Origin of the sequence: Bacillus sp. V33-4, from assembly GCF_002860225.1 — a bacterium.
In the GTDB taxonomy this organism is placed as follows: Bacteria; Bacillota; Bacilli; order Bacillales; family Cytobacillaceae; genus Bacillus_BJ; species Bacillus_BJ canaveralius.
In genome coordinates this window covers 1-45,850 of record NZ_PGVC01000028.1, presented here as the reverse complement: position 1 = coordinate 45,850, position 45,850 = coordinate 1, and the positions used below count along the sequence as shown (strand labels likewise).

Here is a 45,850-nt window from a genome sequence, read left to right as displayed (position 1 = left end):
CGAACCAGACCCGCTTTCTGACTGGATTTCGCTTTTTTGGCCTTGCCCTGTCCGAACCAGACCCGCTTTCTGACTGGATTTCGCTTTTTTGGCCTTGCCCTGTCCGAACCAGACCCGCTTTCTGACTGGATTTCGCTTTTTTGGCCCTGCGCTGTCCGAACCAGACCCGCTTTCTGACTGGATTTCGCTTTTTTGGCCTTGCGCTGTCCGAACCAGACCCGCTTTGTGACTAGATCGAGCTTTTTTGGCCCTGCGCTGTCCGAACCAGACCCGCTTTCTGACTGGATTTCACTTTTTTGGCCTTGCCCTGTCCGAACCAGACCCGCTTTGTGACTAGATCGAGCTTTTTTGGCCTTGCCCTGTCCGAACCAGACCCGCTTTGTGACTGGATTTCGCTTTTTTGGCCTTGCCCTGTCCGAACCAGACTCGCTTTGTGACTAGATCGAGCTTTTTTGGCCTTGCCCTGTCCGAACCAGACCCGCTGTCAGACTGGTTTAGCTTTTTTGCCCTTGGCCTGTTTCAATCTCCAGTTCCACTCTGTAAAGCTTATCATCATTCTCGGCCGGATTGCCCCGTCCATCGGTGTTATTGCTGACGAAGTATAATGTATTTCCTTCAATCAATACATCGCGAATGCGCCCGAGCCCTGAAATGAATTCACTCGTCGTTTTTTGTTCAAGGTCAAATTGGCGGACTGCATTGCCGCGCAATGTCGCGACATACAGTTTGCCGTTGTGAAAAGCGATTCCCGAAGGAGCCCATGTATCGTTTCCGGACTGGAATAGTGGTGTTTCCATTTCAGGCCCTGTTTCATCCCCGACAATTTCGGGCCAGCCATAATTTAATCCTGCTTCAATCCTATTAATTTCATCATGTGCCGATGGCCCGTGTTCGCTTGCATATAGTGTACCTGTTTCATTCCATGCCAACCCCTGCGGATTGCGGTGTCCATAGCTGTACACATATGATCCGGAAAATGGATTGTCACTCGGAACCGACCCGTCAAGATTGAGGCGCAAAATTTTTCCGCCCAGAGATTCGGGATCCTGGGCAATTTCCGGTTCTGTTGCCGCATCGCCCGCAGTCGCGTATAATTTGCCGTCCGGGCCGATTTTCAAGCGCCCGCCATGATGATATTGGCCACTCGGTATTTGGTCGAGCAGGACTTTCTGTTCCGACCATTGATCATCTGTGAGCACGAGCTCGATAATCCTGTTAAACTGCCCACTTTCATCCTCATACGTATAGTAAGCAAACGCCCGGCCGGTTTCCTCAAAATCAGGAGCAAGCACAAAACCAAGCAATCCAGCTTCAGATGCCGTTGCCAATGGTTTGGCGAGCTGCACCGGCTGCACTGTTTTTTCTCCATTTTTGATTTGGACAATACTGCCTGTCCGTTCACTTATATAAAACGTATCCTGGCTTTTCGTGATCGACCACGGTATGTCGAGCTGATCTGCTATGATTTGCGGTTCCGTTACTTTTCCGGCTGTCTCTGCTTCTTGTGGATCGGCTGGCTTTTCTGTTCCGTCCTCAGTATTTAAACACCCAAAAAGCATAAAAACGAACAACAATAAAAGAAACAGGCTTTTTTTCATCGGCATCCTTCCTTCGCATACTAACAAAATTCGCAAAAATCAATAACGTGCTTCGGCTGTATTCAATGCTTCCAAAATGGCTTTTCCAACACCGCTTTCTTCATTTGTTAATGTAACAAAATCACACTGTGCCTTAATAATGTCATCAGCATTTCCCATTGCCACTGAACGGCCCACCCTTTTAAACATGGAAAGGTCATTGTAATTGTCGCCAATCGCCATCGTCTCTGTTAATGAGATTCCTTTACTGCTGGCAAACGCCTCGAGCGCAATGCCTTTTTGGGCTTTTTCATTGGTGATTTCAAGGTTTTCATGCCCTGATGAACTGACTGCGAGTTCCTCCACATGTTCCAGTGAAGCCTTCGCCGCAGCGAGATGGTCAATATGATGAGAAAAAGCGAGCAGCTTATAAATGTGATACTGATCATCGTTAAAAAGTGTGTCATAATGATCGATTATGTTGACAAACCCCTTCGTTAAACGCTCCCGGGCTACCTTGATCACTTCTTCCACGTCCGCTTCCGGATTTGCACTCATAAAAATATCGACCAACACAGAGACGCCCTTTTCGCCGTCACTCGTGTATGTACCTTTGTTTGTATATACCTCAAAATACACATTGTTTTCCAGTAATCTTACTGCCGCCTCTTTCGCCTTTTCTTTCGCAAGCGGGCTCGCGGCAACAACAACTCCTTCTGCTGAACGCACTTCCGCCCCATTGACGCCAATGACCGGACACTCAATCTGATTGACATCTAAAACATACCTTGCTTCCTGATAGGACCTGCCGGTTGCAATGACTACTTCCACACCCATTTGCTGCGCTTTTTTAATGGCTTGTTCATTTTCTTTTGTAATTTGGTGGGAGCTTGTTAGTAATGTTCCATCCATATCGATCGCAATGCATTTAATCATCTTTACACCTTCTCTTATTTTTTCAACCTGTTTTTTATTTTATCACGGTTCGATTCGTTGATGCTTAACTCAAGTATTTACTTCCTTCACGAACACTTAAAGGAGCTAATGGCTGGTTGTCAATAAATTGTTGAACAGAGTCAGGATTTGTTTTCGAGTATTCCCTTAGTGCCCAGCCAATTGCTTTTTGGATAAAGAACTCTTTGCTTTCAGCGTTGAGAGAAATATACCTGTATAATAATTGAGCATTTGTTTTGTTTTTATATTTTAACTGAAAGAGAAGCGCGGACCTTCTCAACCAGAGATTTTCACCATTTGCCCAGCCTTCCAGATACTCCTCAATCATCCCTGGATGTTCGGCAGCAATCTTCCCAACCGGTTTCGGGGCAAGCATATCAACGGTATCCCACCATGATTTTGTTGTGATCAGCTGTTCGAAAAAGGGCATCTGTTCTTTACCAAGCTTTTTTAACGACTTTCCTATGTAGTCAAGTGCAATATATTGATATTCCCGCTCAGGTTCGATCCATAATTTTAAAACAAACTCTTCGTTAAAAGGTTCCTTCAATAGATTTGTTTTATGGAAAAACTCTTTTGCCAGCTGATTTCTTTCCGGTGTTTTAATGCCGAGAAACGGAAATTGGTTCCTCATGTACTTTTCCATTGGTTCCGCATTTTCTTCGTTCCTGTGGAAAGTCAGCATCTCTTTTATCAATCCAATGTTTTTTTCCATCATTTCCTCCCGAGAAAATCGCAATCTGAAGTGGGAACGGGCACTCTCCTGTTTCCATTCTATAGTGTCTTAATCGATATTTCCAATGCGAGCGGATTCTTTATCATTCATGTTTTTAATAGGCCAAGGGATTTTAATCAGAAAATTAATGATAACTTTCTGCTTGCATCTCGCCGAGCAGCAGCTCCGCGATGAATGGTAATATTCTCAAATAAAAAGAGGCAGAGTTGGTTTCTGCCTCTTTTTATTTGGAAAAATCGCTTAAACACGCAGGACCTGACGACTAATATCCTCCTGCAGCGCAGCCTGGCTCAGAAAATCGGCCTGGATCTTTTCTGCAAAATCATCGACAATCGAAAAATCGACCGCTTTTATATAGATCGTCTCCAGTTCATCGTGGAATTGTTTTGCCCTTGCCAAATGGGAGGAGGCCGTTAACATCCTCTCTTTATAGCGTTTGGCCACCCGTTCAATCTCATCCGCAAAAATTTCATCGGTTCCTGGTGCAACGACCGCTTTATACATATCAATTATTTCATCACCGTCACGGCTCGGAAAATATTCGTGTGGAGCGGTACTATCAAAGATACTAATCCCAATTTCCCTGATGATTACCATGTCCAGGCTTTCCGGATCAAACCCGCAATGATACACCTCAACATCGAAGCCTCTTTCCTCCGCCTGTGCTGCGAGCTTCTTTAACATCGTCGATTTTCCGGAACCCGGGCGTCCTTTAATAAAATACCTTTTTGGGATGTCCTCTGTTAAGTTTTGAATATAATCAACCGGGCCTTTCGGAGTCGCCGCCCCTAAAAAACGATGCTTTACCGCAGACTGCTTATTTAAACTGATCGTTCCGAAAAACATGTCAATCAGCCTGTTAGTCAGGCTGTTCGCCTTTTCAAAATCGATATTGTCAATATAGATCTTTTCCAAGTCGTCATGGATCCTTAATGCTTCAGCATAAGTTGAGTAAGCTTGCGTAAAAGCTTGTGAAATTTCTTTAGAAAGCTTTACAATCTCCTGTTTGCTTTCAAGGAGCAGTCGAGAATCCCACGCTTCACCTAAATTAACATATTCTTCAACGGCACCTGGTGTTTTCGGTTCAATAACGTGGGGTGCTGTTCCGTCAACGATGCCTGCTTTTATAGCTGGGATCATCACACCGTCAATCGATTCATTGTCAGAGGAGCAATGGAGATACTCGACATTGTATCCTTTTTCTAGCCATTGTCTCCCTATTTTTTTCATAAGCGTTGACTTCCCTGTCCCGGGGCCGCCTTTTAATATAAACAAACGCGATAAATCTTTTAAGTTAGAATCATATAAACTATAAAAACCTCGGGCTGTATTTCCGCCGGCAAAATAATGAAGGATCTTTCCAGCCATTTCAAACACTCCCTTTAATGAAATCCTGCACCTGCTCTCTCTCATCAAGATATGCAGATAAGGGCTATTGGGTGAATGCCTATAAAAAAATGCCGGAACATCATCATTAGCCTGTCTGCTTGATCAAATCTGTTAGCGCGGCGTCTGTTGCCTCGACCAGGTTTTTTTCATTCGTTTTTCGGTTTAGCTTATTACATTGTGAAATTTACTCGAGTAAAAAACCAACCACTTCTGAAGCTGATGTGCTGTTTCGGATGAATAACTTTTCAATCTGTGGGTAATAGATTGAAAAGAAAAGCTAGCCATTTTAGACTATAAGGAGGTTAAGTTCATGACAGACCATGGCGATTCACCGGGAAGGATGCCGCAATTCCCCGAGCCTTATTGGAGGGATTCTACGGAGCTTCCTTCATTTGAAAGATTAACAGAAGATATTGAGACAGATACCGTTATCATTGGAGGCGGAATTGCTGGAATAACAGCTGCTTATTTGCTTGCGAAAGAAGGCACTAAGGTCGTTTTATTGGATGCAAGTAATATTTTAAACGGAACTACTGGTCATACAACGGCTAAAATTACCGCCCAGCATGGCCTTATCTATGAAGAACTGATCAGCCATTTTGGCGAAGATACGGCCAGGCTCTATTATGAGGCAAACAATGAAGCTGTTCAGTTTTTGAAAAATACAGTAAACAAGCACAAAATTAACTGTGATTTTAGTGAAGAGGATGCTTACGTCTATACCAATTCCAGCGAATATATTCAAAAACTGATTAACGAATATAAAGCGTATGAAAAGCTTGGTATTAGCAGTGAATATTTAGCCGAAATCCCGATCCCGGTGGAAATGAAGGCCGCGATTGTCATGAAAAGTCAGGCTCAATTCCATCCTTTAAAATATTTAACGAGTCTTATCGATGAGATCGTTCAAGACGGCGGCAAGATATATGATAATACAACCGCGGAGAACATTGAGAAAGGAAAAAAGCCTGTCGTTGTCACCCGCGATGGCAATCGCCTTACTTGCAGCAATGTCATCATAAGCTCACACTTCCCTTTTTATGACAAAACCGGGGGCTATTTTGCAAGAATGCATGCTGAACGTTCATATGTGCTTGCCGTTAAGCCTGAAAAGCAGTATCCGGGTGGAATGTATATCAATGCCGAGCAGCCAACCCGTTCGCTGCGCTCAGCTTCAATCGATGGCGAACAACTGATTCTCGTAGGTGGGGAAGGCCATGTCACTGGCCATGGCATAAACACGTCTGAGCATTACGCGGCGCTTGAGGATTTTGCCGAAAAAACATTTGGCATAAAAGAGATCCCATATCGATGGTCTGCCCAGGACTTAATCACTCTCGACAAACTTCCTTATATCGGCAATATTACGGATAACAATCCGAATATTCTTGTGGCAACCGGTTTCCGTAAATGGGGTATGACAAACGGAACGGTTGCGGCACTGCTGCTGTGCGACATCATTGCTGGCAGAAAAAATAAATACGAAGAGCTCTTCACCCCATCGAGATTTAACACGGACCCGAGTTTAAAAAGACTCTTTTCACAAAATGCCGAGGTTGCAAAATCATTTATCGGGGGCAAGCTTGACCATCCGGACAGAAAGCCTGAAGAGCTCAACCAGGATGAAGGTGCTGTTGTGATGATCAACGGGAAAAGGACAGGAGCCTATAAGGATAAAAACGGCGAAGTGCACCTTGTCGATAGGACCTGCACCCACATGGGCTGTGAACTGGAGTGGAACAACGGGGAACGGACATGGGACTGTCCTTGCCATGGATCGAGATTCAGCTACAAAGGTGATGTTGTTGAGGGCCCTGCGGTATCACCGTTGAAAAGAATAAACATATCTTAGACTTTGGACAACCTCTCCGCGATGGGGAGGTTTTTTTATAGCAAAAAAATTTGATGATTTCTGTTTAAAAAGAAGTGAAACGTAGTAATCATTAACCGTTAACCGTTTTAATTTTATGATGATCATAAATGACGAAAAAGGCTTTAGCCTGGAGACACCAACAAGCGAACCCATTCCGGAAAACTTTAAAAATAACCAGCTTGGAGGTGTTGAAGGCACAGGAACAAGCCTGATATAAAACTTGTTCCCCAGGCAGTTTACATCAAGCTTTTGTGAATCCAAATGGCGGACTGGGAGCCGTCCCCCATAGCAATGGTGACTTGTTCTGAGTGGGCAGCAACGTCTCCTGCTGCCCAAACGTTTTGAACATTGGTCATTTTCGTTCTCGGATCAATCGGAATATGGCGGTTTTCCAATGTTTGAACCCCAAGCTGCTGCGCCAGACCGGATTTGACTTCATTACCGCCAAAAGCGATAAAACCGCGACTGCCAGGGAGTTTTTCTCCATTCTTTAAAATGGCCCCTTTAAAGTTCTCACCATCCACAACAATATTTTGAATCGGTTCGTCAATATATCGAATCGAATGGTCCTTTAATTTTTGCTGAAGTTTGTCATCTACCGGCTTTTGTTCATGGTTAATAAAGGTGAGCTTGTTTGTCCAATACAGGAGAGTCAAGGCCATATTCGCGCCGGGATTTCCCGATCCTAACACAATTGTTTCTTGATCCTTGACCTCATAACCATCACAATCGGGACAAACATACACAGTCATTCCCAGACATGGATAGATCTCGGGGAAGTTTGGAATACGGTCCATTACCCCTGTAGCAAGCAGCAGCCTTTTTCCGGTAAAGCTTTCCCCTGTGTCGGTCATAATATTAAATTCGCCTTCATTTATTGCTTTAGCCTGGTCCGCTTTACCAGCAAAAAACTCAACGCCATATTGTTCGGCTTGTTTTCGGCCAATTTTTCTGAGTTCTTCCCCGCTTATACCATCAGGGTAGCCAAGAACATTATGATAGCCTTTGCAAATAGATGACCTGCCATCGTTTGCATCGATGACGAGAACTTTGTGTTTGTATCTGCCTAACTGGATCGCCGCTTGAAGGCCCGCTATTCCGCCGCCAATAATCATACAGTCATACATGAATTTGAGCATCCCCTTCCGATCTAAAATTCAAGCTCCCGGCTGCGGGAACAAACACGTGTCATCAAATTTTTTATCTAATATTCTCTCTATTTCATACTTCCCTAAAAACTGCTGGTTAACCTTTAAATCACACAGAGAAATAATCGGTAGATGCTTCTTCATAATCAAAAAGTGCGCTGTGATCTATGGTGAATCGAAATAAAAAGATCGAAGGGATCCCCCTCGATCTTTGCAGGTAATGTTAATTTGATAGATCCTGGCTTCCCTTTGATATCCCCAAATCGGGTCCGCGCTGAATAAATTTCTGGTACATAAATATGCCAACCATTAAAACAGCTCCTACGATTGAGGAGATAAGCTCTGGAACAACCAATAAAATCCCGGCTATGATCAAAACTCCTCTTAACAATATAGGTATTGGCTTCACCCAATAACCGATCATCCCGGCCCCGACTCCGATCATTCCTATGGTTGAGCTGATCATAATAAGCGTAGCCCCAACCCAATCCGTATCGATCAGCAGCATTTGCGGCGAGAAAACAAAAATATAAGGAATGATAAAGGCCGCAATTGCCAAGCGTGTTGATTCCACACCCGTTTTCAAGGGGTCACTCTGGCCGATTCCTGAAGCAGCAAAGGCAGCCAATGCAACCGGTGGAGTGATATCCGCCACAATACCAAAATAAAACACAAACATATGCGCCGCCAAGAGCGGAAAGCCGAGCTCAACTAAAACCGGTGCTGCAATTGTTGAGGTTATAACATAATTTGCTGTCGTAGGAACGCCCATACCGAGAATTAAACTGGCAACCATCGTCATAATCAGGGTAATAAATACCTGCCCACCGGCAAGATCAATGAGCCCGTTGGCAAATTTCAGGCCTATTCCTGTAAGAACGATAACCCCGACGATCATGCCGGCCGCCGCACAAGCCACAGCTACGCCCAGGGCAGCCCTTGCCCCAGTTTCAAGCGCTTCTATAAGCCCTTTAATGGTCAAGCGTTTTTCACCCGGTTGGATAAACCCTGTCACTATCGCGACAAACAACCCGTACAGCGCCGCTCGCATCGGGCTCATTCCAGTGCTTAGCAGGTAGATGATTGAAACAATCGGAACCAGTAAATAAAGCTTTTTTAATACGTATTTAACAGACGGCAGTTCTTCTTTCGTTAAACCGCGCAGTCCCAATCTTTTCGCTTCATAATGAGTCATGATCCAAATGCCAACAAAATACAGAACTGCTGGTATTGCAGCCGCTTTAACGATTTCCCAATAAGGAATACCCGTAAATTCAGCCATCAAAAACGCGGCAGCTCCCATTACCGGAGGCATGATCTGCCCTCCGGTTGAGGATGAAGCTTCTACAGCACCAGCAAATTCCTTTCGGTAACCAAGTTTTTTCATGAGCGGAATCGTAAACGCACCTGATGTGACTACATTGGCCACTGAGCTGCCGCTTATTGTTCCCTGTAAGGCACTTGAAAAAATTGTCACTTTCGCTGGTCCGCCGCTGGCACGTCCTGCAATGACAAGAGCCAGGTCGTTAAAATAATCTCCTACCCCCGTTTTATCGAGAATGGCCCCGAAGAGAACGAATAAGAAAATAAAGGTAGCGGAAACGGCAAGCGGGGTTCCCAGGATCCCTTCCGTTGTAAAATACATATGCGAAAATAAGCGCTCAAAGCTTATGCCGCCATGTCTTAAAAAGGAGGGGAAATATTGGCCAAATAATGCATACAAGAGAAATACGGAAACGATGAGTGTTATCGGTATGCCGACAACGCGCCTTGATCCTTCAAGAACGAGCAAGATAGCAAGCGCCCCGACAATTAAATCAAGTGTAGTTGGCATTCCGATCCGGCTCACCAGGTCATCAAAAAATAACAGCCAGTATAATCCAACAAAGATGCCGACAAAAGCAAGTATCACATCGATAATCGGAATCTTTGTTTCGCCTATTTTCTTTTTTGAAAATGGAAAAAGCAGAAAGATTAAGCCAAGGACAAACGCTAAATGAATCGAGCGCTGAAGCTGTGAGCTTAACCCGCCAATCAAGGCGGTGTATATATGAAATAATGAAAATGAGACAGCAAAAGCCGTAATGAGTTTATTTACAATGCCGCTTAATCTTCTTGTACCGGCTTCCGGATCATATTCAGCAAGGAGATCCTGGAGATCCTTTTGTGAAAGAGTATTTTGTTCCTGTAACCCTTTATTCAAATTGAAACAACCTCCTTAAAAATGATTGTATTGGACTCTCTTGTGTAACGGAGAATCGCAGAGAGGTGCCTGGTTCACTTAAGTCTTTCAGAGGTATCGTTTCTCCCTTAAATAACAATGCATGGTTGGCAATAACCTGTCCGATAAAAAGATCAATAAACGGAACTTTCCGATTAATATTTTCAATGATAATCTTTCCGTTTTCAGTTCTCATTTTTTGTCCTTTTTCAATATCAAAAGGCAGCCCTGCCCCGAAGGATTCATAAATGGTAGAATCAATAACTAACTCATCGCTTCCGACCCGAATCACTTCATCCACTTCTGTTTTTTCAACAGAATGGGTAAACCGGATCGTGAATATATCATCCTTTGCAACGGGCTTGCTCCATAGTACTTTATTCGTTTCATTTGATGTGATGGTCAGCATTGGGGATTGTTTTATATTTACTAACCAAAAAAGGAGCAGTAAAAATATGGGGAGCAAAAGATATTTCCTCATAAGATGTGTACAAGGGAGCTTGCGAGCTCCCCTGCATTTTCCTCCTTACTTGCTAATACCCTTCTCTTTAAAGTACTTTTCTGCTCCCGGATGAACAGGAATCGTTAATCCTTCAAGAGCTGTATCCAGTGTAATTTCTTTCCCTTTATCATGCTTGGAACCCAGACTGTCAAGGTTCTCATAGATTGCTTTTGTCAACTTATAAACAAAGTCTTCACTTAAATCGCTGTTAACCGTTAATGCTGCTAAAACCGCAACTGTTGTTGCATCCTCTTCCTGGCCATCATACGATCCCTTTGGAACGACTTCATCGATAAAGAACGGATACTCCTCTTTAAGCTTCGAAATCACATCATCACCCAAGCTGATAACCCGGACTCCTTTTGTTACCGCAATGTCGGATACAGAAGCGTTAGGGACTCCTGAAGTAACAAACATCGCATCAATTAGTCCATCTTTAAAGCTGTCAGCTGAATCTGCATATGATTTTAAGTCTTCTTCGATATCGTCATATGATAGGCCCGCTGCTTTTAAAATTTGTTTACTATTCGCTTCGTTTCCGCTTCCTGGAGCTCCGACCGAAACTTTCTTTCCTTTTAAGTCTTCTATTGAATTAATATCGCTATCGGCTGCGACAACGAGCTGAATAATTTCAGGATATAATGTTGAAATGGCACTAATCCCATCAAGCTTTTCCTTAAAGACTTCTGTGCCATTAACAGCATAATCGGCAATATCATTTTGTGTAAATGAAACCTGAACATCACCTTTGGAGAGCAGCTGCATGTTCTCAACGGAAGCTCCGGTTACCTGGGCAGTCGCGGTAATATCAAGCTCACTCTCTAAAATCTCTGCCATTCCCCCACCTAATGGGTAATACACTCCACCCGTTCCCCCAGTCGCAATTGTGACCGCTGTTGGATCTGCTTCACCTTCTGAAGATGAAGACGTTGAAGGTGAAGATGAACAACCCGCAATAACAAGTACAAATAAAGCGAGTAACGAAAACAACCCTCGTTTTATCATTCTTGATTTCCCCCTTTTGATGACAATTCTAAATTTTCCATCTATTATAGTTAATCATGGAAAAGGTTTAGATGTCAATTTTGAGCACGAGAAAAAGGTACTTAGCAGGATTTCTTAATTTGTTAATATATTGGAGAATTTTCATGTACTGATTAACAAGAAACGTCGATATATACCCTCCTTTTACTTTTTTTAAACTTCTGAAATCTCTCAATGTAATAAGCTACCGAAAAATGAATGACTTTGTCTAAATAAACAGGAGTGTGCCGTGGAAACCGTTTTTCAGTTAAAGAGCTTTATGAACTTTATTTTCTGTAAAAAAAAAATCGAAGGAGCTACCTTCGATTTTTTACAATACCTTGCTTAGAAATGCTTTTGTTCGTTCATGCTGTGGATTACCGAACAATTCATTCGGTTTGTTTTCTTCGACAATATAACCGCCATCCATGAAGAGGACCCGGTCTCCGACTTCACGCGCGAATCCCATCTCGTGGGTGACGACAACCATGGTCATCCCTTCTTTAGCCAACTGCTTCATGACTTCCAGGACATCGCCGACCATTTCCGGATCAAGCGCTGATGTAGGCTCGTCAAAAAGCATAATTTTTGGATCCATCGCAAGTGCACGGGCAATCGCAACACGCTGTTTTTGCCCTCCTGATAATTCTCCCGGATAGCTTTCCGCCTTCTCACGCAAGCCGACTTTATCGAGCAGCTCAAGTGCCCTCTTATTAGCCGCTTCTTTATCGATAGAGCGTACTTTTGTTGGGGCGAGTGTGATATTTTCCAATACAGTTTTATGCGGGAAGAGGTTGAATTGTTGAAAAACCATTCCTACTTCTTGTCTCACCTTATTAATGTCCAGCTTTGGGTCGGTAATATCCTTGCCATCCACAATGACATGGCCATCGGTTATGTCCTCAAGACGGTTCAGACAGCGCAGGAATGTACTTTTCCCGGAACCAGAAGGTCCGATGACACAGACGACTTCTTTCTCCTTGACTTCCGCATTGATATCTTTTAACACTTCTAATGTGCCAAACGATTTTCGTAAATTTTTCACTTGGATGATGCTCATCGCAGCTCAAATCTCCTTTCAAGGAAATTGGCCAGTAATGTTAGTAAATAAATGATCACAAAATACATAACACCAACTGTAAGCCAAATATTAAATGCTTCGAACGTAGCTGAGGCTTGAATTTCCCCTTTTTGGGTTAGGTCAGCAATTCCGATAATGGAAAGAAGGGAGGTATCTTTTAAGCTGATAATTGATTGGTTCGTTATGGTAGGAAGCATTCTTCGAAACGCCTGGGGAAGAACAATATAGCGCATATTCTGAACACTTGTTAAGCCAAGCGATCTTGCTGCTTCAGATTGTCCTTTATCAATTGATTGAATACCGGCTCTGATAATTTCTGCAAAGTAAGCTCCTGCATTAATCGCCACCGTAATAATCCCTGCCGTTGTGTTATCCAGCTGAATGAATTCAAATGAATTTAAGCCGAAGTAGATAAAAAACAATTGGACAATAAATGGCGTCCCGCGAATTGCATCAACAAATACGATTGCAATCCAGTTCAAAGGTTTTAAAGGAGCCAATCGGAATAACGCGATAACGAGACCGATAACAAAACCTAAAATAATTGCGATTGCAAATATATAAAGAGTGACCTGAAGGCCTTCTACTAAATATGGAAAAACAGCGATAATCGTGTCCATCCATTCATCTCCTTTCAAAAACAAGGCGCGCACGAGTGCGCGCCATCTTGTGTTCAAATATTAACTATTCAGCAAGGTATTTGTTTATAATCTCATCATACTTGCCGTTTTCTTTAAGCTCTGCAAGACCCTTATTGATTTTTTCCAAAAGATCTTGATTTTCGCCTTTTAACACAGCAATGCCATATTTATCCCCATTTAAGCGGTCACCAACGATTTCCAATCCAAGATCGTCTTTGGCAATCGCATAAGCGATAACCGGATAATCTTCGATAAGCACGTCAGCATTGCCGTTTGCGACCTCTTGGAACATCGCTGGGCTGTCATTGAATTGAACGACTTCAAAGCCTTTATCTGCAGCATTATCTGTGGCAAATTTTGCACCAGTCGTTCCTTTTTTAACGGCTACTTTTTTGCCTTTCAGATCATCAACTGAACTTATATCTTTGCTGCCTTGCTTCACAACCAGTGTGAGCCCGGCGTCAAAATATGGCTCGGAGAAATCGACTACCTTTTTTCTTTCATCCGTGATGCTCATACCGGCAATTGCAACATCCAATTGATTTGCTTGCATTGCAGGAATGATTCCGCCAAAGTCCATAGGCTTTAATTCAATTTTAAAATCCTGGCTTTCAGCAATCGCATTGATCAGGTCAATATCGATTCCTGTGTATTCTCCGCCTTCTTCAAACTCGAATGGAGGGTAGGTTGTATCGATTCCAACTTTATAAACCTTGTCTTCCCCACTGCCTGATTCACCGCCTGATGCCTTATCTTCTGACGAACCACAAGCTGCCAACAAAAGAGTAAGTACTAAAAATACACTAAACAGTTTGAATTTTTTCATTTTAATCCCCCTCTAAAATGTTTTTCTCTATAAAATTTAAGGATAGCTAGTTATAAATATACCATTTCTATTATAATTTATAAACTTTAAAACATTTTATATATTTACCTCCACTCCAAGTTTTTGGCTATTACTTTACTATCCAAATGAAATCATTTCCAAAAATATGTGATACCGTTGATTACATTTCCACATTTGCCCTGTGTATCTAACTATTCCAATAAAAACATTTGGACATACCTTATTAAGGAGTTGGAAATTCATCCTTATTGGGAGGTGCAGATAATGTCTATATCACGTTATTACAATATGTGTAACCGGGGAATTGGAAGAGCTGTGCAAATTAGAACGCGTGACGGCCGTATTCATGGAGGAATTATTGAGCGAGTCACTCCATCCAGAGTATTTCTTCGGCCGTTTGGAAGGGGCCGGAGCTATGGAGGATATGGTTATGGCGGTTGGGGCTGGGGATTTGCCGCGGGGATTGCTCTGGGAGCGATAGCCGCATTAATTTTTATTCCGCTTTTCTTGTGGTAAGCAAAGCCCAAATCTCGATAAGAAGGGCGAAGAAACTTTGTTGAGTTTCTTCGCCTCTTTTCATTTTATGCAGAAACAAGAAAACGGTATTATCTAATATTTTAATAGATTCTATCTCAAATTCTCGCCTCCAATGTCGTAAATAAGCACTATATACCAGTCTCTTATTGACATTTTTCAACATAATCATACAATAGAATCAGGATTATAATAGGTTTTTTGTCGTATTCTGGTATATAAAAGGAAATAGATTCTTTAGCAGGGGTTATTTTTACCCTTTTTCACCACTTTTAATAGATAGAAATTCGTTAAGTTAATTAGGAGGAGTTGAAGTTATGAGCAAGGATACAAAAAATAAATCAATGGGTTGGTTTAAAGGAGTCCTTTCCAATCAAAACCAAATGGAACCAGGCAACGAAGATGTGGTATCACCAATCGAGACAGTGGAGATGCTGCTTGATCATGTCGAAAAAGTCGATTCAGTCGATAGCCCTGTCAATAAACAGGTTTTTCAAAAAGACAGTCAAGATAAGGTTTCACTGGATTTGATTGTTTCTGTCGAAAATATGCTGAAAGACCGGCAATTGACTCTTTATAAAAAGAAAGGCCTGGAGGAGCAATTATATAATGCGAATGAAATGATTCGCCGCTTAAAGCATGATGAAGTCAAAAAAGAGCAGCTCTTGCAGGAAAAAAACAAGGAGTATAGTGTGCTGGAAGGTAAGCTGACCAATAAACAAATGAGTTATGACCAGCTTCTCGAAGATTATAAAGACTATCAAACTACGTCGAATAATGAGTTTGAAAAAATGACAAACCAGTTGGAAAAAGAAATGATTAAATATGCAAAGCTCAGTGAAGAATCGACCAACACTCAATATCAAAACATGTTAAAAATCAAAGAGCTTGAAGAGCGCGTCAGGAATCTAGAGGTAGAAAATCAAAATTACGTGGAGCAATATGAAAGAATCGTTGAGGAAAAAACAGAGTTAATGCAGACGATTAATGATTTCACAGATCGGATGTCCATCTCTTTTTCGGCGAAGACTGCGGCTTCATTTACTCCATCTGAGTAATCTGGCAGCTATATAAATATTTATGACTGGAGAGCAAAGGGGGCAGCCATGTCAGTCTATCAGGGAAAGCTGCTTGAATTATCATCTATCGAGCGGGCGTTTAATAAATCATTTTTACATATAAAATTAACATTTGAACAGGAAGTTGAACTACTGTGGGAAATAGATGATGATACTGCCGAGAAACTAAAAGCAATCACTGCTTTTGAACAAAACTATAAATATAGATTATCGTTACAGAGCTTTTGGGATCCATCAAGGCAACAGCATACAAGTTTTTTAACAAAAACATATTGTGATCACAGTGATCGGTTACAATTTGCTTGTTCGGAAGAATATGTGAAAGCCTTAAACTCTATTAAGCAAATCCAACAAACAAGCGAAGTTCAAACTTTACCATTCTTAGCTATTAATACACCGTTTAATGATTTTAATCAAGATCAGCCAGGGGTAACATCCCGCCGCTATAATCGTAAGCTTGGTTGGATGGCTGTGGCCATGATCAGTGTCATGTCGACCATTCTATTAGGATATTCAGGTCATTCTTTTATAAATGAGACAACAATTGCCCAAAAAACAACGGTAAAAGCGGAAAGTGTCGTGGAAGATGCCGTTGTGAACCAGGCAGAACCAGAACCGTTAATTCCAGAAGAGGAAATCGATGTGGCAAATCAAACTGCTGTTCCTGTTATTGACTTAAACGAGGCAGTGACCTATAGCATTCCGGAAGGTTCTGTTGCGCTTACATTCGATGACGGTCCTTCTAAATATTCAGTAGAGATAGTAAATATATTAAATAACTATCAGGTTGGCGGTACTTTTTTCTTTATGGGCATGAATGTGAAAAAATATCCTGAATCCGTTCAGTATGCCAAGTCGAATGGCTACGCGATCGGCAGTCATTCTATGAACCACCCCAATTTCGCGAATCTTTCCCTGGAAATGCAGGAGAGCGAGTTACTGCAATCCAATCAATTGCTCGCAGAGGTTATCGGTGAAAAAGTCGAGCTCTTTAGACCTCCATATGGAGCTAAGAATGCAGCCACAATCGATTTAATGGCTAAACACCAACAAAAAATGGTCCTATGGAATAAAGATACCGAAGATTGGAAAGGGCGCAGTTCAGAGGAAATCTTTCATTATGTACTGAGCTCCCAGGCATCCGGCTCTATCATTCTTCTCCACGAATCGCAATCGGTTATCGAAGCGTTGCCTCAGATTATTGAGTACTTGCAAGGGCAAGGGTTACAAATTGTCAGTTTAAATTAGCATTTGCTATTAAGTTAGCAAATGTTTTTTTCATTGTGCCACGATTTTGTAATTCAACGCTTGTTTAAAATGTTGCTCACAAAATGAAAAGTCCGCCTTTTTGATATACCAGTGACCCTCTCTATTCAAGCAAATTACCAGCTTCATCAATAAATAATTTTGAGATCAATGATAGCGTTTTATTTTTATTGTAGACGAGGTAGAAATACCTTTCGTCGTTTAAATCGTCAATCTCATGCAGGCAAATCATCTTATTCATCACATATTCTTTTGCGGCTATTTCGGAAATAATTGAGATACCGATGCCTTGCTTTACGAATTGAATTAAACTCTCACCACTGTCTGTATAGGTAATAATATTTAATTGATCTTTTGGAATTTGCTTCTTTTTCAAAAATTTTTCAAGAATAGAGTTGGTTCCAGATTCAGAGCTTCTCATCACAAGAGGGTATTTCGTGATGTCTTCCATGTTTACGGGATCTTTGATTTTAAACTGTGTAGATGTGATCAGAACCAATTTCTCTTTTAATAGGGGAATATAATGAAGCTTGTCATCTTCATATTTTTCTCCGAGGACCCCTAGATCGACAGAACCATTAAGCACTTTTTCTGCAACAATTTTTGAAGGCGATTGATTGATATGAAATGTAACCTCAGGGTATTGCGTTCTAAATATCTTGACCATTTTAGGGATCATGAACTGGCCAGGCACAGAACTGGCGGCAATTCGGACAACTCCCCGCAACTCTTTCATACCTTGATTTAGATCGAGTAAAGCTTCATCCTTTAATCGCAATATTTTCAGTGCCCATTCATACAAACGTTCTCCATAGGGGGTAACAATACTATCCCTGCCGACACGATCGAAAAGTTTAACATTTAACATCCTTTCCAACGCATGAATATGGGAGCTCACTGTTGATTGGCTTAAAAAAATGTCATCGGCAGCCTTCGAAAAACTCTTATGTTCAACTACCTTTGTAAACACATACAATTGGTGTAAATCCATCACAGTTTGCCCTCCGATTCATAGAATCGATTAATTATCATCGCCATAATAGATAAATTGAATTTATATAAGAGTATCATTTTTCTATAATGTAATGGAACACAAGTATTGGGACATTTTTTGACAGATTCAAAAATTTATTTTAGACGGCGTTTTGGGAGAAGTTTGCGAATATCTGCCTAAACCTTTTTATCAGGGGGAATAGAATGAATGGAACTTAACTATGAACCAGATCTGACTTATGATGCTGGTCCGACCGGGTGCGGGGAACTGATCATGAATCTGTTCTTAACAATGAAAAAAATGAGAAGCGGGCAAATCATCGAAGTAATCTCCTACGACCCGGGCGCCCGTGAAGATCTGCCAGCCTGGTGCAGAATGCAAAAGCATCGGCTTCTTAACCGGACAGACTTAGGCAGGATAAGCCATTACTACATTGAAAAAGGCTAAAAACCGCCTTTTACATAAAAAACATTCAACGATGGAGGAATAAATGATATGGCTGGGAAATTTTTAGTCAGTTTAACGAATGCAAAGAACGATCCGGACAAAGCAACTGTTGGTTTTGTGGTAGCAAACGCTGCGGTCGCATCAGGTCAGGAAACAGTGGTTTTCTTAAATGTTGAGGGTGCATTTCTTGCATCAAAAGGTTATGCGGATGAAATTCATGAGGAAGGTTTTGCCCCTTTAAAACAGCTCATGGATCAGTTTATTGAAGCGGGAGGAACTGTTTGGGTATGCAGTCCTTGCTTTAAAAAGCGAAATTTGGAAGAAGATAACCTTATTGAGGGTGCAACCATTGTCGGGGGAGCGAAATTAGTTGAGTTCCTTAGCCTTGGTGCCGCGTCTATCACCTATTAGCATGAGAACAGTTGATGGCGTATGTGATGGTGGAGACTTAGATTGTGGGTCTGGCTTGCTGTTAATCATAAAAAAAGCGATGGACCCGCTTCTGGCTGGGCAGGTACTGGAAGTACGAAGCAGGGAAAGAACGGTTGCTGAAGATTTACCGGCCTGGTGCCGGATGGTCGGGCACAAATACCTGGGTTCAGAACCGGGAGATCATACAATGCGCTATTTGGTTGAAAAAGGCTCCAATCATGCCGAACTCGAGAAGGATTTACAGGCAGCTAAAGGGTACAAGTGGAGTGTTCGTGTACGCGGAGAACAAGGCCTCTCCGCAAAAATCCACTCACGGAACCATACCTTCATGGCTGGCCAGCCTGCAGATTTTAGTCATAAGGTAATTGCGCCAAGTGCGATTGATTATCTGCTGGCCTCACTTGCTTCTTGTTTAACAGTTGGCTATAAGGCTCAGGCGTCGAGGCGAAACATCGTGATCGATAATCTGGAGCTCTCTTTAAAAGGCGGATTGGAAAATGTCTTGTACCATCTGGAATTAGAAGATGAAGGCAGCCCTCAAATCAAACAGATATCAGGGACATTCTTTGTTTCCTCACCTGAACAAGAAGAAATTCTTTTACAATTATGGAATGACACGCTTGTCCGTTCACCAATTTATCAAACTCTTAATCAAGCGATCAACATTGATATCAAACTCTCAATTGTATTTTAACATGGAGGAAAAACCAACTATGGAATTACCCAAATTCCCGACCACTGTCATCGGCAGCTGGCCGAGATCAAAGGAAGTACAAAAGGCGATGCGTGATAAACGGGCCGGAAGAATAAGTGATGAGGAATTTCAAGCAGCTGCCGATCAGTCAATATTGGAATGCCTGAAATGGCAAGAAGAAGCAGACATTGATATTGTGTCGGATGGAGAACAGCGACGGGATAATTTTATTTCTTTCGTAGCTGATCATTTGAATAATGTTCGGATGCTCACGGTCTCTGAGCTTCTTGATTATGTTGAGGATAAAGCAGGCTTTGAGGAAATTTTGGGAACTTTGGATGTCCCGGCTTTTTCAATGTCTAATCCGGCAGCGACAGGTAAAATCAGCCGCAAAAAACCACTCGCTTTAAATGACTATTTGTTCCTTAGAAAGCATACAGATAAAGCTATTAAGGTCGCTTTGCCAGGGCCGTATCTTTTAACGAGAGCAATGTGGGTGGAAGGATTATCAAAGGAAGCCTATCCGACAAAAGAGGATTTATCCGCCGATATCATCAAAGTTTTGCGAGAAGAATTGCAAGATCTAATTAGAGCAGGCGTCGATTTTGTCCAATTTGATGAACCCGTTCTGACGGAACTTGTTTTCACCCAGAAAAATGCAAACCGGACGTTCATGTGTGGTGCACTGACAGCTAAAGCGGACGCTGAAGAAGAAATTGCCTTTGCCCTCGACCTAATGAATCAAGTTACAGATGGAATGCTGGGCCAGGCAACAAGGGTGGGGGTCCATGTTTGCCGTGGCAACTGGAGCACACAGGAGCAAGTATTGCTTCGCGGCCCTTATTACCCTTTAACCCCCTATCTTTCCAATGTGCATGTAGACCAGCTTATCCTCGAATATGCGACCCCGCGCGCCGGAGAAATTGATGCTGTTCGTGACTTTGGCGGAAAAGAGCTCGGATTTGGGATCGTAAATCCACGGACAGAAGCGGTCGAAACCGTTGAAGAAATCGTTGAGCGGGTGGAAGAGCTCAGAAACTATCTGCCTGATGAAAAAATCTTCCTGAATCCTGATTGTGGCTTTGGAACTTTTGCGCAACGGCCGATGAATAGTGATCATATCGCTTACGCAAAATTAAAAGTCATGGCGGAAGCAGCTGCAAAGCTTCGGGAAATGGCACTTGTTTAGAAAGTCGAACGATAATGGACAGGAGGAGTAAAAATGGTAAAAAAGATTGTTAAGGTTGAGGGAAAAGGAAATGGAATGCGTCAATGAACATAAAAATAATACAGCGGCTTGATAAAGGTTTCACCCTTTATTAAGCCGCTTTTATATAGGACTTATCATAATAAAATCAACAGTTTGTCATCCATCTGTCCTATGGTGTTGCAACTACAGGTGCAAGCTTTTGAATGCGTCCTTCCGCTTTATATTCAAACGGCTGTGGCAGTGATTTTACAAAATCAACTGTCGCCTGTAAGTCTTCCGGTCCTACCTCTAAATCAGTAGAAAGTGCACCAATTCCGTATTTCGTATTACCGTACATATAGTTGTTGACGACAACTGTATATTCTTTCGTTTTATCAATTTTGCTTCCGTCAGGCAAGATGATGTCGACAACCTTTCCTGTACCAGAATCATACGTGTACTTGAATCCAGCTACATGGAAGTCGAGACTTAAAGCTTTAGTTGTCGGATTCATTGTAATTTGGTTATTCAGCACCGTCTCTAAATCGGCACCGCTAAGTTTTACTTTATTCAGGATGTTACCGAATGGCTGAATCGAGAACAGATCACCAAATGTTACTTCGCCGGCGTCAAGCTGGGCACGCACCCCGCCGCCATTCATCAACGCAAAATCCGAATTCATCGCCTTCTTCATGCCGTCAGCGATTAGATTACCGAGGGCAACATCAGCGAATTCCGATGCTGTCGAAGGATAGTTCTTCGCTAAGGTTGTCGCGGATTGACCAACCACTTCAGCCTTGATTGGGGCTACTTTATCTTCATACTTCTTCATAATCGCTGAAACGGCTGGATCTGGAGTGTAGTCGTTTTGATAAACCGTTACAATTTCTGCTGCTTTTTTAACAATTTCCCCGCTGACAGGATCAAGCTCAAGGTCGACATCCGAGAAAGCAGAACCATATGAATAGGCTTGAACGATTAACTTGTTATCCACTACTCTGTTCACGTTCACATGGTTGTGTGCTGCAAAAATGACATCGACTTCGTCGTCTACTTTTTCAGCAATTTGCGAAGCATCGAATGCATCAGTATAACCGTCCTGCGTGGCAGGATTATGGGCAAGCACAACGATTGCTTCGATACCCTGTTGCTTTAATTCATGGGTATATTTGTTGATCGCTTCTGCTTCGTCGGTAATTTTCAAGTCTTCATTACCTTTTGTAACAATCATATTAGGTGTTTCCTGGGTGACAACGCCAATGAAACCGAGTTTTTGGCCGCCAACATCTTCGATCGCATAGGGCTTGGTGATTAAATCACCTGTTGACATATCAAACGCATTTGCTGCAACAACAGGGAAGTTCATACCATCATAGCCTGGCGAGCCTTTTGGATGGTCACCGCCATTCATCATCCGTCTTAATTCGGCTATGCCTTCGTCAAATTCGTGGTTTCCAAGCGTACCGACATCGAAGCCCATCGCTTCCATCACTTCCACTGTCGGCTCATCCTGGAAAAGAGCTGAAATGAGCGGACTTCCACCGATCATATCACCAGAATGGACCAACAGGGAGTTGGGGTTCGTCACTTCACGCTGTCTAATCGCGGCAGCTGTGTACTCCATGCTTCCTGCAAATTGGTTTCCGACTTTCGTATCTGTGTCAAGCTGGCCATGCAAATCGTTTAAGCCCAGCAATTGCACTTTTGTGTTTTCTTTAGGGGCGACACCAATGTCCAGCTTGAAGATACCGAAGCCCAAGCTGTCTGTTTTATTTGTGTTGCTGATTTTGCTGCCTTCTTTTATATAAGCTTCTGCTTTTGGAGAGGTGGTAAATGTAACATTCACATTTCCTTCAATAGGTGCGATCGACCAGTTATCATCGGCGGTCGGAGTAATCTCTTTCATTTCAGCAATATAATCCATGAGAATTTGGCGGTTCTCATCAGCTGAATCGACAACCAGTTCGCTTCCTTTTACACCCGGGAAGTTACCGCCGCCGCCAGCACGATAGTTGTTCGTAACAACGATAAAGTCCTGGTTCGGATCAACAGGCTGGCCATTATACATTAGGTTGCTGACCCGGCTTGAATCAGGATTAATCACTTTCCCATTCGGATCGTATTTTGCCGCTTTTGTTACATCGATTTGATATTGAACCCCATCGATAACATCGAAATTAAAGACTTGGAACGCTGGATTTAGCAATGCCTGTTCTTCTGTTTTCTTAGGATCGATTTGGTTAAACTTACCGGCACTCATCTCGATCCATTCCTTGACAACAGAACCCTTTACTTTGATCGCTTTCAATGTGTTGTCATATAAATATAAGTCGCCGGCGCTGCGGATCGTTAAATCACCTTTTTTGATTTCTGTATACTCGGCTACTCCGTTGCGGCCGGCCTTGAATGGTGCACCGACAGACAGGATTGGCAGATCTTTATATTCAGGCTTCTTCTCGGCCACGTACTTTTCAACAAACCATTTTTGCGCATTGGTTACAACTTGGATCGAAGGATCGTCCTGAACCAATGAAAAATAACTGTGAATGTCATCTGTTGTTTTTCCAATCGGTGTGTTCACATATTTTACTGTTGCATCATGTGCATCCTTAACTGCACGAACAATCGCTTGATCCGGTGACACTGTACTTTCCGTTACCGTCTTTCCGGTTGCAGGATCTTTTACGTCTTTATATGTTTCCCGAGTCGACGATTGGGAATTTACAACCGACCATTTACCTTTTTCTTTTTTCAGCTCAAGGTCAATAATTCCTAAAGAACCGCCGCCATAGCCCGCTTGAACCGCTGGTACCCCGTTAATCGTCCCCTTGGCATTATCAACACCAGGCAATGGCTTTTTATCCGGTCCCAAGAACAATCCATCCAGTGCTGCCTCTGTTTTAGCAGGGAATACTTTATGCGTATGTGAAAAAGTAATCGCGTTAATACCAGGGACTTCACTTAATGAGTAAATGACGTCTTCCGTATTTCCTTTATTCGCGCTGAAGCCTGAGTGCGTCATGGCAATCACTACATCTGCGCCATCTTTCTTCATTTTCGGAATGAATTTCCTTGCTGTCTCAACAATATCTTTCGTGATGACCTTACCGTCAAGATGCGCTTTATCCCACTCATTGATCTGTGGAGGTACGAAGCCAATATAGCCAACCTTGATCACATGTTTCTTTCCATGCTCATCAACTACTTTTTTCTTGACGATTTTATATGGGGTAAATTTATTTTTATCATTGTTTGGATTATTATCGTGATCATCTTTGTAAACGTTTGCGTTCACAAAAGGAAAATTCGCATCATCATAGGCTTCATCGAGGAATTCAAGCCCATAATTGAATTCATGGTTACCTAATGTAGCCATATCATAATCCATTTGGTTCATTGCCTTAAAGACGGGATGCACTTCCCGATTTTTCAAAGGCTCAATTTTTGCCTTATATGTTCCAAGCGGAGTCCCCTGGATCAAATCCCCGTTATCTACTAATACACTATTTTTCACTTCTTGGCGCGCCTGCTTTACAAGCCTCGCTGTTTTAGCCAAGCCCACTTTCTCATAGGCAGCATCTTTGTAATAGTCATAGGCTAATAGATTTGTGTGAATATCTGTCGTTTCCATAACGCGAAGCTTTAAAACAGAAGCCTTATGTGACCTGTCTCGATCATCATCGTTATGGTCTTCTATATGATGATTTTTACCTGTTTGATGATTGTGCGCGTACTCTGCACTGGCTGGTGTGGAAAGAAAAGGAGCTGACATAAGAGCTAATGCAAGCGAAGCTGATAGTACTTTCTTAGCATTGCCATGCTTTTTTTTAATCATCCTTCATTCACCTTTCTAGTGATTATTTAATAGCTTAATTGAACTCTTAGAAGTATACAGAGGAAGGGTAAAACAGGTGTAAATCCTTTCTATAGAATTGTTAAGGAAATGTATCATTTGTAAACTATTTTTTTGAAAAATAGTTCCTTCATAATAATAAAAAAATTCCGGATACTTAGTAAGGGAAGAAAGTCCTTAATCAGTCTGTCAAACGAATTTATTTTTAGGGGGAAGAAGAAAAAACCAAACTCTTCTCCAGTGAGAGAAAAATTTGGTTTTTGACGAGAGGTTATTATTCTAGTTAAACGATTTGGCGGTCCCAGTGGCGGTGGGCCGCAACGGCTGCAACAAATTCTGTGACAAACCCGTTGATATCTTCACCTGTTACGACGCCTGGACAGTTCTTTTTATTGAAAATTTCCAGCCATTTCACACCTTCATGTGTCGCGCCGATCGCCTTAAAGTGGGAGAATGCTTCATTAACAAAGTATGCAGCATCATTTTGAAATTTTCTGCTTTGACCGCTTCCGCCCACGACATAAACTGCATCAAATAAGACGGAATCAGCCGTTAAAAAGGTATGATCGACTTCAAGCCCGCTGCCATCTGACCCTTTTACTGTCCCGAGTTTTTCACTAATGATTTCAGGCTGAATTCCCTCTGACTTCAACGAACCGAGAACGGACACGAGATCAGTACCGTTGAAATCATTTCCGACAATAACAGCAACTTTACGCGTATTTGGCTTTTTCTTTGTATTTTCCTGGCTTAGTGCCGCAGAGGATTTTGTGACGTTTGAGCCGCCCCCTTGAGGAGGATTCGCACCGATCGCTTCAGCAAATGCTGTCGCCAATTCGAGATTGACATTGGCAAACATATCGGCGACTTGCTGCCGTACGGACATGCTCTTCACTTTTCCCAGTTCAAAACTGAATGCCTCGATGATATGCTGTTTCTCAGGTTGACTCATGCTGTTCCAAAACAATGTCGCTTGCGAAAAGTGGTCTTTAAAACTATCGCTCCGGCTGCGGATTTTGCGGCCTTCCACTTTTTCCTGATAGTGTACATAACCGCCCTCTGCCTCACTTGCAGGGGCCGGTGTATTTGCTGCGAGCGAATTGTTATGATAGCTTACTTGCCCTACATTAATCGTCCGGCGCCCATATCCATCGCGCTGGTTATTATGGAACGGACAGACCGGTCTATTGATGGGCAGCTCATGAAAATTTGGACCGCCAAGGCGGATTAATTGCGTATCTGTATAGGAAAATAAACGTCCTTGCAGCAACGGATCGTTTGAAAAGTCTATGCCCGGTACAACATGGCCCGGATGGAATGCCACTTGTTCCGTTTCGGCAAACACATTATCGACATTGCGGTTCAAGGTCATTTTACCAATGATTTTTACAGGCACATCTTCTTCCGGCCAAAGTTTTGTCGGATCAAGAATATCGAAATCAAATTTGAATTCATCTTCTTCAGCAAGAAGCTGGACGCCCAGTTCAAATGCAGGATAATCTCCTTTCTCAATCGATTCCCACAAATCGCGACGCTGGAAGTCAGGATCCTTTCCTGATATTTTCTGCGCTTCATCCCACACAAGTGAATGCACACCAAGGACAGGCTTCCAGTGGAATTTCACAAAATGTGCTTTCCCTTGATCATTAACAAAGCGGAAAGTGTGCACACCGAACCCTTCCATCATCCGCAAGCTTCTTGGAATTGCCCGATCCGACATATGCCACATGATCATATGGGCCGATTCCTGATTGTTGGCTACAAAATCCCAAAACGTATCGTGCGCAGATGCTGCTTGCGGCATTTCATTATGTGGTTCGGGTTTGACCGCATGAATAAGATCGGGGAATTTTATCGCATCTTGAATAAAAAAGACGGGAATATTATTTCCGACTAGATCATAGTTTCCTTCTTCAGTGTAAAACTTCGTCGCAAAACCGCGCACATCCCGAACAGTCTCAGCCGACCCGCGTGAACCGGCAACAGTTGAAAATCGGACAAAGACAGGCGTTTTCACGGCTGGGTCCTGCAAAAATTTAGCCTTTGTATATTCTTTCATAGATTCATACACTTCAAACTCACCATGGGCTGCGAAACCACGTGCATGCACAATACGCTCGGGAATCCTCTCATGGTCAAAATGGGTCATCTTTTCCCGAAAATGAAAATCCTCCATTAACGTCGGTCCTCGTTCACCCGCTTTTAACGAAAACTCATCTTCTGAAATCTTCAATCCTTGATTGGTCGTCATTTTTTGGCCTGCATCATCGACACGAAACTGCTCTAATTGCTCATTTTTTCTGTTTTCATTGTTTTTACGCCCGTCTTTCATTCAGCAATTCCTCCCTGAAAGGTATTTGGTTCGTAAACCTACTTCTATCTTCGTACCCTGCTGCAAGTTTGAGCAAACGGGACTAATGCATGACTTTTCACACATTTAAGTCAAAAAAGATGAATCGGAAGATCCGTGTTTACAACGCAGAACACAGTTCCTATGAATTTTTCAACAAATTTTACATCTATTAAATAACTTCGTAAAAATATACATAAGACATTAATAATGGGCGTGGCACAACTCATACAACTTATGAAAATATCCCTAAATCTTATCACCTGTATAAATACAAACAGAATTCCTATGATCTTATATATTACTTCCAGCAGGTAAAAATCCCATTATTTAGTTGCGTGTTGATAGATTGTATATTCCATAAGTTGCATTTATCATCATTAACCAAGTAATTACAGTAGATTCACAAAGCTTTAAGAATGATTTGGTAACTTTTTTATAGATTAACTTCGGAGAACCTCAGCTAAAAAGATGTTTGGAGGTATTTTGATGAAAGCTAATAATTCAGGACTTAACAGACGAGATTTTTTAAAAGTCAGTGGAATGGGCACTTTGGCCTTAACACTAAGCAGTACGGGAATATTTGCCCTCAGTAGCGCTACAAAAAGTTTTGCGGCTTCTACCAGCAAAGCAACTGATGGTTTTGGCGGTTTTGGTCCTTTAGTAAAGGACCCAAATGGCATTCTTGATCTTCCGCAGGGATTCCAATACCGTATTATTTCTCAAACCGGAAACAAAATGTCGAATGGTGATCTAGTACCTGGAAATTTAGATGGAATGGCTGCGTTCGAAGGTCCCAAAAATACAACGATTCTAGTAAGAAATCATGAACTCGGTACGAACGCGGACTACCCGGTCAATGGGAAAAACCCTTGGAGCCGGGGCGCTGCTGGCGGCACAACAGCTCTGGTAGTGGGACCGAACCGCAAAGTTATTAAAGAGTACGTAACCAATTCAGGAAATATCCGCAACTGTGCCGGTGGACCTTCAACTTGGGGTACTTGGCTGACCTGTGAAGAGACACGTGATCTTGGCCATGGCTTTGTGTTTGAAGTAAATCCCCTTGATCCTGAAAATGAAATGTCTAAAACCCCAATCCGTGACATGGGTTATTTCTCACACGAAGCGTGTGCCGTTGACCCGACCACAGGCATTTGGTATTTAACAGAAGATAACAGCCCTAGCTTTCTATATCGTTTTACACCACATGATCGCAGCCAGAAGCTTGGTTCTCTTCAAAAAGGCGGGGTGCTTGAGGCTGCGGCCATTGATGAGTTGCCTCTATCATCAGCAAGTACGTTTAGAAATGGACAAACGTTTGGAATCGTTTGGAAAGAAGTAAAGCCAGAACGGGCCAAGGAAGATGCAACAGCGAACGGCTGTATCCAGTTCAGCCGTTTAGAGGGAGCCTGGTTTTCTGCTGGTGCATTCTGGTTTGATGACACAAGTGCCGGCGATGGAAGACATGGACGTATCTATCGATATTTTCCTTCCACAAATACATTGGAGCTTTTTTATGAATCGGCTGCTTCGAATGATTTGGATATGCCTGATAATATCACGATTACGCCATGGGGGGATCTTTGGATTGCAGAGGATGGACCAGGAAATGATCGAATTGTCGGCCTGACCCCGGAAGGCAAGGTTTATCCGTTTGCAGAAAACCAGCTGAATGGTTCTGAATTTGCCGGCCCTGCCTTCTCCCCGGATGGAAAGACGCTTTTCATTAATATTCAGGATCCGGGTATTACTTTTGCGATTTGGGGACCGTTTGCGCGCAGAAATGCTGCTCGCCAGCGCGCGATGAATCATGCAGCTCCTCCTGTAAACCTTGCTCCTGCTGTTTCCGCGAAGCTTGCAGCATTTGCTGAAGACCAGGGGATGTCCATTTTAGAAGCTGCAGCACTAGAACGCCATGGTATGCCTATTAGCTAATTGTTGATATGCGTTATTCCAAGGAGGTTTAAAAGAGAAGGATGTAAGCCTCGAATAAGCGGTTTACATCCTTTTTCTTTGATTAATATCCACTAGTTAGCCTCTTCACTTTTATGATCAATTACATGATCCGGATCAACCAAGTTTGCGAAGAACCATGTAGCTCCGTCATCTATTGTGGTGAATTTCGCCAGCACTTTTCCACCAAGGTAATCTCCATTAGGCCCCTGATTGACAAGTAAAGTACCTTGGGATCCATCAAAGGTGGGCACCTGCGCAACCATAAATATCCCTTGATATTCTGCAGGGATTGGCAACACGTTGACGGTTTATAACTGGGGCGATTATATTGATGCCGAGTTAATCGATCGCTTTGAGAAAGAAACAGGCATCAAAGTAATCTATGAAACTTTCGATTCCAACGAGGCGATGATGACAAAAATCGAAGCTGCCCATCAGTTTATCAACTTCATGCTCGACCCTGAGATTGCGGCACAAAATGCCGAATATGTAAGCTATTCGACGCCGAGCAAAGAAGCTCTCAAATACTTGCCAAAAGAAATGGTCACCGATGCGCGGTTCTATCCACCGCCAGCGTTAACGAAAAAGCTGGAGGTGTACGAAAACCTCGGCAAAAAGAACCTGGCTTATTACAACCAATTATTCCTTGAATTCAAAATGCACCGTAAATAAGTTTTTCTAATAGTTTTATCAGAAGCAAAAGGGTGTCCCAACATTGGGGCACCCCTAGTTTTTTCGTAACAATCATTCGGTTTATTCAAGCCGTCCTATTTGTTCCATTTTTCAAGTAAGGGGCCACTATCCCCATACACCGGGTCGGTTTCGGGAACAGGGACATTGCGGATTTCAGCGAGCGACTGTGCACGCAGTCCGGGATCCCTTTGTCTCAAATCGTAGCCAGCCCCGGCCGGATAGGCACCAACAACTTCGAAATCGTCACTGCTCTCAATCTTCTTATGGCCTGTCCCGGCCGGAAGCACAACAACATCACCGGCGTTCAACTCCAGGCGCTCTCCTTGATCACCCCCGACAAGAATCGTTGCTTTTCCAGTTTTTACGCCCAATACTTCATGCGTATTGCTATGGTAATGATGGTAATCGTAAACACCACCTGTCCAATTGCCCGACCAATTATAACGGTTGAAAGTAGCTTCAATCCCATTCGGGTTATCACGGAAAATGCCCTCATACACAATAACAGGCAGCTCCGGGTTATTTGGAATTTCTCCATCGTCCTTCAGTATGAATGATCTTACTTGTGTTTGCATACGACTTCTCCTTTCTACTGACAAGTCTCTATCACTCATCCAATTAAGATACAACAGTCGTTGTGAATCGGCTCATAACAACCTTATAGATCGCTTGCATTAAAGGTATCTCCTCCGTCGATGCTTCCGGATTCAAACCCTTTGTAAAACCAACGCTTCCTCTGTTTGGAAGTGCCATGCGTGAAGCTCTCGGGTACAACATAGCCCTGAGACTGTTTTTGGATGCTGTCATCACCAACAGCGCTTGCTGCATTCAAAGCCTCTTCAAGGTCACCCTCCTCCAGTAAATCCATTCCCTGCGCATGATGTGCCCACACGCCAGCATAATAGTCTGCTTGCAATTCAAAGCGAACTTGATACTTATTGAACTCTGTTTCACTGAGTTGTTCACGTAGAGGCATGATCTCGTCAGTCGTTCCAAGAAGCGTCTGTACGTGGTGTCCCACTTCATGAGCAATCACATAGGCCATCGCAAAATCCCCGGGAGCATCAAATCTTTTTTGAAGTTCATCATAAAAGCTCAAATCGATGTACAGCTTCTGGTCACCCGGACAATAAAATGGCCCAACCGATGAACCAGCTGCTCCGCAGGCGGACTGGACACTGTCCGTGTACAAGACGAGGGTCGGCTCCTCGTAAACGAGGCCTTGTTGCCTGAACTGCTCGGTCCACACTTCCTCTGTATCCGCAAGAACGACAGATACGAAATCCGCAAGCTCTTCCTCCTGTTTCGTTTCCTCGTATGGGGTGGTTGTGTCTGAACCGGTTATCCCGATATTGTTCAAAATGGCTCCTGGATCACCGCCTAGCAGTGTCACAATCAAGAGGATCACGATACCGCCAATCCCGCCTCCGACAAGCGTTTTACCTCCCATGCCCCGTCGGTCTTCAACGTTTGAGCTTCCTCGTCTGCCTTTCCATCGCACATTATTCCTCTCCTGTCCATTCGTGAAGTAACTGACTGTATTATTTATAAGTTGTATACCCAAGATGAACAGATTTATTTATAATTCTTTTTAAAAACAATGCCCATCACAGAAAAGAGTGACGGGCACAATAAAAAATGATAAATATCTCAATAGACAGTGGAATGATTGTGTTTAAAGCGATTTTAATAAGTCACATCGTTTTTTATCAGCCAATAGCCCCTGCCACATTATACAAAGTGAGGTCTATATCGACCGATTGTCCGAGGGCTAATTTGGCAAGCTGGGAGCCAAGAAACGGTCCAACGGTTAATCCTGAAGCGCCGAGCCCATTCGCAAGAAGAAGGCCTTTGTAACCAGGTACTTCTCCGATAATCGGCAGAAAGTCCGGTGTGAAAGGGCGAAACCCGACACGGGATTCAACGAACGTAGCGTTGGACAACCCCGGTGCAACGGCTAAACCTTTATCGAGGACCTCATGTAAGCCGCCTGCTGTCACACGGCGATCAAACTGCATATCATCTTCATGTGTAGCCCCAATCACGACACGGCCCTCATCAAAGGCGAGAATATATTGATTATTCGGAGGCATGACGACTGGCCACTCGCCAGTTTGCGCGTCTTCGAGGTGAAGATGAACAATTTGTGCTTTTTGCGATGTGATTAACAGGTTAAGGCCGAGAGGTGCTAAAAGCTGATTCGCCCATGCACCAGCCGCCACAATCACACACTCAGCTCTGTACCGTGTATCCTCAACCTTTACGCCCGTCACTATGCTGCCTGTATGCTCCAGTTGGGCCGAGCCGTGTATAAACTTGGCACCTTGCTTTTTCGCCGCATTCACAAGAGCTTGCCGCAATGCACGTCCATCGACACGCGCCGCGCCGCTAATATAAACTGATCCGTAGTCACTGGATAAAGGCGGGAACATAGCTGTTGTTTCCATCGGTGTCAGCTGACGAATAGCGCCGATTTCAGGGGCATCTTCACGTCTGTTAGCCGCTCTCTCCTCGATATTTTTGAGCTTGCCGGCAGCCGTACCAAGACTAATCGCTCCGACTTGCTTGTAACCCGTTTTCGTTTCTTCTTCCTCTTCAAGCTGTGCAATAAGTGATGAATAATGCGCCGCTCCAGCTTTAGCGAGTGCATACCACGCCTTGTTGCGCCGCTGGGTCAACCATGGACAAATGATGCCAGCAGCTGCATCTGTCGCCTGGCCAGGATCGTGCCGGTCGACTACAGTCACGTTTCCGCCTGCTTTGGCTAAATGGTACGCTGTCGACGCACCCAAAACCCCCGCACCAATTACAATAAATTCGTTCATTTAAGCTCCTTTTTCAAGTGTTTTTATAAAATTTATTTTACAGAAGTAACTGGCGAAACTCAAAGTGGGCATAGCTGATTAGAAGAGTTGTAGTTATTTTGGCTATGAAGCTGGCGCCGCTTGTTCCAGATTGGATAGATTTAAAAAAATGCCCTGCCGGATTTAAATGATGGTCTGCTGGAATATATGCGAGTGTCAGTTTTTGAGTTCGTAAAACAGAGCAAAAGACCTGCCGGTACTTTCTCCGGCAGGCCATTTGTATCTTGATTTTGGTTATATGAATAAACAGGCATTGACGGGCATTTTTTATTCGTCCGCTTCTTCACCTGATCTGCTCGTTTGTGTCGGCAGGGTATCCCAAAAGCTTGTATCAGCTGTTTCGATTGATCCATCGGCAATAGCTTTAACCGTCGCATCCAATGTTAAGATGGTCTGCTTAATTAAGTAGCCATTGCTCTTTTGTCCAAGAGCGTAGGATTCAATGTAGTGATCAGACATCCCGCGCATTTCAAACAAAAGCGTTGCGATATCATAGCGAACAGCTGCACCATTACGGCCGATATTTTCACCGGAGCCTCCGTTATATTTGCCAATATGTCCCCAGCCCGTGTTCTCTAGCTCATGATAGACCACTGCACCAAGTTTTTTTGAGCCTTCTAAAACTTCAGGTTTTACTCTCGAATTTGTCGGATAGAGAATAGATCCCGAAACAAGCTCGCCTTCTGTTTCACTTAGTGTACCTTGATGGTGCAAATCGATCATATAATCAATGTTGTATTGTTGAAAAACATTTTCATGAAGGACCCGTACTTCCGGTTGCATTGCCGTTGTAGTTTTATCATGCTCACGGTTTAAGTCCACATTGTTCGCATTGTAGCGGGTAAGATGGCGATCACCGTCTGCATGGTATTCATCAAGGGAGAAATTCACATCGCCCATCGCGCCATCGGCATTCAGCATTGGAATGATCAGAACGTTTACATTATCGAGGACACCCTTGGTTTTATTCGTTCCCAAGTGCTTAATAAATTCAAGTGCACCTTCAGTCGTTAGCTGTTCATTCCCGTGCTGCTGAGTTAAAAAGAGAATAGTAGGATTTTCAGGATTGGAGATGTACTTCGCCATGTAAATATCACGGCCTTTCACTGTCTGCCCAATCACTTCGAGCTCCATTGCTCCTTGTTTTTCATCCTGAGTTTTGAGATAGTCAACCATGCTTGCGTACGTATGTAGAATAGAAGTCTGGATGGAACCATTGCCGGCACTTGGTCCATTGCCAACCGCGCCCGTTGGAAGTCCAATTGCAGTAACAGCACCCAATGCCATTAAGCCGGATAAAGAAACACTTAAAACCTTTTTCTTGATACTCATCGAATCCCTCCATTTAATTATTTAGACACTCTAAGTAACGTACAATACTAGTTTAATATTCATTACTGGTCGTGTTAATAGAAACGATTACCTATTGTTTTGACAAATTTCGTGTCTCGGAACTGATGCAGAAGAAGGAGTTTAAAATTTTCTTTTTTCGGGAATAGACTGATTTTTATAGAAAAATTGACATAAAAAAAAAGCACCTGACCTTCAGCGCTTTAACGCGGTCGGGGTCAGGCACCTCTCTTTTATACCATTATTTTGCAAATATCATTTGTAAACTCTACTGGATCATTGATTGGCAACCCTTCAATCAGAAGTGCCTGATTGTACAGCAAGTTTGTGTATAAATTCAATTTCTCTTTATCGGTTTCAAATGCTTCTTTTAAGGAGTTGAATACCTCATGATTTGGATTAATCTCCAACACCTTTTCCGCTTTGACATTTTGGCTATCAGGCATGGTGTTCAGTATTTTTTCCATTTCAATCGTCACTTCACCATCAGTTGATAAACACACTGGATGAGACCTCAATCTTTTGGAGACCCTGACATCCTTCACTTTCCCGGATAAAATATTTTTCATGTAGTCGAAGAGGTCTTTGTTTTCATTGTCGTCTGAGCTGGCATTATCTTGATTTTCTTCTGCTTCAATCCCTAAGTCACCGCTGGAAACAGATTTAAATTCCTTATCCTTATATGTCATCAACATTTTGATGGCAAACTCATCGATATCTTCGGTAAAGTATAGTATTTCATAGCCCTTTTCAGATACCAGCTCTGTCTGTGGCAGCTTTTCAATTCTTTCATACGATTCGCCTGAAGCATAATAAATATATTTCTGGTCCTCCGGCATTCTGGAAACATACTCATCCAGCGTGACCAGCTTCTTCTCTTTCGATGAGTAAAACATTAACAGGTCCTGCAAATCTTCTTTGTTGGCTCCGAAATCACTATAAACCCCGTATTTTAACTGCCGGCCAAATGATTTATAAAATTCATCATACTTCTCTCTATCATTCTTCAATAAGCTTTGCAGTTCGCTTTTGATTTTCTTGTTGATATTTTTTGCGATCAGCTTCAATTGACGATCCTGCTGCAGCATCTCTCTCGATATGTTAAGGGATAAATCTTCAGAATCAACCATTCCTTTAACGAAGCTAAAATAATCAGGAAGCAAGTCGCCGCACTTGTTCATGATCAACACACCGTTAGAATATAATTCGACACCCTTTTCATATTCCTTTGAATAGTAGTCAAACGGTATTTTTTCCGGGATATATAATATCGCATTATACCTGACGGCACCATCGACATTGATATGGATGTGCTTGATCGGCTTGTCAAACCCGTAATGTTTTTCCGTATAAAAATTCTCATAATCTTCAGGAGTAAGCTCAGTTTTATTCTTTCTCCAAATCGGAACCATGCTGTTGATAACCTGTTCTTCTGTATAATCTTCTAATTCAGTCTCGCTGCCCTTTTTCGGCCTCTTACCAGTAACATCCATTTTGATTGGATAGCGAATAAAGTCAGAGTATTTTTTGATGGTCTGTCTTAATTGATACTCTTCTAAGTACTGATCATAATTCTCTTCTTCTGTGTTCGCTTTGATTTTCAGAATAATCTCAGTGCCAATAGACTGTTTTTCATTTGGAACAATCGTGTATCCATCTGTACCTTTAGATTCCCACTTGTAAGCTTCATCGCTGCCTAAAGCCTTACTGATAACAGTAACCACATCAGCAACCATGAAAGCCGCATAAAACCCGACACCAAATTGGCCAATGATATTATGCCCATCTTTCGCTTCGTTTTCATTTTTAAATGCTAAAGAGCCACTCCTGGCAATGGTTCCAAGGTTGTTCTCCAGTTCTTCTTTTGTCATTCCAATACCAGTATCTATGATTGCTAGGGTTCTATTTGCTTTATCTGGTATGACTTGTATGTAATAGCTGTCTTTATTAAAACTTAAAGTATCATCGGTTAAGGCTTTGTAATAGATTTTATCGATTGCATCACTGGCATTGGAAATTAACTCTCGTAAAAATACCTCCCGCTGAGAATAAATAGAGTTAATCATCATTTCTAATAGTCTTTTAGATTCTGCTTTAAACTGCTTTTTTGCCATTAAAGTTTCTCCTTTCAATATGTATAGTGCCATTTAATGATTATAAAGAAGTCTGCAAAAATAGGAATTTACTTTATTAGCACTCTATCTCCTTAAGTGCTAACCACTATTTAAATAACATACACTGTAGCTTGTGTCAATATTTAGTTGTTTCGAGTCGATTTTCTTTTTTTCTTTTTTTGGTTGCTCTACTTATGAATAACGATAAGTTATTTAGGTAAAATAATCCTAACAAATTTAACTTACAGGAGGTAACCACATTGTCATTGACCCCTTTTGAACCATTTCGCCATCTTGAAAACGTTAGAAGAGAGTTAGACCGTTTTTTCACAACTGATTTTCCTACGATAAGAACTGGATTTGGCCAGAATTTTGGCTCGCCAAACATTGATATTCATGAAACGGAAAACGAAATTGTAGCCACTTGTGATATTCCAGGCTTGGAAAAGAGGGAAGATGTGAATATCAACATTGGCAATAACATGCTTACGATTAGCGGGACTGTTCACAGAGTGAATGAGTTAAAAGAAGAAAATATGCACAGAAGAGAACGTTTTGTTGGCCGTTTTCAACGTTCTGTTACCTTGCCAAGCCCCGTTTCTGAAGACGGTGTGAGAGCAACATATAGAAATGGAGTTCTGGAAATCCATATGCCGAAGTTGCAGGCTGATAACAGGAGAAGAATTGATGTTGAGTTTCATTAATGAATAATATGGTTAGTGCGTTTGTTACCTGATTAAAAAATACTTATCCTTCATTGGGTAAGGATTTTTTTACAACTAAACGCAATCTTACACGCCATAAACAATGACATAATTTCCCAGTCACCTTAGGATTCGAAAAAAATTTTTATACGGTTCTGTTCCATGTCTATCGCTACACTCCCAAATTTACCTCAATGAATATAGCCAGCAAAATTATTTTAAAAAAAATTAGGAATTTTGTCCCTATATTCCGAAATTGATTTACCGATACAAGAACCGCTCCTGAAAATATAGAAGTAATACGAGATCAAACGCCTCACCACTCTGTTTGGTAATCGTTCCGCAACAGAAGCAGAAATACTTTTTATCTCACTCATCACAAAAGCACCTCTAGATACTTTAGAAGAACCGTTTTGATTCGCAGTTTTTCTGCACAGTCGACAAGTTTTGTTAGGTTCTTTTCTGGTCTTTGTAGGTAGTTTCGTAAACCTTCCTTCATGATATCAATACCGATTTTCTTCCGATAACGGATAATGTCACAAATCGTTTTTTCTCGATTATATATTTTGACTTTATTCCCATCTATCTCGATCTCATCAATCCCATATTGATATTGTGTTTCAGAAAAATAAATTATCTTAATTGGTGGATAGTTTGGCAAAGTCGGCTTTTTAGCCCCTCTGTAAATGGCAACCTGATATTCCCACGGATTGTATGTAGTTAAACCATGGTAAGCTAGCGCGGAGAGAAGGCATATTACACCTTTAGGAATTATTTTTGAGACCTCTACAATTTCATCTTGCTGCTCTCCCTCATATTTTGAGTGCCGATACAGTCCTTGCTTTATCCGAATGATGTCTCCTTGAGCTTCCAGCTTGCGAATATAATAATTGCTAATACCTTCGTTGATAAAATCCTTCGTTTTTGCGAACCCTTTTTGCCGTTCAAAGATATTTTCGATTTTTTCTTGAATTTGCCCATTCATTTAACTCATCCCTTTACAAAATGGTCTGCAGTTAGGCATAAAAGCAAACCTTTTTTTACATATTCTTTGTCTTTAACAAAATCTCCTTCTTATTATTTACAAAAAAGTCTGCAGTTAGACGTAACTGAAGTAATTATAGTAAATGATAAGCCCTTAGATTTGTATCAAACAACTATTCTTATAGAGGGACGTTGTATACACCGGTAAAAAGTTATCGTGTAAAATGAAGATTGGCAGTTAAACTCATACTGATTGCCATTTTTCAAGGGTATTTTTGCTTAAAACTGCGTCCTTAATAACAAAAATGACCAGTCCCACCATTTATACGGTTGCACTGGTCATTAAGGCATATTTAATTTTTATCTCTGCGATACAGATCCCGGCTCTTGTAACCCGATCCAAGAATCATTTTCATTTCCTCGCGTCTTTTTGCTTTTGTCGCCTCTTGTTTAGCACTATACACATAACGAGCCCACTCTTTACGGTACCCTGGGGTTAATGCTTGATAGAACGCAAGTAAATCTGGAGTATCTTGCAGATCTTTTTCCACTTGCGGAATTAACGCTATATAGTCATCTACGCATTGACTTGCTTTTGTAGATGTTTGATTTCTGTTTCGAGCATCTTCTTTTAGACCGACAACAGTAAAGACATCATCCAATCCTACCATCCGCGCAAATTTAATATTCCTTGTCCCAACATAACCATTCTCATCTGCACCTAACCCATCTAATAGCTCATCGCGATGAATAAACGTTGGATATACTTTATTCCCCTTTTTTGGATAAGCCAAAAAGATATAGCCGTTTTTATTTAGATAATTCTTTTCGATAACCTTGTTTACGAGTCCTTTTAAAGACTCCATATCGAGCACAAAAGCAAAAATAAGATCATATGCACTATCGGTTAGCTCTGTATCATAATCTGCTAACTCCGCTAAATAATCTGCTCCATCTGGTAAATCCAATACCGCTACTTTGTTATATTTTTGTAAGTTTAGTTTCTCTACTATTGTTTTAGCCATCTTTATCCACCTGTTAAATTTAGTATATTACTTCTCCAGTGTAAAAGTTCCCCTTTTAGATAGCAACTTTTTGAGTTTTGAAAATACAGCACGTTTATAACTCAAATTATTGTCATATCACGGTTCTCAGTACAGATCAAAATGAGAAAAGCGTATAAATCCGCTAAGCTTATGATATTTTGTTTGATTAAAACTCTAAAGAAGGCAAAAATAAAGCGCTTGCATAAATTAAAATTTAGGTTATAATACTTGTATACAAGTATACTTAAAAAGTAAGAGGGTGAGTTTATGGCCGAAACAAGGGAATTTTTATATCCCTCAAAATGGCTCACAAGAGCTTCGGCAGGTGATCGTGTAGCATGCGAGCTTAGGATGCGTATTATCGCCGGCATAATTGAAAGCGGTACCATCCTATCGGAAAATAAAATAGCTGCAGACTTTTCGGTGAGCCGGTCTCCCGTTCGTGAAGCTTTAAAAATACTTGCGTCGGAAAATATCATTCGATTAGAAAGAATGGGTGCAGTTGTCATTGGTTTAACAGAAAAAGAAATAGAAGAAATTTACGATGTTCGTTTACTCATAGAATCGTTTGTATTTGAACGACTTGTAAGGATAGACACTCATGATTTAGTGATGGAACTAAGTAAAATACTTGAAATGATGAAAGTTGCCATAAGATATGAAGATGCTGATGAATTTTCATATCAAGATGTCTTATTCCATGAAACGATTATTCGTGCGATTAATCATTCCTACATGCTTATGATCTGGAATAATTTAAAACCCGTTATGGAGAGTTTCATTCTTTTATCGATGCGTATACGTTTTAAGGAAAAATACGATGACTTTACAAGAATTTTGGAAAATCATCAGCTTTATATTGAAGCAATAAAAACAAAAGATAGAGCCCTGATGATTAAGTCCTTACATCAAAACTTTGATGATGTTCAAGGTAAAGTAGAAGACCTATGGATGTCACAACAACTGCTAGCTAAAGGGGTAGAGCAAGAAAATGACTAGTTATATGTTAGGTATAGACATCGGTACGACAAGTACGAAGGCTGTTTTATTTAGTGAAAAAGGAGAAGTCATTCAACAAGAAAATATTGGTTACCCGCTTTACACACCGGATATATCGACAGCTGAACAAAACCCGGAAGAGATTTTTCAGGCTGTCATACAAGCCACTTCTAATATAATGAAACATCATTCGCAAAAAAAGCTATCGTTTGTTTCATTTAGTAGTGCCATGCATAGTGTTATTGTCATTGATGATAATGACCAACCGCTTACGCCATGTATTACTTGGGCAGATAATCGAAGTGAAGCTTGGGCACATAAAATAAAAGATGAATTGAATGGACATGAAGTCTATCGACGAACAGGAACACCCATTCACCCTATGTCACCTTTAAGCAAAATCGCCTGGATTATGAATGAGCGTCCTGAAATCGCTGCCAACGCTAAAAAATACATCGGGATCAAGGAATATATCTTTAAAAAGTTGTTTGATCAATACGTTGTCGATTATTCCTTAGCTTCAGCCATGGGCATGATGAATCTTAAAAACTTGGATTGGGATGAAGAAGCATTAAAAATTGCAGGTGTTACACCTGATCAATTAGCTGAACTCGTACCAACAACCAAGATATTTAACAACTGTCAGCCAGATTTAGCGAAACAGATGGGAATTGATCCAAAAACGCCCTTTGTCATTGGCGCAAGCGATGGAGTGCTATCCAACCTGGGTGTAAATGCAATTAAAAAAGGCGAGATTGCAGTCACAATTGGGACTAGCGGTGCCATTCGAACCATTATTGACCAGCCGCAAACAGATGAAAAGGGACGAATATTTTGCTATGCCTTAACGGAAAAACATTGGGTAATTGGTGGGCCAGTAAACAATGGCGGGATGGTCCTTCGCTGGATTAGGGATGAATTTGCCTCTTCAGAAATAGAAACAGCGAAGAGACTGGGCATTGATCCATACGAAGTATTAACCAAGATTGCTGAACGCGTAAGGCCAGGTGCTGATGGATTGTTATTCCATCCATACCTCGCAGGTGAACGTGCTCCCTTATGGAATCCAGACGTGCGTGGCTCATTTTTCGGTCTAACAATGTCGCATAAGAAAGAACATATGATTCGAGCGGCATTAGAAGGAGTCATTTACAATTTATACACTGTATTTTTAGCTTTAACTGAATGCATGGACGGTCCTGTAACCCGAATTCAAGCAACTGGAGGCTTTGCAAGGTCGGATGTTTGGCGTCAAATGATGTCCGATATATTCGAATCCGAAGTTGTAGTCCCAGAAAGCTACGAAAGTTCTTGTCTGGGTGCCTGTATTTTAGGCCTATATGCCACAGGAAAAATTGATTCTTTTGATGTAGTTTCTGAAATGATTGGCAGCACCTACAGACATACACCAAAAGAAGACTCAGCTAAGGAGTATAGGCAGTTAATGCCAATCTTTATTAACTTATCCAGAGCATTAGAAGATGATTATACACGGATTGCAAATTATCAAAGAAGCTTAATAAACACAAATAAATAATTATTTGGAGGAATTATAATGCCATTAATCATTGTAGCAGTTGGAATTTTAGCATTACTACTATTAATTATGGGCTTAAAATTAAACACTTTTATTTCATTAATTATTGTATCGTTCGGCGTCGCTTTAGCACTCGGGATGCCGCTAGAGGAAATTGTCAAAACAATTGAAGCAGGATTAGGCGGGACACTCGGTCATTTAGCATTAATTTTCGGACTCGGAGCAATGTTGGGCAGGCTGATCGCAGATTCAGGGGGAGCTCAACGAATTGCGATGACCCTCGTCAACAAATTCGGTGAAAAAAATATTCAGTGGGCAGTCGTTGTTGCCTCATTCATTATCGGTGTTGCTTTATTCTTTGAAGTAGGATTAGTTTTATTAATTCCAATCGTATTTGCTATCTCAAAAGAATTAAAAATTTCTATCTTGTTCCTCGGTATTCCGATGGCAGCAGCTTTATCCGTGACACACGGTTTCTTGCCGCCACATCCAGGGCCGACAGTTATTGCTGGTGAGTATGGCGCTAACATTGGTGAAGTTTTACTTTACGGTTTTATTATCGCCATTCCAACAGTGCTTTTAGCTGGACCTTTGTTTACTAAACTAGCAAAAAAACTCGTACCTGAATCATTTACGAAAACCGGTAATATTGCGTCATTAGGTGAACAAAAAGCGTTTAAACTTGAAGACACACCTGGTTTTGGAATCAGTGTATTTACCGCAATGCTTCCAGTTATTTTAATGTCAATCGCAACAATTATTACTTTACTGCAAAAAACACTGGGATTTGAGGATAATAGTTTATTGGCAAGTATCCGTTTTATTGGTGATGCATCTACTTCCATGTTGATTTCCTTATTAGTTGCAGTATATACGATGGGACTGGCCAGAAAAATTCCAATCAAAACAGTGATGGCCTCTTGTACAACAGCGATTACCCACATTGGAATGATGCTCTTGATCATTGGGGGCGGCGGTGCCTTCAAACAAGTATTAATAAATGGCGGTGTAGGCGACTACGTAGCAGACTTATTCAAAGGAACTTCATTATCACCCATCTTACTTGCCTGGATTATCGCAGCAATTTTACGTATTTCCTTAGGGTCTGCAACCGTTGCTGCATTAACAACCGCTGGTTTAGTGATTCCAATGTTAGGTCAATCTGATGTTAACCTCGCTTTAGTCGTGCTTGCAACTGGAGCTGGTAGCTTAATAGCTTCTCACGTGAACGATGCTGGTTTCTGGATGTTCAAAGAGTATTTTGGTTTAAGCATGAAAGAAACATTTGCGACATGGACATTGCTTGAGACCATTATTTCGGTAGCTGGATTAGGATTTGTTCTATTATTAAGTTTAGTTGTATAAGCCGGTTCGTTTCATGATAGGAATTAATCACCGGCATGCAGGAGCCTGATTAATTTCTCCAGGGGTAAATGCCCAAGGAAAAAATCTGGTTATTCCGGGCAGTAAATTCCCACTTATCCTCTTAGTATCTTCTAAGCTTAAGTGAGGTCTTTACTGCCTCTTAATTTGAGATAAAGGAGCAGGTCACAATGTTCAATACAATTGGTGTCATTGGATTAGGGGTAATGGGCAGCAATATCGCCTTAAACATGGCTAGTAAGGGCGATCAAATTGCTGTCTATAATTACACGAGCGATTTAACCGATCAACTTGTACAAAAAAGTAAAGGGCAACCTATCAATCCGTACTATGACATTCAAGATTTTGTTGAGTCCTTAAAAACTCCAAGAAAGATCTTTTTGATGGTGACAGCAGGCAAACCGATAGATTCCGTGATAGATTCATTAGTCCCCTTTCTCGAGGCAGGCGATATTATCATGGATGGTGGTAACTCCCATTACGAAGATACGGAACGTAGATATAGTGAATTGAAAGCTAAAGGAATTGGTTATTTAGGAATCGGTATTTCTGGTGGCGAAGTTGGGGCTTTAAATGGCCCATCCATCATGCCAGGCGGAGATAAAGATGTGTATGAAAAAGTAGCCCCCTTTCTTACCAAAATAGCAGCGCAAGTAGGAGATACCCCTTGCTGTGTGTACATTGGTCCAAAAGGTGCGGGTCACTTTGTTAAAATGGTTCATAACGGAATTGAGTATGCAGATATGCAGCTGATCACAGAGGCCTATACTTTTTTGAGGGAAAAGTTACTTTTACCTATCGATGAAATTGCTGACATCTTTGCAACATGGAATCAAGGAGAGCTGAAAAGTTATTTAATCGAAATCACTGCAGAGATCCTGAGGAAAAAGGATGAACGAACGGGATTATCACTTATAGATGTTATTCTTGATAAAGTAGGACAAAAAGGCACCGGTAAATGGACAAGTATTCAAGCCATTGATAACGGAATCCCATCATCCATTATTACAGAATCTGTGTTTGCCCGTTATATATCTTCTACCAAAGAGGAACGGGTTATTGCCGAAACGATTCTGGAAGGTCCATCAATGGAACAACAAAATTTAGATAAAGATTTGTGGATTGAGTACGTGCGACAAGCATTGTACATGGGGAAGGTTTGTGCTTACGCGCAAGGATTCAGTCAATATAAAATGTCTTCAGACCTTTATGACTGGAATTTGCCTCTAAAGGATATGGCCCTGATTTTCCGTGGTGGCTGCATCATTCGCGCAGAATTTTTAAATGTAATAAGTGAAGCATTTGAAGCAGAAGCGAACCTATCCAATTTGCTGATCGCTCCCTATTTTGCAGAAAAGGTTAAAGAATACCAATTTGCATTAAGAAAAGTGGTCTGTGAGGGAATAAACTCCGGTATCTCGCTCCCTTGCTTAAGTACTTCACTTTCGTATTACGATAGTTTCCGGACAGGCCGTTCAAATGCCAACCTTTTGCAAGCACAACGTGATTATTTTGGTGCCCATACGTATGAACGAACTGATATGGCTGGAGTCTTTCACACAGACTGGCAGTGATCGACAGAACATTTCTTCTGACGCTTACTTTTTCGGAAAGACGGTTCCCCCCTCATTTTATAAAGGCGGGACATTTTGAATCTATGAATTCAAGTAAGGTGACCTAAGGAATGGCTTTGTAAGGTAAATAAGGTTAAAGTACAGATTGTGCTTGGGCAGAGTTTGACTTTATTTCAAGCTCTGTTTTATTTTAGTGTCTTGGGTTACTAAACTCTGGTGTTACAGTTTATTCAAAAGAAATTTTTTATCATGCTGGCAATGAGTAATGTTGAAGTGCGTATGACTTATATCAATAATTCTAGAATTATCAGATACTTCGTATAATTCCATTTAATTGGGGTCAAAAAAGCTCCTGATGCGTTACTTGAAGAACGAAGTTAAAAAAGCAAGTATTTGAGACCCACTTTCTTTTTGGTTAGAAAATCAATACGATAATTGCACAGAGGCTTTTAATTAGTTATGCAACATATAGGAGGGAGACTCCTCCTACCTGCTAGATTTATAGGGAAATCTCGTGTGTATTATTTTTTGTCCTTATGTATGATAATACTCCACCCGGCAGTTGCGTCCTCTAATAATGATTATTCTACAAAGCAGTTGAAACATGAATCCAAACTGAAATGTTAACGGAATATTCACATATCTCGAGTGTGATTTTTTATAAAATAAGTTTAGAGATTAAGAAAGGAAGTGGCTTATGTTACTTAAAGGTCGATCTGAATCGGATGAATTAAAGGCTACACGCTATTTAAACACACGAATGGAGTTGACTAATAAGGAAAAGTTTCACTATGTAAACCTGGAAAAAGGCTATGAAGGGGAGGTAAGATTTGACCTGCAGGCAGAGATTCTCGAAGAAGAAAGATATATCATAAATGACTTGCTGCTTGAAGTAAATAACTCTTATTTTCAAATTGATACATTAATCTTATCGCAGGGAGTTATTCACCTTTTGGATATAAAAAATTATCAAGGTGATTGTTACTTGGAAGCGGACAAACTTTATTCCGTGACAACCGCTCGTGAATATAAGAATCCTGTAGACCAGTTGAAAAGGAGTGCGACTCTTTTCCGTCAGCTGCTCCAAAACCTCAAGCAAAATTACCTTGTTGAAGCCCCCGTTATCTTTATTAACCCTGAATTCACTTTATTTCAAGCCCCAATGGACCAACCCATTATTTTACCAACCCAGGTAAATCGTTTTTTGAAAGATTTAAATAAAACTCCGTCTAAGTTGAATGATGGGCACAAGAAACTAGCCCAAACATTAATTTCACTACACCAAACTAAAAATCCATTTACGCAATTGCCTAAATATAATTATGAACAGCTACAAAAGGGAATGTATTGTAAAACTTGCAAGTCCTTTCTGGTTTCTATAAAAAATAATGACTTTGTGTGCAGAAAGTGTGGAGGACATGAAAATATCCAACTAGCTATTTTGCGGAATGTGAAGGAATTTCAGCTGCTATTTCCTGATCGGAAGATTACTACTCGGAGCATCTATGAGTGGTGCAAGGTGGGTTTAAATAAAAGGACATTTTGCAGGGTTTTAAAGAAAAACTATACTTCATTTGGAAGTACAAGCGATACTTATTATGTATAAATATATTAATAACCTTCTTGGCTTGAAAGTTGTATGAACCAGCTCTAATCCTAATGCATTCAGACTAGCTTAAGCTTGCTACGCCTTCCCCTGTCCGAAAGAGACACGCATTGTGACTCGCTTGACTTTTTTGGACTTGCCTTGTCTGAATCAGACTTGCGTTCAGACTGGCTTAACCTTTTTTATCCTTCCCTTGTCCGAACTACACCC

At 41.6% G+C, this 45,850-nt stretch carries 37 protein-coding genes and 1 pseudogene; 16 read left to right on the top strand and 22 right to left on the bottom strand.

Annotated elements, in window-relative coordinates:
* Window positions 1–494 precede the first annotated feature (494 nt).
* From CVD23_RS11150 to CVD23_RS11135, 4 genes are all read right to left on the bottom strand, one after another.
* Complete coding sequence (locus tag CVD23_RS11150; RefSeq protein WP_101666057.1) at window positions 495–1,598, bottom strand: PQQ-dependent sugar dehydrogenase; 1,104 nt, start codon at window positions 1,596–1,598, stop codon at window positions 495–497.
* Window positions 1,599–1,637: 39 nt separating this feature from the next.
* Window positions 1,638–2,513: a Cof-type HAD-IIB family hydrolase gene (locus CVD23_RS11145; protein ID WP_101579073.1), complete on the bottom strand. Its 876-nt coding sequence runs from the start codon at window positions 2,511–2,513 to the stop codon at window positions 1,638–1,640.
* A 64-nt stretch (window positions 2,514–2,577) separates the two neighbouring features.
* Window positions 2,578–3,246 carry a DNA alkylation repair protein gene (locus CVD23_RS11140; protein WP_101666056.1) on the bottom strand — a complete coding sequence of 223 codons (669 nt, stop codon included), beginning with the start codon at window positions 3,244–3,246 and terminating at the stop codon, window positions 2,578–2,580.
* 261 nt (window positions 3,247–3,507) lie between these two features.
* Window positions 3,508–4,635, bottom strand: coding sequence for a PRK06851 family protein (locus CVD23_RS11135; protein ID WP_101666055.1), 1,128 nt, complete (start codon window positions 4,633–4,635; stop codon window positions 3,508–3,510).
* 331 nt (window positions 4,636–4,966) lie between these two features.
* On the opposite strand from CVD23_RS11135, the gene CVD23_RS11130 reads away from it, so the two are divergent.
* Window positions 4,967–6,508, top strand: coding sequence for an FAD-dependent oxidoreductase (locus tag CVD23_RS11130; protein WP_257988330.1), 1,542 nt, complete (start codon window positions 4,967–4,969; stop codon window positions 6,506–6,508).
* A 257-nt stretch (window positions 6,509–6,765) separates the two neighbouring features.
* Here the strand turns inward: CVD23_RS11130 and CVD23_RS11125 are convergent, their stop codons facing one another.
* From CVD23_RS11125 to CVD23_RS11095, 7 genes are all read right to left on the bottom strand, one after another.
* Entirely contained in the window at window positions 6,766–7,656 is an 891-nt protein-coding gene (locus CVD23_RS11125) for an NAD(P)/FAD-dependent oxidoreductase (protein ID WP_101579070.1), read from the bottom strand.
* Between the two features lie 244 nt (window positions 7,657–7,900).
* Complete coding sequence (locus tag CVD23_RS11120) at window positions 7,901–9,880, bottom strand: TRAP transporter permease (protein ID WP_101666054.1); 1,980 nt, start codon at window positions 9,878–9,880, stop codon at window positions 7,901–7,903.
* Window positions 9,873–10,364 carry a DUF1850 domain-containing protein gene (locus CVD23_RS11115; RefSeq protein ID WP_180955635.1) on the bottom strand — a complete coding sequence of 164 codons (492 nt, stop codon included), beginning with the start codon at window positions 10,362–10,364 and terminating at the stop codon, window positions 9,873–9,875. Before CVD23_RS11115 ends, CVD23_RS11120 begins: the two co-directional genes overlap by 8 nt.
* Window positions 10,365–10,424: 60 nt before the next feature.
* Window positions 10,425–11,405: a TAXI family TRAP transporter solute-binding subunit gene (locus CVD23_RS11110; protein ID WP_101579067.1), complete on the bottom strand. Its 981-nt coding sequence runs from the start codon at window positions 11,403–11,405 to the stop codon at window positions 10,425–10,427.
* A gap of 349 nt (window positions 11,406–11,754) precedes the next feature.
* Entirely contained in the window at window positions 11,755–12,483 is a 729-nt protein-coding gene (locus CVD23_RS11105) for an amino acid ABC transporter ATP-binding protein (protein ID WP_101579066.1), read from the bottom strand.
* Window positions 12,480–13,124, bottom strand: coding sequence for an amino acid ABC transporter permease (locus tag CVD23_RS11100; protein ID WP_101579065.1), 645 nt, complete (start codon window positions 13,122–13,124; stop codon window positions 12,480–12,482). Before CVD23_RS11100 ends, CVD23_RS11105 begins: the two co-directional genes overlap by 4 nt.
* A 64-nt stretch (window positions 13,125–13,188) precedes the next feature.
* Entirely contained in the window at window positions 13,189–13,971 is a 783-nt protein-coding gene (locus CVD23_RS11095; RefSeq protein WP_101579064.1) for a transporter substrate-binding domain-containing protein, read from the bottom strand.
* 285 nt (window positions 13,972–14,256) lie between these two features.
* Here CVD23_RS11095 and CVD23_RS11090 point away from each other — a divergent pair, with 285 nt between their 5' ends.
* The 3 genes from CVD23_RS11090 to CVD23_RS11080 all read left to right on the top strand — a co-directional run bounded on the left by CVD23_RS11090 (window position 14,257) and on the right by CVD23_RS11080 (window position 16,853).
* Window positions 14,257–14,508, top strand: a complete 252-nt coding sequence (locus tag CVD23_RS11090) for a hypothetical protein (protein ID WP_101666053.1) — start codon at window positions 14,257–14,259, stop codon at window positions 14,506–14,508.
* A gap of 335 nt (window positions 14,509–14,843) precedes the next feature.
* Window positions 14,844–15,584: a hypothetical protein gene (locus CVD23_RS11085; protein ID WP_101666052.1), complete on the top strand. Its 741-nt coding sequence runs from the start codon at window positions 14,844–14,846 to the stop codon at window positions 15,582–15,584.
* Window positions 15,585–15,632: 48 nt separating this feature from the next.
* On the top strand, window positions 15,633–16,853 hold the full coding sequence (locus CVD23_RS11080; protein ID WP_101666051.1) for a polysaccharide deacetylase family protein: 1,221 nt from the start codon (window positions 15,633–15,635) through the stop codon (window positions 16,851–16,853).
* 121 nt (window positions 16,854–16,974) lie between these two features.
* Here CVD23_RS11080 and CVD23_RS11075 read toward each other — a convergent pair whose 3' ends face one another.
* Window positions 16,975–17,862 carry a selenium metabolism-associated LysR family transcriptional regulator gene (locus tag CVD23_RS11075; RefSeq protein WP_101666050.1) on the bottom strand — a complete coding sequence of 296 codons (888 nt, stop codon included), beginning with the start codon at window positions 17,860–17,862 and terminating at the stop codon, window positions 16,975–16,977.
* A gap of 210 nt (window positions 17,863–18,072) precedes the next feature.
* Here CVD23_RS11075 and CVD23_RS11070 point away from each other — a divergent pair, with 210 nt between their 5' ends.
* Genes CVD23_RS11070 through CVD23_RS11055 form a run of 4 tightly spaced genes read left to right on the top strand, consistent with a single transcriptional unit; the run spans window position 18,073 to window position 20,627 of the window.
* A complete protein-coding gene (locus CVD23_RS11070; RefSeq protein ID WP_101579059.1) occupies window positions 18,073–18,312 on the top strand; it encodes a sulfurtransferase TusA family protein in 240 nt (79 codons plus the stop codon).
* Window positions 18,313–18,360: 48 nt separating this feature from the next.
* The gene (locus tag CVD23_RS11065; protein WP_101579058.1) at window positions 18,361–18,723 is read left to right on the top strand and encodes a DsrE family protein; all 363 of its coding nucleotides are present in this window, start codon (window positions 18,361–18,363) and stop codon (window positions 18,721–18,723) included.
* Window positions 18,683–19,438, top strand: a complete 756-nt coding sequence (locus tag CVD23_RS11060) for a sulfurtransferase TusA family protein (RefSeq protein ID WP_257988328.1) — start codon at window positions 18,683–18,685, stop codon at window positions 19,436–19,438. The genes CVD23_RS11065 and CVD23_RS11060 overlap by 41 nt, the downstream gene beginning before the upstream one ends.
* A 19-nt stretch (window positions 19,439–19,457) precedes the next feature.
* Window positions 19,458–20,627 carry a cobalamin-independent methionine synthase II family protein gene (locus CVD23_RS11055; RefSeq protein WP_101666048.1) on the top strand — a complete coding sequence of 390 codons (1,170 nt, stop codon included), beginning with the start codon at window positions 19,458–19,460 and terminating at the stop codon, window positions 20,625–20,627.
* A 190-nt stretch (window positions 20,628–20,817) separates the two neighbouring features.
* Here the strand turns inward: CVD23_RS11055 and CVD23_RS11050 are convergent, their stop codons facing one another.
* On the bottom strand, window positions 20,818–24,462 hold the full coding sequence (locus CVD23_RS11050; protein ID WP_101666047.1) for a bifunctional 2',3'-cyclic-nucleotide 2'-phosphodiesterase/3'-nucleotidase: 3,645 nt from the start codon (window positions 24,460–24,462) through the stop codon (window positions 20,818–20,820).
* Between the two features lie 301 nt (window positions 24,463–24,763).
* Complete coding sequence (locus tag CVD23_RS11045) at window positions 24,764–26,812, bottom strand: catalase (protein ID WP_101666046.1); 2,049 nt, start codon at window positions 26,810–26,812, stop codon at window positions 24,764–24,766.
* Window positions 26,813–27,319: 507 nt separating this feature from the next.
* Between CVD23_RS11045 and CVD23_RS11040 the strand changes: the two genes are divergently transcribed.
* A complete protein-coding gene (locus tag CVD23_RS11040; protein ID WP_101579053.1) occupies window positions 27,320–28,765 on the top strand; it encodes an alkaline phosphatase PhoX in 1,446 nt (481 codons plus the stop codon).
* A gap of 92 nt (window positions 28,766–28,857) precedes the next feature.
* On the opposite strand, the gene CVD23_RS21960 is transcribed toward CVD23_RS11040, so the two are convergent.
* Complete coding sequence (locus CVD23_RS21960; protein WP_101579052.1) at window positions 28,858–29,049, bottom strand: hypothetical protein; 192 nt, start codon at window positions 29,047–29,049, stop codon at window positions 28,858–28,860.
* 28 nt (window positions 29,050–29,077) lie between these two features.
* On the opposite strand from CVD23_RS21960, the pseudogene CVD23_RS22475 reads away from it, so the two are divergent.
* Window positions 29,078–29,458, top strand: a pseudogene (locus CVD23_RS22475) (hypothetical protein); the annotation flags it as partial.
* A 95-nt stretch (window positions 29,459–29,553) separates the two neighbouring features.
* Here the strand turns inward: CVD23_RS22475 and CVD23_RS11025 are convergent.
* The 5 genes from CVD23_RS11025 to htpG all read right to left on the bottom strand — a co-directional run bounded on the left by CVD23_RS11025 (window position 29,554) and on the right by htpG (window position 35,807).
* Window positions 29,554–30,054, bottom strand: a complete 501-nt coding sequence (locus CVD23_RS11025) for a cupin domain-containing protein (protein WP_101579051.1) — start codon at window positions 30,052–30,054, stop codon at window positions 29,554–29,556.
* Window positions 30,055–30,137: 83 nt separating this feature from the next.
* A complete protein-coding gene (gene ypfJ, locus CVD23_RS11020) occupies window positions 30,138–30,980 on the bottom strand; it encodes a KPN_02809 family neutral zinc metallopeptidase (RefSeq protein ID WP_101579050.1) in 843 nt (280 codons plus the stop codon).
* Between the two features lie 208 nt (window positions 30,981–31,188).
* A complete protein-coding gene (locus tag CVD23_RS11015; RefSeq protein WP_101579049.1) occupies window positions 31,189–32,304 on the bottom strand; it encodes an NAD(P)/FAD-dependent oxidoreductase in 1,116 nt (371 codons plus the stop codon).
* A gap of 306 nt (window positions 32,305–32,610) precedes the next feature.
* Window positions 32,611–33,675, bottom strand: coding sequence for a M14 family zinc carboxypeptidase (locus CVD23_RS11010; protein WP_101579048.1), 1,065 nt, complete (start codon window positions 33,673–33,675; stop codon window positions 32,611–32,613).
* A 251-nt stretch (window positions 33,676–33,926) separates the two neighbouring features.
* Window positions 33,927–35,807, bottom strand: coding sequence for a molecular chaperone HtpG (gene htpG / locus CVD23_RS11005; RefSeq protein WP_101666045.1), 1,881 nt, complete (start codon window positions 35,805–35,807; stop codon window positions 33,927–33,929).
* A 260-nt stretch (window positions 35,808–36,067) separates the two neighbouring features.
* On the opposite strand from htpG, the gene CVD23_RS11000 reads away from it, so the two are divergent.
* Window positions 36,068–36,511 carry an Hsp20/alpha crystallin family protein gene (locus CVD23_RS11000; RefSeq protein ID WP_101666044.1) on the top strand — a complete coding sequence of 148 codons (444 nt, stop codon included), beginning with the start codon at window positions 36,068–36,070 and terminating at the stop codon, window positions 36,509–36,511.
* Window positions 36,512–36,887: 376 nt separating this feature from the next.
* Here CVD23_RS11000 and CVD23_RS10995 read toward each other — a convergent pair whose 3' ends face one another.
* Together CVD23_RS10995 and CVD23_RS10990 are read right to left on the bottom strand one after the other, a co-directional pair.
* Window positions 36,888–37,496: a type IV toxin-antitoxin system AbiEi family antitoxin domain-containing protein gene (locus CVD23_RS10995; protein WP_101666043.1), complete on the bottom strand. Its 609-nt coding sequence runs from the start codon at window positions 37,494–37,496 to the stop codon at window positions 36,888–36,890.
* A gap of 352 nt (window positions 37,497–37,848) precedes the next feature.
* The gene (locus CVD23_RS10990) at window positions 37,849–38,520 is read right to left on the bottom strand and encodes a YdeI/OmpD-associated family protein (RefSeq protein ID WP_101666042.1); all 672 of its coding nucleotides are present in this window, start codon (window positions 38,518–38,520) and stop codon (window positions 37,849–37,851) included.
* Window positions 38,521–38,808: 288 nt separating this feature from the next.
* On the opposite strand from CVD23_RS10990, the gene CVD23_RS10985 reads away from it, so the two are divergent.
* The 5 genes from CVD23_RS10985 to CVD23_RS10965 all read left to right on the top strand — a co-directional run bounded on the left by CVD23_RS10985 (window position 38,809) and on the right by CVD23_RS10965 (window position 45,640).
* On the top strand, window positions 38,809–39,540 hold the full coding sequence (locus CVD23_RS10985; protein WP_101666041.1) for a GntR family transcriptional regulator: 732 nt from the start codon (window positions 38,809–38,811) through the stop codon (window positions 39,538–39,540).
* Complete coding sequence (gene gntK, locus CVD23_RS10980; RefSeq protein WP_101579041.1) at window positions 39,533–41,077, top strand: gluconokinase; 1,545 nt, start codon at window positions 39,533–39,535, stop codon at window positions 41,075–41,077. Before CVD23_RS10985 ends, gntK begins: the two co-directional genes overlap by 8 nt.
* An 18-nt stretch (window positions 41,078–41,095) precedes the next feature.
* A complete protein-coding gene (locus CVD23_RS10975) occupies window positions 41,096–42,442 on the top strand; it encodes a GntP family permease (protein WP_101579040.1) in 1,347 nt (448 codons plus the stop codon).
* 188 nt (window positions 42,443–42,630) lie between these two features.
* Window positions 42,631–44,034: a decarboxylating NADP(+)-dependent phosphogluconate dehydrogenase gene (gene gnd / locus CVD23_RS10970; RefSeq protein ID WP_101666040.1), complete on the top strand. Its 1,404-nt coding sequence runs from the start codon at window positions 42,631–42,633 to the stop codon at window positions 44,032–44,034.
* A gap of 697 nt (window positions 44,035–44,731) precedes the next feature.
* The gene (locus CVD23_RS10965) at window positions 44,732–45,640 is read left to right on the top strand and encodes a nuclease-related domain-containing protein (RefSeq protein ID WP_101666039.1); all 909 of its coding nucleotides are present in this window, start codon (window positions 44,732–44,734) and stop codon (window positions 45,638–45,640) included.
* Window positions 45,641–45,850: the final 210 nt, after the last annotated feature.

Coding starts and splice junctions, on each gene's coding strand:
- CVD23_RS11150 (WP_101666057.1), bottom strand. CDS start 1,598: ATGAAAAAAAGCCTGTTTCTTTTATTGTTGTTCGTTTTTATGCTTTTT.
- CVD23_RS11145 (WP_101579073.1), bottom strand. CDS start 2,513: ATGATTAAATGCATTGCGATCGATATGGATGGAACATTACTAACAAGC.
- CVD23_RS11140 (WP_101666056.1), bottom strand. CDS start 3,246: ATGGAAAAAAACATTGGATTGATAAAAGAGATGCTGACTTTCCACAGG.
- CVD23_RS11135 (WP_101666055.1), bottom strand. CDS start 4,635: ATGGCTGGAAAGATCCTTCATTATTTTGCCGGCGGAAATACAGCCCGA.
- CVD23_RS11130 (WP_257988330.1), top strand. CDS start 4,967: ATGACAGACCATGGCGATTCACCGGGAAGGATGCCGCAATTCCCCGAG.
- CVD23_RS11125 (WP_101579070.1), bottom strand. CDS start 7,656: ATGTATGACTGTATGATTATTGGCGGCGGAATAGCGGGCCTTCAAGCG.
- CVD23_RS11110 (WP_101579067.1), bottom strand. CDS start 11,405: ATGATAAAACGAGGGTTGTTTTCGTTACTCGCTTTATTTGTACTTGTT.
- CVD23_RS11105 (WP_101579066.1), bottom strand. CDS start 12,483: ATGAGCATCATCCAAGTGAAAAATTTACGAAAATCGTTTGGCACATTA.
- CVD23_RS11100 (WP_101579065.1), bottom strand. CDS start 13,124: ATGGACACGATTATCGCTGTTTTTCCATATTTAGTAGAAGGCCTTCAG.
- CVD23_RS11095 (WP_101579064.1), bottom strand. CDS start 13,971: ATGAAAAAATTCAAACTGTTTAGTGTATTTTTAGTACTTACTCTTTTG.
- CVD23_RS11090 (WP_101666053.1), top strand. CDS start 14,257: ATGTCTATATCACGTTATTACAATATGTGTAACCGGGGAATTGGAAGA.
- CVD23_RS11085 (WP_101666052.1), top strand. CDS start 14,844: ATGAGCAAGGATACAAAAAATAAATCAATGGGTTGGTTTAAAGGAGTC.
- CVD23_RS11080 (WP_101666051.1), top strand. CDS start 15,633: ATGTCAGTCTATCAGGGAAAGCTGCTTGAATTATCATCTATCGAGCGG.
- CVD23_RS11075 (WP_101666050.1), bottom strand. CDS start 17,862: ATGGATTTACACCAATTGTATGTGTTTACAAAGGTAGTTGAACATAAG.
- CVD23_RS11070 (WP_101579059.1), top strand. CDS start 18,073: ATGGAACTTAACTATGAACCAGATCTGACTTATGATGCTGGTCCGACC.
- CVD23_RS11065 (WP_101579058.1), top strand. CDS start 18,361: ATGGCTGGGAAATTTTTAGTCAGTTTAACGAATGCAAAGAACGATCCG.
- CVD23_RS11055 (WP_101666048.1), top strand. CDS start 19,458: ATGGAATTACCCAAATTCCCGACCACTGTCATCGGCAGCTGGCCGAGA.
- CVD23_RS11050 (WP_101666047.1), bottom strand. CDS start 24,462: ATGATTAAAAAAAAGCATGGCAATGCTAAGAAAGTACTATCAGCTTCG.
- CVD23_RS11045 (WP_101666046.1), bottom strand. CDS start 26,812: ATGAAAGACGGGCGTAAAAACAATGAAAACAGAAAAAATGAGCAATTA.
- CVD23_RS11040 (WP_101579053.1), top strand. CDS start 27,320: ATGAAAGCTAATAATTCAGGACTTAACAGACGAGATTTTTTAAAAGTC.
- CVD23_RS21960 (WP_101579052.1), bottom strand. CDS start 29,049: ATGGTTGCGCAGGTGCCCACCTTTGATGGATCCCAAGGTACTTTACTT.
- CVD23_RS11025 (WP_101579051.1), bottom strand. CDS start 30,054: ATGCAAACACAAGTAAGATCATTCATACTGAAGGACGATGGAGAAATT.
- CVD23_RS11015 (WP_101579049.1), bottom strand. CDS start 32,304: ATGAACGAATTTATTGTAATTGGTGCGGGGGTTTTGGGTGCGTCGACA.
- CVD23_RS11010 (WP_101579048.1), bottom strand. CDS start 33,675: ATGAGTATCAAGAAAAAGGTTTTAAGTGTTTCTTTATCCGGCTTAATG.
- htpG (WP_101666045.1), bottom strand. CDS start 35,807: ATGGCAAAAAAGCAGTTTAAAGCAGAATCTAAAAGACTATTAGAAATG.
- CVD23_RS10995 (WP_101666043.1), bottom strand. CDS start 37,496: ATGAATGGGCAAATTCAAGAAAAAATCGAAAATATCTTTGAACGGCAA.
- CVD23_RS10990 (WP_101666042.1), bottom strand. CDS start 38,520: ATGGCTAAAACAATAGTAGAGAAACTAAACTTACAAAAATATAACAAA.
- CVD23_RS10985 (WP_101666041.1), top strand. CDS start 38,809: ATGGCCGAAACAAGGGAATTTTTATATCCCTCAAAATGGCTCACAAGA.
- gntK (WP_101579041.1), top strand. CDS start 39,533: ATGACTAGTTATATGTTAGGTATAGACATCGGTACGACAAGTACGAAG.
- CVD23_RS10975 (WP_101579040.1), top strand. CDS start 41,096: ATGCCATTAATCATTGTAGCAGTTGGAATTTTAGCATTACTACTATTA.
- gnd (WP_101666040.1), top strand. CDS start 42,631: ATGTTCAATACAATTGGTGTCATTGGATTAGGGGTAATGGGCAGCAAT.
- CVD23_RS10965 (WP_101666039.1), top strand. CDS start 44,732: ATGTTACTTAAAGGTCGATCTGAATCGGATGAATTAAAGGCTACACGC.